The organism is Bacteroidota bacterium (genome assembly GCA_008933805.1).
GTDB lineage: Bacteria > Bacteroidota > Bacteroidia > UBA8524 > UBA8524 > SB11.
The window spans coordinates 57,672-115,342 of the sequence record WBUH01000005.1; the positions used below are offsets into that span (position 1 = coordinate 57,672).

The 57,671-nt window shown below is 41.5% G+C and carries 56 protein-coding genes and 2 tRNA genes (2 of these 58 cut by a window edge); 34 read left to right on the plus strand and 24 right to left on the minus strand.

Going from position 1 to position 57,671, the window contains the following annotated elements:
* From F9K23_06515 to F9K23_06530, 4 genes are all read right to left on the minus strand, one after another.
* A protein-coding gene (locus F9K23_06515; GenBank protein KAB2916848.1) for a peptidoglycan DD-metalloendopeptidase family protein crosses the window boundary here: on the minus strand, positions 1-783 show its 5' portion. The gene continues 216 nt to the left of window position 1, outside the view; the window shows 783 of its 999 coding nt (coding positions 1-783); the start codon lies at positions 781-783; its stop codon lies off the left edge, out of view.
* A complete protein-coding gene (locus tag F9K23_06520; protein KAB2916849.1) occupies positions 761-1,711 on the minus strand; it encodes a bifunctional riboflavin kinase/FAD synthetase in 951 nt (316 codons plus the stop codon). The genes F9K23_06515 and F9K23_06520 overlap by 23 nt, the downstream gene beginning before the upstream one ends.
* Before the next feature lie 33 nt (positions 1,712-1,744).
* A complete protein-coding gene (locus tag F9K23_06525; protein ID KAB2916850.1) occupies positions 1,745-2,314 on the minus strand; it encodes a DNA-3-methyladenine glycosylase I in 570 nt (189 codons plus the stop codon).
* A 239-nt stretch (positions 2,315-2,553) separates the two neighbouring features.
* On the minus strand, positions 2,554-3,534 hold the full coding sequence (locus tag F9K23_06530) for a universal stress protein (protein ID KAB2916851.1): 981 nt from the start codon (positions 3,532-3,534) through the stop codon (positions 2,554-2,556).
* On the opposite strand from F9K23_06530, the gene F9K23_06535 reads away from it, so the two are divergent.
* The gene (locus F9K23_06535) at positions 3,503-4,354 is read left to right on the plus strand and encodes a phosphorylase (GenBank protein ID KAB2916852.1); all 852 of its coding nucleotides are present in this window, start codon (positions 3,503-3,505) and stop codon (positions 4,352-4,354) included. The two genes, F9K23_06530 and F9K23_06535, sit on opposite strands and share 32 nt — an antisense overlap.
* Positions 4,355-4,535: 181 nt before the next feature.
* On the opposite strand, the gene F9K23_06540 is transcribed toward F9K23_06535, so the two are convergent.
* From F9K23_06540 to F9K23_06555, 4 genes are all read right to left on the minus strand, one after another.
* Complete coding sequence (locus tag F9K23_06540; GenBank protein KAB2916853.1) at positions 4,536-4,913, minus strand: glyoxalase; 378 nt, start codon at positions 4,911-4,913, stop codon at positions 4,536-4,538.
* A 118-nt stretch (positions 4,914-5,031) separates the two neighbouring features.
* Positions 5,032-7,569, minus strand: coding sequence for an ATP-dependent Clp protease ATP-binding subunit (locus F9K23_06545; GenBank protein ID KAB2916854.1), 2,538 nt, complete (start codon positions 7,567-7,569; stop codon positions 5,032-5,034).
* Positions 7,570-7,777: 208 nt separating this feature from the next.
* Positions 7,778-10,201 (minus strand): DUF5011 domain-containing protein, encoded by a 2,424-nt coding sequence (locus F9K23_06550; protein ID KAB2916855.1) that lies wholly within the window; start codon positions 10,199-10,201, stop codon positions 7,778-7,780.
* A gap of 21 nt (positions 10,202-10,222) precedes the next feature.
* Complete coding sequence (locus F9K23_06555; protein ID KAB2916856.1) at positions 10,223-12,301, minus strand: hypothetical protein; 2,079 nt, start codon at positions 12,299-12,301, stop codon at positions 10,223-10,225.
* Positions 12,302-12,570: 269 nt separating this feature from the next.
* Between F9K23_06555 and secG the strand changes: the two genes are divergently transcribed.
* On the plus strand, positions 12,571-12,918 hold the full coding sequence (gene secG / locus F9K23_06560) for a preprotein translocase subunit SecG (protein KAB2916857.1): 348 nt from the start codon (positions 12,571-12,573) through the stop codon (positions 12,916-12,918).
* Position 12,919: 1 nt separating this feature from the next.
* On the opposite strand, the gene F9K23_06565 is transcribed toward secG, so the two are convergent.
* A complete protein-coding gene (locus F9K23_06565; protein ID KAB2916858.1) occupies positions 12,920-13,627 on the minus strand; it encodes a hypothetical protein in 708 nt (235 codons plus the stop codon).
* A 179-nt stretch (positions 13,628-13,806) separates the two neighbouring features.
* Complete coding sequence (locus tag F9K23_06570; protein ID KAB2916859.1) at positions 13,807-15,345, minus strand: glutamate--tRNA ligase; 1,539 nt, start codon at positions 15,343-15,345, stop codon at positions 13,807-13,809.
* Between the two features lie 778 nt (positions 15,346-16,123).
* Between F9K23_06570 and F9K23_06575 the strand changes: the two genes are divergently transcribed.
* The 9 genes from F9K23_06575 (at position 16,124) to F9K23_06615 (ending at position 22,844) form a co-directional block, all read left to right on the plus strand.
* The gene (locus tag F9K23_06575) at positions 16,124-16,834 is read left to right on the plus strand and encodes a hypothetical protein (protein ID KAB2916860.1); all 711 of its coding nucleotides are present in this window, start codon (positions 16,124-16,126) and stop codon (positions 16,832-16,834) included.
* A gap of 81 nt (positions 16,835-16,915) precedes the next feature.
* Entirely contained in the window at positions 16,916-17,314 is a 399-nt protein-coding gene (locus F9K23_06580; protein ID KAB2916861.1) for a RidA family protein, read from the plus strand.
* On the plus strand, positions 17,315-18,118 hold the full coding sequence (locus F9K23_06585; protein KAB2916862.1) for a class I SAM-dependent methyltransferase: 804 nt from the start codon (positions 17,315-17,317) through the stop codon (positions 18,116-18,118).
* A gap of 4 nt (positions 18,119-18,122) precedes the next feature.
* A complete protein-coding gene (locus F9K23_06590; protein ID KAB2916863.1) occupies positions 18,123-18,644 on the plus strand; it encodes a GNAT family N-acetyltransferase in 522 nt (173 codons plus the stop codon).
* Positions 18,604-19,212, plus strand: a complete 609-nt coding sequence (locus F9K23_06595; GenBank protein KAB2916864.1) for a hypothetical protein — start codon at positions 18,604-18,606, stop codon at positions 19,210-19,212. Before F9K23_06590 ends, F9K23_06595 begins: the two co-directional genes overlap by 41 nt.
* Positions 19,213-19,290: 78 nt before the next feature.
* A complete protein-coding gene (locus tag F9K23_06600; protein KAB2916865.1) occupies positions 19,291-20,076 on the plus strand; it encodes a TIGR00266 family protein in 786 nt (261 codons plus the stop codon).
* A gap of 104 nt (positions 20,077-20,180) precedes the next feature.
* On the plus strand, positions 20,181-20,876 hold the full coding sequence (locus tag F9K23_06605) for a class I SAM-dependent methyltransferase (protein KAB2916866.1): 696 nt from the start codon (positions 20,181-20,183) through the stop codon (positions 20,874-20,876).
* 50 nt (positions 20,877-20,926) lie between these two features.
* Positions 20,927-21,409 (plus strand): DUF4399 domain-containing protein, encoded by a 483-nt coding sequence (locus tag F9K23_06610; protein KAB2916867.1) that lies wholly within the window; start codon positions 20,927-20,929, stop codon positions 21,407-21,409.
* A gap of 145 nt (positions 21,410-21,554) precedes the next feature.
* Positions 21,555-22,844, plus strand: coding sequence for a hypothetical protein (locus F9K23_06615; protein KAB2916868.1), 1,290 nt, complete (start codon positions 21,555-21,557; stop codon positions 22,842-22,844).
* Between the two features lie 88 nt (positions 22,845-22,932).
* Here F9K23_06615 and groL read toward each other — a convergent pair whose 3' ends face one another.
* Positions 22,933-24,567 carry a chaperonin GroEL gene (gene groL, locus F9K23_06620; protein KAB2916869.1) on the minus strand — a complete coding sequence of 545 codons (1,635 nt, stop codon included), beginning with the start codon at positions 24,565-24,567 and terminating at the stop codon, positions 22,933-22,935.
* Between the two features lie 42 nt (positions 24,568-24,609).
* Positions 24,610-24,891 (minus strand): co-chaperone GroES, encoded by a 282-nt coding sequence (locus F9K23_06625; GenBank protein ID KAB2916870.1) that lies wholly within the window; start codon positions 24,889-24,891, stop codon positions 24,610-24,612.
* A gap of 287 nt (positions 24,892-25,178) precedes the next feature.
* On the opposite strand from F9K23_06625, the gene F9K23_06630 reads away from it, so the two are divergent.
* The 15 genes from F9K23_06630 to F9K23_06700 all read left to right on the plus strand — a co-directional run bounded on the left by F9K23_06630 (position 25,179) and on the right by F9K23_06700 (position 40,125).
* Positions 25,179-26,999, plus strand: coding sequence for a carboxypeptidase regulatory-like domain-containing protein (locus F9K23_06630; GenBank protein ID KAB2916871.1), 1,821 nt, complete (start codon positions 25,179-25,181; stop codon positions 26,997-26,999).
* A 370-nt stretch (positions 27,000-27,369) separates the two neighbouring features.
* On the plus strand, positions 27,370-29,214 hold the full coding sequence (locus tag F9K23_06635; protein ID KAB2916872.1) for a carboxypeptidase regulatory-like domain-containing protein: 1,845 nt from the start codon (positions 27,370-27,372) through the stop codon (positions 29,212-29,214).
* Positions 29,215-29,378: 164 nt separating this feature from the next.
* Complete coding sequence (locus F9K23_06640; protein ID KAB2916873.1) at positions 29,379-31,163, plus strand: carboxypeptidase regulatory-like domain-containing protein; 1,785 nt, start codon at positions 29,379-29,381, stop codon at positions 31,161-31,163.
* A gap of 118 nt (positions 31,164-31,281) precedes the next feature.
* A complete protein-coding gene (locus tag F9K23_06645) occupies positions 31,282-32,583 on the plus strand; it encodes an aminopeptidase P family protein (protein ID KAB2916874.1) in 1,302 nt (433 codons plus the stop codon).
* A gap of 95 nt (positions 32,584-32,678) precedes the next feature.
* A tRNA-Val gene (locus F9K23_06650) sits at positions 32,679-32,753 on the plus strand.
* A 49-nt stretch (positions 32,754-32,802) separates the two neighbouring features.
* The gene (locus F9K23_06655) at positions 32,803-33,075 is read left to right on the plus strand and encodes a GIY-YIG nuclease family protein (GenBank protein KAB2916875.1); all 273 of its coding nucleotides are present in this window, start codon (positions 32,803-32,805) and stop codon (positions 33,073-33,075) included.
* Positions 33,041-33,112, plus strand: a tRNA-OTHER gene (locus F9K23_06660). Before F9K23_06655 ends, F9K23_06660 begins: the two co-directional genes overlap by 35 nt.
* Before the next feature lie 243 nt (positions 33,113-33,355).
* Positions 33,356-34,135, plus strand: coding sequence for a phytanoyl-CoA dioxygenase (locus tag F9K23_06665; protein ID KAB2916876.1), 780 nt, complete (start codon positions 33,356-33,358; stop codon positions 34,133-34,135).
* 329 nt (positions 34,136-34,464) lie between these two features.
* Positions 34,465-34,842 carry a hypothetical protein gene (locus F9K23_06670; protein ID KAB2916877.1) on the plus strand — a complete coding sequence of 126 codons (378 nt, stop codon included), beginning with the start codon at positions 34,465-34,467 and terminating at the stop codon, positions 34,840-34,842.
* 86 nt (positions 34,843-34,928) lie between these two features.
* Entirely contained in the window at positions 34,929-36,551 is a 1,623-nt protein-coding gene (locus F9K23_06675; GenBank protein KAB2916878.1) for a metallophosphoesterase, read from the plus strand.
* Between the two features lie 345 nt (positions 36,552-36,896).
* Positions 36,897-37,475, plus strand: coding sequence for a Crp/Fnr family transcriptional regulator (locus F9K23_06680; GenBank protein KAB2916879.1), 579 nt, complete (start codon positions 36,897-36,899; stop codon positions 37,473-37,475).
* A gap of 76 nt (positions 37,476-37,551) precedes the next feature.
* Entirely contained in the window at positions 37,552-38,169 is a 618-nt protein-coding gene (locus tag F9K23_06685) for a hypothetical protein (GenBank protein ID KAB2916880.1), read from the plus strand.
* A gap of 189 nt (positions 38,170-38,358) precedes the next feature.
* On the plus strand, positions 38,359-38,979 hold the full coding sequence (locus F9K23_06690) for a hypothetical protein (protein ID KAB2916881.1): 621 nt from the start codon (positions 38,359-38,361) through the stop codon (positions 38,977-38,979).
* 8 nt (positions 38,980-38,987) lie between these two features.
* Positions 38,988-39,407 carry a hypothetical protein gene (locus tag F9K23_06695; protein ID KAB2916882.1) on the plus strand — a complete coding sequence of 140 codons (420 nt, stop codon included), beginning with the start codon at positions 38,988-38,990 and terminating at the stop codon, positions 39,405-39,407.
* A 193-nt stretch (positions 39,408-39,600) separates the two neighbouring features.
* Positions 39,601-40,125: a hypothetical protein gene (locus F9K23_06700; GenBank protein ID KAB2916883.1), complete on the plus strand. Its 525-nt coding sequence runs from the start codon at positions 39,601-39,603 to the stop codon at positions 40,123-40,125.
* Between the two features lie 41 nt (positions 40,126-40,166).
* Here F9K23_06700 and F9K23_06705 read toward each other — a convergent pair whose 3' ends face one another.
* Positions 40,167-40,571, minus strand: coding sequence for a hypothetical protein (locus F9K23_06705; protein KAB2916884.1), 405 nt, complete (start codon positions 40,569-40,571; stop codon positions 40,167-40,169).
* Between the two features lie 138 nt (positions 40,572-40,709).
* On the minus strand, positions 40,710-41,063 hold the full coding sequence (locus F9K23_06710; protein KAB2916885.1) for an alkylphosphonate utilization protein: 354 nt from the start codon (positions 41,061-41,063) through the stop codon (positions 40,710-40,712).
* Between the two features lie 236 nt (positions 41,064-41,299).
* Between F9K23_06710 and F9K23_06715 the strand changes: the two genes are divergently transcribed.
* From F9K23_06715 to F9K23_06745, 7 genes are all read left to right on the plus strand, one after another.
* Positions 41,300-41,911: a deaminase gene (locus F9K23_06715; GenBank protein ID KAB2916886.1), complete on the plus strand. Its 612-nt coding sequence runs from the start codon at positions 41,300-41,302 to the stop codon at positions 41,909-41,911.
* A gap of 209 nt (positions 41,912-42,120) precedes the next feature.
* Positions 42,121-43,746: a hypothetical protein gene (locus tag F9K23_06720; GenBank protein KAB2916887.1), complete on the plus strand. Its 1,626-nt coding sequence runs from the start codon at positions 42,121-42,123 to the stop codon at positions 43,744-43,746.
* Positions 43,747-44,015: 269 nt separating this feature from the next.
* A complete protein-coding gene (locus F9K23_06725) occupies positions 44,016-44,510 on the plus strand; it encodes a hypothetical protein (protein ID KAB2916888.1) in 495 nt (164 codons plus the stop codon).
* 221 nt (positions 44,511-44,731) lie between these two features.
* A complete protein-coding gene (locus F9K23_06730) occupies positions 44,732-45,223 on the plus strand; it encodes a hypothetical protein (GenBank protein KAB2916889.1) in 492 nt (163 codons plus the stop codon).
* A 34-nt stretch (positions 45,224-45,257) separates the two neighbouring features.
* On the plus strand, positions 45,258-45,905 hold the full coding sequence (locus tag F9K23_06735) for a hypothetical protein (GenBank protein ID KAB2916890.1): 648 nt from the start codon (positions 45,258-45,260) through the stop codon (positions 45,903-45,905).
* On the plus strand, positions 45,884-46,675 hold the full coding sequence (locus tag F9K23_06740) for a sensor histidine kinase (protein ID KAB2916891.1): 792 nt from the start codon (positions 45,884-45,886) through the stop codon (positions 46,673-46,675). Before F9K23_06735 ends, F9K23_06740 begins: the two co-directional genes overlap by 22 nt.
* Positions 46,672-47,331, plus strand: coding sequence for a response regulator transcription factor (locus tag F9K23_06745; protein ID KAB2916892.1), 660 nt, complete (start codon positions 46,672-46,674; stop codon positions 47,329-47,331). Before F9K23_06740 ends, F9K23_06745 begins: the two co-directional genes overlap by 4 nt.
* A 101-nt stretch (positions 47,332-47,432) precedes the next feature.
* Here the strand turns inward: F9K23_06745 and F9K23_06750 are convergent, their stop codons facing one another.
* Positions 47,433-48,323: an SDR family oxidoreductase gene (locus F9K23_06750; GenBank protein KAB2916893.1), complete on the minus strand. Its 891-nt coding sequence runs from the start codon at positions 48,321-48,323 to the stop codon at positions 47,433-47,435.
* Positions 48,324-48,469: 146 nt separating this feature from the next.
* Between F9K23_06750 and F9K23_06755 the strand changes: the two genes are divergently transcribed.
* On the plus strand, positions 48,470-48,865 hold the full coding sequence (locus F9K23_06755) for a helix-turn-helix transcriptional regulator (GenBank protein ID KAB2916894.1): 396 nt from the start codon (positions 48,470-48,472) through the stop codon (positions 48,863-48,865).
* A 36-nt stretch (positions 48,866-48,901) separates the two neighbouring features.
* Here F9K23_06755 and F9K23_06760 read toward each other — a convergent pair whose 3' ends face one another.
* The 9 genes from F9K23_06760 to F9K23_06800 form a co-directional block, all read right to left on the minus strand.
* Positions 48,902-49,498: an NADP oxidoreductase gene (locus tag F9K23_06760; protein ID KAB2916895.1), complete on the minus strand. Its 597-nt coding sequence runs from the start codon at positions 49,496-49,498 to the stop codon at positions 48,902-48,904.
* A gap of 85 nt (positions 49,499-49,583) precedes the next feature.
* On the minus strand, positions 49,584-50,360 hold the full coding sequence (locus tag F9K23_06765; protein ID KAB2916896.1) for an alpha/beta hydrolase: 777 nt from the start codon (positions 50,358-50,360) through the stop codon (positions 49,584-49,586).
* A gap of 105 nt (positions 50,361-50,465) precedes the next feature.
* Entirely contained in the window at positions 50,466-51,044 is a 579-nt protein-coding gene (locus F9K23_06770) for a Crp/Fnr family transcriptional regulator (GenBank protein KAB2916897.1), read from the minus strand.
* A 41-nt stretch (positions 51,045-51,085) separates the two neighbouring features.
* The gene (locus F9K23_06775; GenBank protein ID KAB2916898.1) at positions 51,086-52,225 is read right to left on the minus strand and encodes a hypothetical protein; all 1,140 of its coding nucleotides are present in this window, start codon (positions 52,223-52,225) and stop codon (positions 51,086-51,088) included.
* 138 nt (positions 52,226-52,363) lie between these two features.
* Positions 52,364-54,259, minus strand: coding sequence for a hypothetical protein (locus tag F9K23_06780; protein ID KAB2916899.1), 1,896 nt, complete (start codon positions 54,257-54,259; stop codon positions 52,364-52,366).
* A gap of 2 nt (positions 54,260-54,261) precedes the next feature.
* Positions 54,262-55,305, minus strand: a complete 1,044-nt coding sequence (locus tag F9K23_06785) for a S8/S53 family peptidase (GenBank protein ID KAB2916900.1) — start codon at positions 55,303-55,305, stop codon at positions 54,262-54,264.
* Between the two features lie 2 nt (positions 55,306-55,307).
* A complete protein-coding gene (locus F9K23_06790; protein KAB2916901.1) occupies positions 55,308-56,639 on the minus strand; it encodes a hypothetical protein in 1,332 nt (443 codons plus the stop codon).
* Between the two features lie 90 nt (positions 56,640-56,729).
* Complete coding sequence (locus tag F9K23_06795; protein ID KAB2916902.1) at positions 56,730-57,587, minus strand: DUF2063 domain-containing protein; 858 nt, start codon at positions 57,585-57,587, stop codon at positions 56,730-56,732.
* Positions 57,584-57,671, minus strand: the final stretch of a protein-coding gene (locus F9K23_06800; GenBank protein ID KAB2917022.1) for a DUF692 domain-containing protein. The gene runs 830 nt beyond the window's last position; only the last 88 of its 918 coding nucleotides appear in the window; its start codon lies beyond the right edge, outside the window; the stop codon is at positions 57,584-57,586. Before F9K23_06800 ends, F9K23_06795 begins: the two co-directional genes overlap by 4 nt.

Below are 57,671 nucleotides of genomic sequence, written 5' to 3' on the forward strand. Positions count from 1 at the left end.
TTTTGAGCTCTTGGTTTTTGACAAGTGAGGAAAAAAGCTCTTATCAATGTAGATGGTGTCGCTGTTTAGCTTACCCGTTTCAAAATCAATAATGCGGGTAGCATCAAACGCAATTCCTTTAAAACGTATCTCAAAGTGCAAGTGGCTACCGTACGAACGTCCGGTATTACCGCCCAGCCCAATCGGGTCTCCTGCACGCACCACCATGCCGGGTTTGGTAAGCAACTTACTAAAGTGGGCATATATCGTCTCCAACCCATTGTAGTGGCGCACTACCACTACGTAACCATAACTGCTGCTGTATTGGGCAATGCGCACCACACCGTCAAACGTTGAGTACACAGGGTCGCCCGTGTACAGCTTCACATCAGTACCATAGTGCATACGTCCCTTGCGGCGGCGGCGCATTTGGCGATAACCAAAACTTGAGGTTACATAGCCAAAACAAGGCGGATGGAAAAAACAATCACCGCCATCCTGCAATACCACCATAGTAGTATCGCTGATTTGTGAAATATCTTGGTCGTAAACGTGTATGCGTTTCGTATCCCAAACAGGATAAAGATTAGATGCGGGTATAAGGGTAGTATCAAAATAATACCCGATTGTACTTAGGTATTCTTCAAAAGTTGAATCAGGCTCATCGTCCAGTTCGCCATCATGTTCTTCGGCGTCTCCGGTTTCTTCCTCTTCCTCGTCAATTTGGGCACGCAGGGGTATTTGTGGTATTGTAAATACCATCCAAAAGCATACCAGTGCTTTAAGCCAGTTTTCTATTCTCATCAATTGTCAAAACGTTTCGGGCAGTATTTTCATCCTGCTTCAGTTGGGCAATTAGGGCATCTACCCCGCTAAACTTCATTTCGCTGCGCAAGTGCGCCACAAACTCAACCCTTATAATCCTGCCATAAATATCGGCATTAAAATCAAAAATATGAACTTCAAATGCGTGGTTACGGTTATCAAACGTAGGTTGTTTACCCATGTTTGCCATCCCACCGTAAATCTCCCCGTCCACAATCACCCGCACCGCATACACACCATCGTTGGGTATCAGCTTATAGGTTTCCTCCACCACTATATTAGCCGTAGGAAACCCGATGGTTTTACCCAGGCTGTTACCGGCAACTACCTTGCCACTTATGGGATAATGATAGCCCAAAAACTTTGCGGCCACGTCCACTTCGCTCTCTTGCAAGGCATTGCGTATTTTGGTAGAGCTTACGGTTACATCGTCAATATCCTGCGGGGGTATTTCTTCTACCTCAAAACCATACACCTGCCCCAGCTCGTGCAAATCTTCCATGCTTCCTTCACGGTTTTTGCCAAAACGATGGTCGTATCCAATAACGAGGGTTTTCACCCCGATAGTATTTACCAGCACATCCCGCACAAACTGCATTGATGACTGGCGAGAAAACTCAAGGGTAAAAGGTATCACCAGCAAATGGTCGATACCTGCTTTGCGCAAGCGTTCAATTTTTTCTTCGGTAGTGCTAAGCAAGCGTAGTGTATTATCATCAGGCTGCAACACCATACGCGGGTGCGGAAAAAAGGTAAGCAGCACGCTTTCGCCACCTTTTTGGGCGGCAATATTGCGCACACGGTCTAAGATTTTTTGGTGGCCTATATGTACCCCGTCAAAAGTGCCCTGCGTAACTACAGCATTGGCCAACGGTTCAAACTCTTCAAGGCTTCGGTAAACTTTCATTACAGGGACAAGTGGTAAAAAAGTAGGGCAAAGTTAAGGCATATTGTTTACTTGCCCGTAACGGAAACAGGGTAAAATATGGTCGTTTACCATTCCGGCAGCCTGCATATAGGCATAGCAAATGGTTGAGCCTACAAACTTAAACCCTTCTTTTTGCAGGGCTTTGCTCATGGCATCGCTTTCGACGGTTTTAGCAGGGATGTGGCCTGAGGTTTCCCAACTGTTTTGCAGGGTTTTGTGCCCTGTAAACTGCCAGATGTACGCATCAAAACTGCCGTGTTGTTTTTGCAAGCGCAAAAACTGTTGCGCATTGGTAACCGCCGCATTTATTTTAAGTTTATTGCGGATAATACCCGCATCGGCCAGCAAGCGGCCTACATCCTCTTCGCCATACTTTGCTATTATTTCAGGGTCAAAATTGTGAAACGCGCTGCGAAAGTTTTCGCGGCGGTGCAAAATGGTTTTCCAACTCAAACCCGCCTGAAAAGCATCCAACACCAAAAACTCAAAGTGCTTGCGGTCGTCGTGCAGCGGCACACCCCACTCCTCATCGTGGTAGCGGTTCATCAATTCATCGTTTTGTGTCCAATTGCAACGGTGCATAGTGATATGGTAAACTCAAATATAGGACGAGTTAGGTATTTGTGCGAGCGGAAACGGACTTTTAATTTGCTTGGGAAAACTCCAAAAAAGATCCCCTGAATATAAAATTCAGGGCTTATAAAAGCAGCGTCCCGAATGGTTTAAAACCATTCGGGACGCAACATTGCAACAACGGCGGGCTTTATGCCCGTCGGTACAAACGGGTATAAAACCCGTTGCTATTGAGACAGGCACATGAATTAGAAACCTGACCAACCAATGGGCACCAAGCCTGTGTTACGGGGCACGATACACATTACGGGTACGCTTGAGTGGTAGTTTACAATCTGTTGTGCGTATGAACCAATCAAAAACTCGCTAAAGCCTTTTTCTTGTTGGGTCATAATCATAATAAGGTCGGCGTTTATTTCGTCAGCAAATTGCAGGGTATCTAAATAAAACTTACCGGGGTATTTCTCATCGTCCAATATCTTGCTGGTAAACTTCACATTGTTTTTAATCAACACCTCTTCAATAGCTTTCAGGTTAGCCAACAATTTGTTGCGCAAAAACTGGTCGCTTTCATGCTCACCGATAATGTGAATGGTAGAATCAAATTTCTTAGCCAAATGGATGGCCCACCATGTTTTTTGTTTGCTTTCCAAGGTTAAATCCACAGGGAAAACAATGTTTTTATATCCTTCGCCTATTTGTTTTTCTTTTACAACAACTACAGGCACTTCGGCTTGCGAAATTACTCGCGATGAGTTACTTCCTGTTATTTGTCCCAAACCTTCAGCACCCATAGTACCCATTACAATACTATCGCAATCAATCTCACCGGCAACCTCTAAAATTGTTTTGTATATACGGCCTTCACGGATAATCCCGTTGGCTTTCACACCGCTGGTTTCCATAATATTTTTGCAAACTTCGTTCAATTTATCTTGCAACATTTGGCCTACAAGCCCTTCTTTAATGTTGTTTTTTGAGCCGAAAAGGGAACCTAAGAAACTCTCTTCAACAATGTGCAGCAGCAAAATTTCGTTTCCGTAGGTTTTAGCTATGGCTACAGCGTGGTGCATTGCATTGTCAGCCACCTTTGAAAAGTCTGTGGGAACCAGTATGGTGTTATTTTTTTTCCCTTCTTGCATAATTATAGTTTTTTGGTTTGTGCACGAATTTAAAGATTTTACCTTAGCAACGCGCATGACAAATCTCAGCCCTTCAGAATTAATCATCAACCCTGATGGTTCTATTTATCACCTGCACCTTTGCCCCGGTGATATTGCCGATACTGTTTTTTTTGTGGGCGACCCTGAAAGGGTGGCTAAAGTAACTAAGTTTTTCGACCGGATTGAGCTGGAACGCCACCACCGCGAGTTTGTTACACACACGGGATACATTGGTAATAAACGCCTATCGGTAGTTAGCACTGGGATTGGGACGGATAACATTGATATTGTGCTTACCGAGCTGGATGCGTTGGTGAATATTGATTTTGACAGCCGGCAGGTGAAACCTGAATTGCACAGTTTGAACATTATACGTTTAGGGACTACAGGCAGCCTGCGACGGGATATTCCGGTGGATTCACTGCTGGTATCGGCCCATGCGGTGGGGTTGGATGGCTTTATGGCTTTTTATGATTTTGCGGGAAATACTGATTTGTTAAATGAGTTGAAACACAATGCCCCCGAAATTTTTAACCTGTGTGTGCCGTATGCCGCTAATGCTACATTAGAACTTCCGCTGGGGAATGAATTTGGTAAAGGTATCACCCTTACCTGCCCCGGGTTTTACGGCCCGCAAAACCGCCACGTGCGTTTGTTTTCAACCTTGTTTGGCTTGTTTGAGAAGATGGACAAAGTAAATTATAACGGTTTCCGCCTATCAAACATGGAGATGGAAACAGCGGGTATATACGCTATGGCCGATATTTTGGGGCACAAAGCCATATCGGTTAATGCCATATTGGCCAACAGGGTTACAAATGAGTTTTCTAAAAACCCTGAAAAGATTGTGGAGCAGATGATAGAGAAGGTGCTTACTACTATTTGATATTTTTATTTGAATACAGGATTGAAATCCTGTTCTGTTGCGATTACCTTGTGAAACGGGACTTAAGTCCCGTTTCACAAGGTAATTTCAATAACAATGGGTTTAAACCCATTGCCCACAACACAAACACAAAACCCCGCGTGGGGCGGGGCTGCAATAGATAGTTTTATTATAGTGGTGCTTAGTTATTGTTTTCAGCAAAGGTGATTACAAAACCGTCAGGGTCTAGCGCGCTAAACTCAACCGCCCCGTAAAAGGTGGTTTCCAAGCTGGTTAAAATGGCGTCTTTGTAAACAAACCCATCGTAAAACTGCTGTATGTTTTGCATATTGATATACAGCAACAGCGAGCCTCCGGGTTCACGGTGTATTTGGGGTAGTGTGTTACCCAAACTCGTCATGGTTTGCAACATTATCGTAACGCTGCCGTTCACCAGCATAGCCCAATCGTAGGGAACAGCTTCGGGCATAGTTACAACGGTTAAGAAACCAAGCGATTTGTAAAACTCAATAGACGCATTAATGTCTTTAACAAATAAATTAGGGGCTAATCGTTCCATAGTTTGATTGTTTAAATTTTCAACTTTATTATGATGATAATATAAATACGATTATCTAAAAAACAAAAAAGCCCGGATAAAAATTTATCCGGGCTTAACTTATTGGTGGACATAAATTTTAGTTCTCTTCAGCAGGAGTATCTTTTTTGCGTTTGCTTTCCTTTTTAGGGGCTGCGCCAAACTTCAACTCCTCGGCATCTTTCTCATGCGATACCTCAATTACCTCACCTTCAGCCAACTCGTGTTTCAAAATTTCCTCGGCAATAGGGTCTTCCAAGTATTTTTGAATGGCACGGTTCAACGGGCGGGCACCAAAATCGGCGTCAAACCCTTTATCGGCCAAAAACTCTTTAGCACTATCGGTAAGTTTAATTTTAAAACCAACGCTCTCAATGCGTTTCTCCAACTTAGCCACAGCTATATCCAATATCAATATAATATCTTCTTTCGTCAACGGATTGAAGATAATTACATCATCGATACGATTTAAGAACTCAGGCGAGAAGAAACGTTTCAACGCTGTTTCTATCACCGATTTTGAGTTGGTATCTGTAGCTGTTGATTTGGCTGTTGTACTGAAACCAACACCTTGTCCAAAGTCTTTCAACTGGCGTGAACCGATGTTTGAAGTCATTAGGATAATGGTATTCCTAAAATCCACCTTACGGCCAAGGCTATCCGTTAAAAAGCCTTCGTCCAACACCTGCAACAGTATGTTAAATACATCGGGGTGAGCTTTTTCAATCTCATCCAACAAAATAACGCTGTAAGGTTTGCGACGTACTTTTTCAGTAAGCTGTCCGCCTTCTTCGTAACCGATATATCCCGGAGGTGCACCCACCAACCTTGATACGGCAAATTTTTCCATGTATTCGCTCATATCAATACGTATCAGGGCTTCTTCGCTGTCAAACAAATAACGTGAAAGGGCTTTAGCCAATTCGGTTTTACCCACACCGGTAGGCCCTAAGAATACAAACGAACCGATGGGACGGTTGGGGTCTTTCAATCCCGCACGGGTACGTTGGATGGCTTTGGCCAGTTTTTCAATGGCTTTGTCCTGTCCTATTACCCTACCCTTCAATTCTTCCGACATTTTAAGCAAACGCAAACCTTCGCTTTGTGCAATACGCTTAGCAGGCACACCTGTAATCATTGCTACCACTTCGGCTACGTCTTCTTCGGTTACGGTAAATTTCTGGGTTTTGGTTTCTTCTTCCCAACGGGCTTTTTCGGCGTCCAACTGCTCTATCAGTTGTTTTTCTTTATCGCGCAGTTTAGCAGCCTCTTCGTATTTCTGGCTTTTCACTACACGGTTTTTCTCAACCTTAATGTCCTCAATCTTACGCTCCAAGTCCAAAATACCTTCGGGCACGTGTATATTGTTCAAATGCACGCGGGCACCTGCTTCATCCAGCACGTCAATGGCTTTGTCGGGCAAAAAGCGGTCGCTCATGTAACGGTTGCTCAGTTGCACGCAAGCTGCCAAGGCTTCTTGAGTGTAAGTAACCGAGTGATGCTCTTCGTATTTTTCTTTGATGTTGTTTAGTATCTCAACGGTTTCTTCAGGGCTGGTAGGTTCTACCATCACTATTTGGAAACGACGTTCCAACGCTCCGTCTTTCTCGATATACTGGCGGTACTCATCCAAAGTGGTGGCACCAATACATTGTATATCGCCACGTGCCAACGCAGGTTTAAACATATTTGAAGCATCCAATGAACCTGATGCTCCACCTGCACCTACGATGGTGTGTATTTCATCAATAAACAATATCACATCGGGCGATTTCTCCAACTCGTTCATCACGGCTTTCATACGCTCTTCAAACTGGCCGCGGTACTTGGTACCGGCTACCAGCGAGGCTAAATCCAGCGTAACCACACGTTTGTTAAACAATACCCTTGATACTTTGCGCTGAATAATGCGCAAGGCCAAACCTTCAGCAATGGCGGTTTTACCTACACCGGGCTCACCTATCAATACAGGGTTGTTCTTTTTACGGCGGCTAAGAATTTGCGATACACGCTCAATTTCTTTTTCACGGCCCACAATGGGGTCAAGCTTACCTTCCTCGCCTGCTTTGGTCAAATCACGGCCAAAGTTGTCAAGCACGGGAGTTTTAGATTTACTGTCGGGTTTCTTTCCTTCGTTGGCCTTTTTCTCTTCGCGGTAATAATCTTCGGGAGAGTCGGCAGGAAATTCATTGCGTACATCGGGCACATTATCTTCCAATGCGGCTTTAAAAATTTCATAGGTAACGCCATATTGGCTTAATACCTGTGATGCCACATTGTCCTCATCACGCAATATTGACAGTAAAAGATGTTCAGTACCTATCACATCGGCTTTAAAAATCTTAGCCTCCAGATAGGTTATTTTCAATGCCTTTTCGGCCTGTTTGGTAAGGGGTATGTTGTTTAGATTAGCTGTGGTGCCCGTAGCCGTGCCCCTGATATTATCCTCAATCGACTTTTTAAGCCTGATAAGGTCAACATCAAGCAAACGCAACGCCTGTAAAGCCTTGCCTTCGCCTTCGCGTATTATACCCAACAACAAATGTTCGGTACCAATGTAGTCGTGCCCCAGCCTAATGGCTTCTTCCCTGCTGTATTGTATTACTTCCTTTACACGGGGCGAAAATTTAGCTTCCATTTATTTTATATATCCTTTCCTTAAAAAAGCTGTTCGTAGTATGAAATTACAAATATAATTCCATTTTGTACCCACAATCCCAAACCGGGTTAGGAACATTACAACGCAAATTGTATTGTAATGTACATAAATCTAAACAAAAAAGCCGCCTTTTTTGTTCAAAGGCGGCTTTTTAATAGATAAAAGCGAGTTTATCGTGAACGTATTTTTATTTAGCTACTACAAACTTTTGTACGCTGTTAAAATATTTACTGCTAAACTGGCAGAAGTAGATACCTGACGATAAGGCATCTGCAGGCAGAGAAATAGTGTTATTTCCTGCTGAGAAGCTGATGTTATGGGTAGCTACGGTTTTGCCCGTAATATCAAGAATGTTTACAGTGGCTACATCATCATAATTGCAGCCGATGGCTAGATTTAGGGTGTTTGCAACCGGTACAGGGTATAGACCCATGTTGATGTTTTTACCCAAATCAGCAATGCTTTGGCCTTTTTGTACTATTACCACACGGGTAACAGGGGCAGCATTGTTTCCGGCAGCATCAGCTACTGTAAAGGTTACGATGTAAGTACCTTCGGTAGAAGAATCAACGGTTGATGTGTTGATGTTTACATTAGCACTGATGTTACCATCCATATCATCACAAGCAGTAGCACCCAAATCAGTGTACTTTTGGCCTCTTGGGTGGTATACGGTATCAGCACCTATTTTAACAATGTAAGGAGCAATCAAATCACCGCGTTTGCCAACATCGGTACGGTTACGCGGGTACATTTTCCAGTTACCGTGTGCGTATGACATAGTACCTTGGAAAACAGGTAACAACTCGCCGTTGTTTAATGAATCGGTATTAAAGGTAAAGCCCAAATCGTTTGAGTAGTTTTCGCCACGGAAACCTACGGTTGCGTTTTGGTTGGTATGTACGCTAAACTCACCAAAGTTGCTGGGAGCATCAGGGTTTTCGTTGATTACGTAAGCATTGGTAAAACGTACTTGCATTGCCTCGTAAGGCTCTTTGCTAAAGGTTGGAGAGATTAACGAGTCTATTAGCAAGTAATCAACGTTTGGCATTTGCTTGCAACGGCCTGCCATGGTGAATTTAACACCTTCAAGGAAGGTAACACCAAATGAGTTTGACACGCTGCCGAATGGGTCGCTACCCAAGTTGAACCTTTCGGTTACAAGGGCCTGAGTGATTATAACAGAGTCGCCGCGTTTCCAATCAGTAACACCGTCGCCCAAGGTAGGACGTACAAATATTGCCGACCAAGGAGCATTGCCCGCTTGGATGGTGAACAAGCCTAAATCATTAGCTGCGTTGGTAGATATTACTACACCGGGTACGCTGATGTTGAACAAGGTATCGGTAACAAACATGCTACCGCCGTTGCTGTATGGAGTTTGCTGAATATCGCTGATGTTGTTTACACCGTTCAATACTTTGTAAGCTGAGTTTAGTGCAAGGCTATCAGGTGAAAAAATGTAGTTACCGCTGTTATCGGTAGCTTTAATGTAGTACTTAACTATCGTGCCGGCTGCTTGTGCAGGTATTTGCGCGCTGTATGTGCTGCCGCTGGCAGTCATGTTTACTGAAGTGAATGTGGTATTGTTATACCCTACCGCATAGTACAACACGGCAGATGCTACTGCTGTATCATCAGTAATGGTAGCAGAGATTACAGGAGTTGAAGTTGGCAACACAATGGTTGGGTTGCGTTTAATTTTTGAAACGCTTGGAGGTTCAGCCAATGGCAAAGCAATATCGCTGGGGTATAGCGGAGCTAAGTAGTATTGTTTGCTGCCTGCGTTTCCACTTTCGGTAACTACACCGCGTATGTGGCTAAGTTTAGCACCCAATGCAGGAGGGGTAAAGTTTACAGGTGTATTAGGGTCGTTATCCAAGTTATCGTTACGGTAGTAGCCTGAGTAGTCGCGCATACTCAATACGTTTCCGTTAGCATCTTTCACGCCCCAAAACCAACGTTGTCCGCTTGCGCTTACGTTGTCAATGATTACGTTTTTAATCTCTACATACACACCTTCCCATTGTTCGCCGGTAGCAAACTGTGGTTCCATAGTACCTGAATTGTTCACCATAAGGTCGGCAATGGTAATGGTTTGAGGAGTGATGGTATTACCCAAGCTGATTACCTGAGTAGGGATAGGCAATACGTACAATTGGGTATGACCTTGGAAATATCCGATACGGGCAGTAACCCTTACTTTACGGCCTTTTTTCAAGTTTTGTTCAAACTGGCTGGCAGCTTCCAACGCCGATTTTGTAGGGCGAGGGCTAAGTGCAGCAGTATCAAACATTACTTCAACACCACACCAAGAGCGGTTGCTGGCTTCTTGGATGAATGCTGAACGGCGGTTTGATGATAAACCGTATGATGCGGGGTCGAAAGTAACTATACCTTCTATAACTACTGTATCGCCATAGCGGGGGTTGCTTAGTACAGGCCTCAAATAATCGGGCCATGTGCTGTCTTGTCCGGCAGTATTGTATTTAACCTGCGCCAAACGCGAAGGATTAATGTACTGCGTAGTGTCAATGGCTACCAATGGGTACTGTGCTTTTACCAGCACGGCACAAATTAGCAACAATAGGGTGAATACTGATTTTTTCATATTGTAATTAAAAAAGTGTTTCTATTTCAATATCACAAACTTACCTACCTGTATATGTCCGCTTTTCGAGTCTTTAACGGTAAACAGATAAGTGCCTGATGTAATGGAGCTTTTGGTGGTTGAGAGTAAATCCCAAGCGTGCTCACCGCCTGAGAATACGTTGCTGCCTACATCGCTAAAGTTCTCGTACCAGCGGATATCCTCGCCTTGGTAAGTTTCAGCATTGTGGTACAGTGTTGTAATAACATCGCCTGCAATGTTGTAGATGGTAATCGTGCACAACTCAGGGATGTTATAAAAGTATATTTTCTTGGTACGCGTGGTGGTTCCGTCCCATGCAGCTGTAGTGTTGTAAGGGTTGGGATACACTCCCACTTTGGTAGCAGGATTTTTAGTGTCAAAATTATTGGCACTTGCCCCTGCAAATACCCTGAAATCATTTTCTGTAAACGATGACTCTAACGGCTCCAAACCCAATTCATCGTCGCCTTCGTCAAACGAAGTTACAATGAACATATACTGCCAACCGTTTAGCAACCCGTTCATTTCGTAGTGAAACGTATAGCCGGTAGTATCGCCGTCAAAGTACTTGGGTTGTGCCAGCTTAATTGATTCAAATCCATTGTTGAAACCAATTTTATTTCCTGCTGAATCCCATTGAGCCACCAAGTTTGATGAACCTATCAGGTTACCGCCTTTATCATCACCGGGGTTACTGCGGTAGATACGGTAGCCTTCAAAATCTTTTTTCTTAGATATAGGGTCGATAGAATTAACCGCTGCTGCATCCCAGTAAATATCTACTTTGTTGGGCGAGGGTACAATTTTAACCTTTGGTGTACGGGGAGGCTCAGGCAATACATAACGGTCAAGTTTTCCGTTGTTGTTCAAATCCAACTCAGGTTTGTAAACTCCTTTACCATCCACATCTTCACCCCTGTAGGTACGTTGCACCCAATTAAGATTACGTATTAGTTCTTCGCGGGCTTCGGGGCTGTCTTGCGGGCCGCCTTTTTGTTTGGCAGCCGTGTAGGCCATAGTTACTTTAAAACTCTCGCCGGGTTGCACATTAGCCAAAGGGCCTATGGATACTAATTGTATCAGGTTTGTGCCTAACTTAAGCTGATTAGCCACCGCAGGGTCTTGCAGGTTAATACCTTTGCGCAAGCGGTCGTATTTAGCAACATCATCCGCAGGAGGCACAAAATCATTCAATGATGAAAAGCCGAAAATCCAGAAGTTGGGGTTAATGCTCGGAGCGGGAAGTCCTGCCGCAAGCAAACTATCTTTATTGGCAGGGTGTATAAATTTGTTGCGCCACTCTGCCCCTAATATTCCGCAAGCACCGTACGAGCGGGTAAAATCCACATCATCACCATACACCTGGTACACGTATATAGTACCAAAGCTATCCACAAAACCGCCGCCGCCTTTGTTATAAAAGGCACTACCGCCGTCTTGCGTTACGTTTAGGTTACGTACTACTAAATCGTTCCATTGGCCTAACCAAACGCTGTCCCATACATCGTTACTTTTGTTGGTGATTTCGTAATCAACAATCACAAAATAATCGGCAAAGCTGTAGTTCCATGCGTATGTTTTCATGTTTACCGAGGCACGCAACGGAAACTGGTGTTGTTGTATAGGAGTAACTGTACCGGGTATTACCACGTTACTATCCGTAAAAGTGGCGAAAAAATCTTGGTGCGATACTGCCGACGAACTAAAATACTCGCTGTTGGCAAGAGTTGAACGAACATTTAAAGGGCCTGTAGCGGTAAATTCAAAACCGTCAAGACCTGCGCGATAACCTGAACTGGCATCATCTCCTACGGTAGATACACGGATTTCTCCGTTTACTTTGGCACCTATCCAAAGGCCGCCTTCAAACAAATGATTAATACCTGATTTAAGGGGATACTCCATACTGGGCATACCCAAGGGGTTGGTAATTACACCCGGCCTGCCAATGGTACCTACGTTACTAATGGCTAAACCAATATTACCCACATCGGTTGAGAGTTGATGGTAGGGTATTACTTGTCCGTTTGCACAAAGGACAAGTAATGAACAGATTAGAACACAAAACGATTTCAACATCCGGGTGCAAATATCGTAATAATCCCTTTAGCCTTTGTTAACAAAGTTTAAACTCTAATGAGTCAAAAAATTTAAAACCTGCTGTTTCTTACACGATTTTTTAAGCGTATGTTATTTTGTGCAACTACGCCGCCCTGTGAATAAATTGGGAAGTACGGTTCTTTTTTATTACAAAAACCAAACAATTGAAAAACGCTTTGCACTTGCTATTGAGATAAAAAAGATACATCTTTGCCATCCTTTAAAAAAGAGTATTTAAGAGCAGAGATATGTACACTTTCTTAACTATATTGATTATCATCGCAGCGTTGCTGCTTATATTGGTGGTATTGGTTCAAAAGCCAAAAGGCGGCGGTTTGGCCTCACAGTTTTCATCATCAAACCTTGCTTTTGGTGTAAAACGTACTACTGATTTTATAGAAAAATCTACTTGGGGTTTAGCTATTGCTATCATCATTCTTGCATTGGCCAGCAACTTTTTTGCAGGTACTACTGAAGAAGGTGCTAAAAAAGCAATCAACGCTGACCAGTTGGAAAACACTCAAGGTGCTACTCCAACAACTCCTGCTCAGCCACAACCGGCTCAACAAGCCCCGCCTGTTGACTCTAACAAATAATTTAATCTATTAACCGCACCAAGTATCTACCTGCTATAGGCAGCAAGGTTTCTTGTATGGGGTACTGTACATCACATTCTGCCAAATAAGTGGCCGGATTAGGTAGCTGTTTGTATTCTTTTACCAACTCTTTCTTAATATTTTCATAGGTATATACCAGCGAGTGGGGATACGTACCTACAAACTCGGTGTGAATGCCTCTAAAACGTTCTTCGGTACTTTCAAACACCGTAATGCGGTATTGATATACTTGTGTATCAGTAGCTCTGCCATTTTTTAGCAGCAAATACCCTTCGTTTTTATACAAGGGCAAAATGCCTACGGGCGATACATTTAGCTTTTCTTCAATGGTATCGTAGCGGTGCCGTCCGTCTTCAAGCCCCATTTTAAATCGCGGCAACGAGTATTCAACAATGCGTTCAATCTCACCCATTAAATCATCATCTTTAATGGTGGTTTCGTACACCAGCTTCAATTTTTTAAAATCCACCTCACTAATTTCCTTCGGAAACCCTTCTGACAAGTTTTTTTTGGTTTCGATAAATGTGTTCAGGTTGCGGTAATGATCCACCAACTCGGCCAGTTGGGGGTATAAGCGGTTCTCTTCAAAATTTTTGTGGACGTGTTGCAGATAGGCAAGCAGCAAGTATTTCTTATACTCAAAGTCAACCCGTCCTTCAGTAAACCAATTCAATCCTAATGTTGTCATGGTGCATTTCCTTTCTTCTACCTCTAATATACTAAAAACGCTGCAAGAAGTAAATGTAGTATTACGCACAGCCATAGCTTTGAGAATGGGGTATTGGCAAACCCATAAAACAAAATCCCCGATAACGGCTTGCTGTTATCGGGGATTTAAAAAGGTATTAAGTAACGGTGACCCGTCGCTTAGTTGGCGCTCGCCTGCACATTGTTTAAACAATGTGTTATGCGGCGCACCAGCGTTTCTTTACCTAAAAAGGCAGCCATTTCAAAAATCGGGGGGCCACCAGCCACTCCTGATATACTCAGGCGGAAGGTTTGCATCATTTCACCCGGTTTTTTGCCGTGTTTATTCTCTACCACATCGTGGAAGGTTTTCTCAATGGCTTCAGCGGTAAAATCAGCTAATGCAGCAAGGTCGTTTTTCAAGTCGTTCAACACAGGGCCTGTAAAATCTTTCCATTTCTTGCTCACCACTCCTTCGTCGTAACTTTCTGGGTCAGCAAAAAAGTACTTACCGGCAGTGTACAACTCAGGGATAAACTGTACCTTTTCTTTCATCATGCCGCACACCATTGCCACACGTTCTTTGGGCATGGTAACCGCAGCAGCATCCAACGTAGGTTGCAAGGCTTCGGCAAGTTCGTCGTTGCTTTTTGCCATCAGGTAATGGTGGTTAAACCACTTGGCTTTCTCCACGTCAAACTTAGCTCCAGATTTGCTTACCTTTTCAATGCTAAACGCCTCTATCAATTCATCCATGGTAAACAACTCGCGGTTGTCGCTGGGGTGCCAACCCAATAGGGCCAGCATATTAATAACGGCTTCTTTAAAGTAGCCGGTCTCACGGTAACCGCTTGATATTTCACCTGTTTTGGGGTCTTTCCACTCCAACGGAAATACTGGGAAGCCTAAACGGTCGCCATCACGCTTGCTTAGTTTACCATTGCCTTCGGGTTTTAGCAACAAGGGCAAGTGGGCAAACTTAGGCATCACTTCTTCCCATCCCAAGTAACGATATAGCAATACGTGCAACGGTGCGCTGGGCAACCACTCTTCGCCGCGTATTACGTGGGTAATCTTCATTAAATAATCGTCCACAATGTTGGCAAGGTGGTACGTAGGCATACCATCGCTTTTAAACAACACTTTGTCGTCCATTTGAGCAGTGTTTACCACTACCCAGCCGCGTATCTCATCGTGAAAACGTACCTCATCTTTGCGGGGCAGTTTTATGCGCACTACATAAGGGTCGCCGCTGTCTAAGCGGTGTTTCACCTCATCATGACTAAGCGTCAGCGAGTTTTTCATGCTTTGGCGGGTCACAGGGTCGTATTTCCACGAAATTTTAGCCTGCTCTGCCTTTTTACGCACGTCTTCAAGGTCTTCTTCGGTATCAAAAGCATAGTATGCGTGACCGCTTTCAAGCAGCTGCTCTGCATACTGGCGGTACATCGGCTTACGCTCACTTTGGCGGTAAGGGCCATACTCGCCGCCCACATGGGAAGCTTCATCAAACTTCAAACCTACCCATTCCAAGGCTTCTACAATATACTCTTCAGCGCCGGGTACAAAGCGGTTTTGGTCGGTATCTTCAATACGCAACAAAAAATCGCCGTTGTATTTTTTGGCAAAAAGGTAATTGTACAAAGCCGTCCTAACCCCGCCAATATGCAAAGGGCCTGTAGGACTGGGTGCAAAACGTACTCTAACTCGTCTGTCCATAATCTTTTAAAAAGAGGTGCAAAGATAACGCACCCGCCGCAGGTTTTGAAATTTTAACCGCTGCCCGAGTGTAAAATTAAGGCTTAATTAATCATAACGCCCCGAATGGTTTTAAACCATTCGGGCAAAAACCTCCCAACAGCGGCGGGCTTTATGCCCGTCGGGACGTTCGTCGGAATTCGACAGGTATAAAACCTGTCGCTATTGAGAACGTGCAGCACAAGAAACATCTTTTTTGTTTTTTGCCACGAAGTCGCAAAGCCACAAAGTTTCCTAATTCATCTCCGTTTTGCGTCTTAGTGCCTTCGTGGCGTAATAAATAAGTCGCTGTCCTCCGAATGGTTTTATACCATTCGGGGCTGAATCCAACCAACAGCGGCGGGCTTTATGCCCGTCGGGACGTTCGTCGGAATTCGACAGGTATAAAACCTGTCGCTATTGAGAACGTGCAGCGCAAGAAGCATCTTTTTTGTTTTTTGCCACAAAGTCGCAAAGCCACAAAGTTTCCTAAATTCATATCCGTTTTGCGACTTAGTGCCTTCGTGGCACAATAAATAAATCGCTGCCTCCCGAATGGTTTAAAACCATTCGGGGTTGAATCCAACCAACAGCGGCGGGCTTTATGCCCGTCGGGAAAACGGAATGCCGCCGGGGTTATTTCAATCCGTCGAAAAACTTGTTTTTCTTTATGTTACGTAAAATAAAACAGGTAAAAATGCGTACATGATTTAATTCCCCTTACTTTATATTTGATTTACCTAACTAAACGTACTACCGTATGAATCCCTCTGTTATTGCCATTATTATTGTGGCCGCCATGTGGTTAGCCGCCATCTTCCTATCACTAAAAACCACTATTATTAAAGACATTAGTGATAGCCCTAACAAGCCCTACAGCTTTTCGCGCACGCAACTGCTGTGGTGGACACTTCTTATTGCCTCGTGTTTTATACTCGGGTTTGCCTACAACGAAAACCTACCCGCCATTAATAACACAGCCCTTGCCTTGTTAGGTATAGGACTAGGCACTACTACCCTTGCCCGTGTGGTGGATAATAACCAAGTAAATCAATCAAGCACCAATAATATTGTGCGCCATCAAAACCAAGCATCGCAAGGCTTTTTTACCGATTTGTTATCAGACGATACCGGCATTAGTGTTCACCGTTTTCAATCGTTTGTATTTAATGTGATTTTTGGGATAGCCTATATTACCGATTTTTTTAACCTTAATTATATCTTACCTACGTACGACAATCAACAGTTATTATTATTGGGTATTAGCTCGGGCGCATACGTAGCTTTGAAAATGAACGAAAACGGAATAAGCGGGGGGACTCAACAAGCTGCCAACCAGGCAAGTCCTGCGGTTCCGCCTACTGTACAACCAAACTACACCCCACCTGCTAACACATTTCAACCTACTCCGTCTGTTCCCCCCGTACAACCCACCACACCTACAGACCCTACTACTCCGCCAAGTAATTAGTTTTTATTGTTTTATAGATAAATTAACCCAAAGCCCCGCCAATGTGCGGGGTTTTTAGTTAATTTGCTTTACCATAAAACTATGAATCCTAAACGCATAAATATTACCAGCGGTGCCCCTTGGGAAGATATTGTAGGATATTGCCGTGCTGTGAGAATAGGAAATACTATTGAAGTGGCAGGCACTACAGCCGTTGATGAGAACGGAGTTACAGTAGGTATTGGTGATATGTACGCGCAAACCCGTTTTATTCTGCAAAAAATTGAGAAGGCATTACAGCAAGCAGGTGCAACCATGAGTGATGTAGTGCGCACTCGAATGTTTGTAACCGATATAAACCGTTGGGAAGAGGCGGGAGAAGCACACGGGGAGTTTTTTAAACACATAAAACCTGCTGCCACTATGGTGGAGGTGAGCGCACTCATAAACCCCGAATTACTAATTGAAATTGAAGTATCTGCAATAATTATTGATAATTAAATGGAAAACTATGAAGGCTTTTTTGAAGCCAATCGTGAGTTGTGGAATAAACGCACTACTGTGCACAAAGACACTGACTTTTATGATGTAAAGGGCTTTTTAGAAGGCCGTAATGTTTTAACCCCTATCGAGATGGCTGAAATTGCCAATGAAGTGAGTGGCAAAAGCCTTCTACACTTGCAGTGTCATTTCGGGATGGATACCTTGTGTTTTGCCCGTTTGGGAGCAGAAGTTACCGGGGTTGATTTATCAGACGAGGCTATTACTGAGGCACAACAACTGGCCGAAAAAGCAAGTATAAAAGCTGATTTTGTTTGTTGCAATGTGTACGATACCCGCCAACACATCAGCAAAACGTTTGATATTGTTTTTACTTCGTACGGCACCATTGGCTGGCTGCCCGATTTGAATAAATGGGCAAAAGTAATCGCTGAAAGCCTCAATAAAGGTGGTGTATTTTATATGGCCGATTTTCACCCTGTGTTATGGATGTTTGATGACGAGATGAAGTCTTTCAAATACCCGTATTATAACAAAGAAGTGATTATAACAACCAGCCAGGGTACTTATGCCGATACTACCGCTGATATAGGTAAAAAGGAATATGGCTGGAATCATAGCATCAGTGAAATATTAAATGCTTTAATAACTAACGGGCTGGAAATACAAGTTTTTAACGAGCATTATTATTCGCCTTACAACTGCTTCCAAAACACGGTAGAAATAGCTCCTGACCGCTGGCAAATAAAAGGTCTTGAGGGAATTATCCCGATGGTGTACTCGATTCGAGCTGTTAAGAAATAATAGTATGTCCCGCAAAATCATCATAGAAACACCTCGGCTATGCCTGTACGAGTTTACAGAGTCTGATGCTCCTGATTTTTATGAGTTGAACGCTGACCCTGAGGTAATGCGCTATACAGGCGACAAGGCTTTTGCAACTGTTGAGGAAGCAAGGGATTTGGTGCGCAATTACAAACAATATGAGCTGCGCGGGTATGGTAGGTGGACGATGATACACAAGCAAACGGGAGAGTTTATCGGCTGGTGCGGCCTGCGCTATTTTGAGGATTGGCAAGAAACTGACATTGGTTATCGCCTGCACCGCAGGTTTTGGAACCAAGGGTATGCCACTGAGGCAGGCAAAGCCTGTATTGAATATGGCTTTAATCAACTGAGCCTCCCACGCATTATCGGACGTGCACGAAAAGATAATCTTGCATCTATTAGAGTGTTGGAAAAACTGGGTCTTGCATTTGAAAAATTATACGAGGAAAATGGCGAAATAAATGTTTTATTTGCCGTCCATATCCATCAGCTCCGGCAATAAAGTGCGCCTTGATTTTAGTATATCCTCCGGTAGACCGGTTTCCGATAAATTTATCGAGCTGGGTTTATCTTCGTTTGCCAAAGCTGCGCAATACGTACAGCAATTGCCCTACAAACGTAATAGCAATAAAACAGATATATTAAGTCCGCTTAAAGAGCAGCGGGGTACTTGCAGTACCAAACACGCTTTGTTGGCGCAACTTGCATTTGAAAACAAGCACGCCGACGTTGTATTAAAACTGGGCATTTTTAGAATGGGTGCTAAATACTCTCCCGCTGTGGGTAAAGTACTTAGTAAATACGGACTGGAGTTTATTCCCGAAGCGCATAATTACCTGTGCTACAAAGGGCAGGTGTTTGATTTTACAACTCCTGATGCTTCACCCGATAAGTTTTTTGACGACCTGATTGTAGAGATTACTATCGACCCAAACGAAATCACTGATTTCAAAGTTTCGTACCACAAAGAGTTGCTCCAAAAGTGGATTACCTACACTCCCCTATCATTCACACTGGATGAACTTTGGAAAATCCGCGAAGAGTGCATTGTCGCATTATCAACCAACTGATTACACCTTAATTTCATCGGAAAAAAACATTGCTAATTACGCAAGGTTGTTATTTTTGCTATCAGTAGTATAAGAAATATGAAAACCAACCACGAGATAGATTACAAAATTTACGGCGAAGAAATGCAGTTTGTTGAGGTGGAACTTGACCCCCAAGAAACGGTTGTAGCCGAAGCCGGCAGCTTTATGATGATGAAGGACGGCATAAAAATGGAAACCATTTTTGGTGACGGAACTCAGCAACAACAAGGCTTTATGGGCAAATTGTTTAGCGCAGGTAAACGCCTTATAACGGGCGAAAGCCTTTTTATGACTGCTTACACCAACTTGGGAAACACAAAAAACCACGTGTCGTTTGCAGCTCCGTATGCGGGTAAAATCATCCCTCTTGACTTGTATGAGTTAGGCGGTAAAATTGTGTGCCAAAAAGATGCGTTTTTGTGCGCAGCTAAAGGAGTATCGGTAGGTATTGAGTTTCAGCGTAAACTAGGTACCGGCTTGTTTGGCGGCGAAGGCTTTATTATGCAAAAGCTTGAGGGCGATGGTGTGGCTTTTGTGCACGCAGGCGGTATGGTGATTGAAAAAGAACTGATGCCCGGCGAAGCACTTAAAATAGATACCGGTTGTATTGTAGCCTTTACATCTGGTGTTGACTACGACATCCAATTTGTAGGTGGTGTTAAAAATACCATATTTGGTGGCGAGGGCTTGTTTTTTGCAGTGCTGCGCGGCCCCGGCAAAGTATGGATACAATCATTGCCTATCAGCCGTTTGGCCAGCCGCATTTTGCAATACGGCGGTGCCAGACGCAAAGAAGAAGGCAGCCTTTTGGGCGGTCTTGGCAACTTGCTTGATGGTGATTAATAATTATCGCACCCTAATTAATACGAAGGCGGTTTATAACAAACCGCCTTTTTCATTTTCAATGGACGTACTGATAACTAACTTGCACTACTATTTATAAAACTATGAAGAAGTTCTTTTTGACTTTGATACTAAAACTGGGTTTGAAGCCCGGACAAAAAACGGTGGCCCGACAGCTAAGACAACCCAGCGGAAAGCTTGGCGTTGCAGTGGGCAATAAAATGAATATAGGCAATGCCTCCTTGTACGATTGGGTACTTGAGCAAATGAACATTGCTGATAACAGCCGCTTACTGGAAATTGGCTACGGAAACGGCAATCTGTTTACCAAAGTATTTGCCCAAGCAAACAACCTGCACATTACCGGGTTGGATTTTTCAGAAGAGATGTACAAACAAGCGGTTAAAAACTGCCAAGCACAGATACAGCAAAACCAACTTGATTTGCACTTTGGCAGCAGTGATGCCATGCCCTTTGCCGATAATAGTTTTGATGCTGTGTATTGCTGTAACGTAGTGTATTTCTGGGAAAACCCGCAAGCTCATCTTGCTGAAGTTTACAGGGTACTAAAACCGGGCGGTAAATTTTTTGCCGGAATACGCACCAAACAAACCATGCTACTAATGCCTTTTACCCAATACGGATTTGCCCTTCGCGAAAACCACGAGTGGGAAGACGTAATAAAGCAAAGCCCTTTAACATTGGTGAGTATGCCCTTGGGACATGAACCCGAAATGAGCATGAATGCTAAGCAATTTACCCCTGAGTGTGCTTGTATTATTGCACAAAAAGCAGGGTAATATCCTATATTGCAGGATACACTTATTCGACCTCTAATCAAAAAAATTATATGAAATTAAAAGTAATAACCCTGTCGTTAGCTATTGTAGCATTGGCAGCTTGCAAACAAAAAAACGAAAAAAACCACGAAGGACACCACGGCGATAGCCCTGTCGCACAAACTCCTGCCGCTGAAAACACCGCTACTACCAGTGAAAAAAAAGGAGTGTTTTTTGTGAACATTAAAGAAGGTGATATGGTAAAATCGCCGGTGATTGTTCAAATGGGCATCAATGGTATGGAAGTAGAGCCTGCGGGTGTGAAAAACGAAGGCAAAGGCCATCACCACATTATTATTGACGGTGCTGAAATTGAAACCGGACGTCCTGTGGCTAAAAACGCTACCCACATTCACTACGGTCAAGGACAAACTTCGGATACGTTAGAACTAACCCCCGGTACGCACAAATTGACCTTGCAATTTGCGGATGGCTTGCACCAATCTTATGGCCCTGAATGGAGCAATACTATTACAATAGTGGTAGAGAAATAAGAACCATTTACCCCAATTTATACAGCCCCGTTACCAATGCAGGTAGCGGGGCTTTTTTACGTGTTTTTACGTAGAAATTATCAGTAGTTGTTATTAATACGTTTTTTTTATGATAAGGTAGTTTTGATTAATAAAAACTACTATTATGAAAAGAATTTTATTTTGCATGCTCCTAATATTATTCCAAAAAGCCCCTGGATACTGTCAAATAAGTAATCAAGGCAAAAATAGTGATAGCACAAATCAGGCTGATTCATTGCAAGACGAAAACAGTAAAAACTATTATAGCCAAGATAATATTAAAAAAATAATCCAGCAAATTCTTGATGAAGAGAATGAATCAAATACTGGACTATTTAGGCTTGAACGAACAAGTAAAAAAGTACCATTGATAAAAGATTATATTAACGTTATCGATACTATTACTATAATTAATATTGACCTTGCTATTTCGGATGGTTTTATTCAAGACATAAGTATTACGGCTGCAGCAGATGGAGGAAAAGACACATTACATTTTAAAAACAAAGTATTAATCTCATTGTTATTTTTCTCACAGAGCTTAAATGATAGAATAGGTATAATTGGGAAAACTACCAACTCTAAGCTTAAAGGCTGCTTTATTAGATTAGGTGATGTCATTGGATATTATCCAAATGTTGGAAAAAATTTCATTCCTGATGACCAAATAATACACCTTGATAATTCAAATACTCAAGTACAACTTAGTAAAAAAATATCTTTAAATTACTTGTTTGATATACGAGTATATTCTGACGTGCTAGGTACATTTTTCAATCAACCGAACGGAATTGCAAATACTGAAGGGAGTTTGAAAATTGTTACGAATACAAACAATATAAATGACTCAAGGTTTGTTGCACTGAATTATTTAAAACCATACTTTGGCGTAAGTAAGTTTGACAATAGCTTTGGAGTAACAGCTACGGATACGCTATTAAATCGTATCGGCAGACAAAATTTACTGCAACGCTCTTGGCTGAATTACGGTTTAAGTCTTAATCTTTTTAAATATTGGTTCACGGGTGCCTCGAGATATGATGCTCTCGGGGTTAATATCGGACACAATGGATACTTATCTCGGGTTGTGAATAGGCCATCAGACACTAGTAATGTATTAATAAATAACTGGTACGCTGAGCTGTTTTTTGAATTTAAAGTAAATGATTTTTTTGGAATTGACATTTGTAGTAGATTATTATCTTCAAACATACCAAACATTCAAAATGTGAATAATAATAAATCAAGATTATTATTTAACCCTAAAGTGGAATTGTATTATAAACAACCCAAAAAACAAAGTCGTTTATACTTAAGGTTCAATTCTTTTATTGATGACAAAGAACGGGATAATGGCTTCTTCCAATTACAGTTAGGATATTCAAAAAATCTCAATGAAATTATCGAAGACTAATCTAAAAAAATAATAAAAAAAATCCCCGCCAAAATTGGCGGGGATTTTTTGTTTATAGTGATATGCTGAAACAAGTTCAGCATTGGGATTAATACATACCGTCCATACCGCCGGGCATACCGCCACCGTGAGCAGCTGGTTTTTCTTCTTTTTCTTCAGCAAGTATGCACTCAGTAGTCAAAATCATGCTGGCTACAGAAGCTGCATTTTGCAAAGCAACGCGGCTCACTTTAGTTGGGTCGATAACACCTGCTGCAATCAAGTTTTCATACTTTTCAGTGCGGGCGTTAAAGCCAAAGTCAGCAGTGCCTTCTTTTACTTTATTTACTACTACTGAACCTTCGCCACCTGCGTTAGCAACAATCTGACGTAAAGGCTCTTCGATAGAACGACGGATGATATGGATACCCGTATTTTCGTCATCATTGGCTCCTGTTAGGTTTGCCAATGACTCAATAGCGCGGATATAAGCCACACCACCACCTGCAACGATACCTTCTTCTACCGCAGCGCGAGTAGCGTGCAAAGCATCATCCACACGGTCTTTTTTCTCTTTCATTTCTACCTCAGTAGCAGCACCGATGTAAAGAACAGCAACACCGCCGGCCAATTTAGCCAAACGCTCTTGCAATTTTTCTTTATCGTAATCGCTGGTGGTAGATTCGATTTGAGATTTAATTTGGTTGATACGGGCAGAGATATTTTCTTTTTCGCCGGCACCGTTGATAATGGTAGTATTATCTTTATCAATGCTGATTTTCTCAGCCCTACCTAATTGTTCCAAGGTAGCGTTTTCAAGTTTCCAGCCTTGCTCTTCGCTGATAACATAACCACCTGTAAGGATAGCAATGTCTTCTAGCATAGCCTTGCGGCGGTCGCCAAAGCCCGGAGCTTTTACAGCAGCAATTTTCAATGAACCGCGCAATTTGTTCACCACCAAAGTAGCCAACGCTTCGCCGTCCAAATCTTCAGCAATAATTACCAAAGGCTTGCCGGTTTGCACCACTTGCTCCAAAATGGGCAGTATTTCTTTCATGCTGCTTATTTTCTTATCGTAAATAAGGATGAAAGGTGATTCCAATTCGGCAATCATTTTCTCAGTGTTGGTAACAAAGTATGCCGATAGGTAACCGCGGTCAAACTGCATACCTTCTACAGTTTTCACTTCAGTTTCAGTACCTTTAGCTTCTTCAACTGTAATCACACCTTCTTTGCCAACTTTAGCCATTGCATCAGCAATAAGTTTACCGATTACTTCGTCGTTGTTGGCAGAAATAGTAGCTACTTGCTCAATTTTGCTGTTATCAGCACCCACTTCTTGTGATTGGCTCTTAAGGTTATTGATGATAGCTTCAACAGCTTTATCAATACCGCGTTTCAAATCCATTGGGTTTGCACCTGCAGCCACGTTTTTCAAACCGGCTGTTACAATGGCTTGTGCCAATACGGTAGCAGTAGTAGTACCATCACCTGCAATATCAGCAGTTTTGCTGGCTACTTCTTTTACCATTTGGGCACCCATGTTTTCAATAGGGTCTTGCAATTCAATTTCTTTAGCAACAGTAACACCGTCTTTGGTTACTGCGGGCGAGCCGAATTTTTTGTCGATAACAACGTTGCGGCCTTTAGGACCAAGGGTCACTTTTACTGCATTTGCCAATGCATCAACGCCACGCTTCAAACCATCGCGTGCATCTACACTATATTGAATTTTCTTTGCCATATTTTTATAGTTTTATATTCTTACGGGTTGATTGATGATTGATTAAAGAATAGCGAAAATGTCGCTTTCACGCATAATAAGGTAATCTTTACCTTCTACACTTATTTCAGTACCGGCGTATTTACCGTACAATACAACATCACCGGCTTTAACGGCGGGTTTGTTTCCTTTCTCATCCACTTCACTAACTGATACCACGGTGCCTCTTTGGGGCTTTTCTTTGGCTGAATCGGGGATGATGATGCCTGATGCGGTTTTAGTCTCTGCGGGTGCAGGCTCAACAACAACTCTATTTTGAGTTCCTGCTACTGGTTTTAGTGTCATAGATATAATTACTTTTATTTTTAAAGTTTAAGTTGTACTGCCTCACTTGCCACTTTTATGCCAATCCGTTTTTTGTGACAGCTTTGCAAAAATACTGACAGAATGACAAATTAGCTCTCTATTGTATATTTTTTTTGCTGACAGTTCAACCTGTCAAACAAATTAAAAGACAGATTATCAATAACATGAAAATTTTTCACCCACACTTTTGTCGATAATTGACTCGCCCGATAAACGTTTCTATCTCATTTATCTTCTATTACAATATCATCTAAACCAATTGTTATATGAGAGGCTTAAATAAACTAATTCATGCTGCTGCTCTTATTACTATCTTATGTGTTATAAGCTGTAAAAAGACCGACCCCATCGAAAACACTCCATCACCCGACACAAATACAAATGTCCCCTCAAACAATTATAACCCGCCTGCGGTAACGTTTTTAGCGCCTGTGCAGGGCTTTGTTACTGACGATGCTAACAACCCTGTTAGCGGGGTTGAAGTGAAAACGGGCAATAAGACTGCTACTACTGATATTAACGGATATTTTAAAATTGATAACGCTCCATTTACCGGTGATTTTTGCTACTTAAGGGCTTCAAAAAAAGGGTTCTTTACTGGTTCAACTACTATACATGGTAAAGCGGGAAGTGATTTTGCCGCTGATTTGGTAATACAACCCCAACAATACATTGCTTCTTTTCCTGCTGTACAGGGTAACACCGTAGCATTACAAGGAGGCAGTAGTGTTGTTTTTCCGGCCAACGGGTTTGTTACTTCAACAGGGGCTGCTTATACAGGCAATGTAAACATAGCTGCGGTGCATCTTAACCCTGAAGCGAAGAATTTTAGCAGCTTGATACCCGGCGGTGATTTGCGTGCTTTTGATGCCAACAACCAAAACGTGCAACTGTTTTCGTACGGTATGCTGAATGTAGAAATGCGGGACGATGCAGGCAATTTGCTACAATTGGCAAAAGGTAAGAAGGCTACACTTACCATGCCTGTACCACAAACCTTACTATCAAATGCTCCAACTACTATACCGCTATGGTATTTTGACGATGTAAAAGGGATTTGGATTGAGGAGGGCAGTGCCACTATGCAGGGCAATAATTATGTAGGAACTGTGGCACATTTTACTGCTTGGAATTGGGATCAACCATTTCCACCCTCGATGATAAAAGGAAAAGTAGTAGATGACGCCGGAAACCCTGTTCAGCATATCGTTTTAAAAGTTAACCAAACTTATGTTACTACTGATAGCAAAGGTGAATTTAAAGTACTTGTGATAGCAGGTTCTGACGTAACTATTGATTATTTGGATAAAATAAATGAAACATTTTTTGGTGTAAACATTAAAGCTAAAGCTCCACAAGAGAATGAAACTTTAGACTTAGGTAAAATCGTTTTCAGCGCAGGCACTCAAATAACAACAACGGTAAAAAACTGTGATGGTTCGGTGTTTACAGGATATGCCCTTTTAAGGTTTGGCAATCTTAACAAAAACCTCCCTATATCAAATTCAAAATGTACGTTTAACATCTCCACACTAGGAGTTGGTGATGCGGAGTTAATTTTTTTCTCTAGCGACCTTGTAAATCAACAATCAAAAAAGTTCACCGTCCCCACTACTCCTTCGAAAAAAGACTTAGGTGAAGTTTTTGTTTGTGCTGGCAATAACTTGATAGAATATTTCTCTTTTACTTACCAAAAAATCGGTGGCGAACCAGTTAGGGTACGTATATTTACTCCTGCATTGTCATTTTATGAATATAAAATTCCTGATAAATTATCTTGGATTGAGATGACAAACGGAATAGATACACCACAGGGCATGTCAATACGTGTTCATTCAGAAAATAAGCCTGGAACATACACAATAACAAGTCAAGACCCTTCTTCCAGTTTTTATTATAGCGGAGTTGATGAGAACAACACATCCATTATATTATTATCAAATAATATGACCATTACGTTTACGGAATTCCGAGAACGTTTTGGAGGTGCATGGAATTTGGTGTCAGGTACATTTTCAGGCACAGCAAAACTTGGCTCTGAAGACGTAGTGATAACTAACGGCTCTTTTAGAACAAAAGGCCTTTAATTAAACACACCCTTTAATCAAAAGGAAACCCGACCCTGTGTCGGGTTTTTTATTTCTACGAAAATGTACATGCAAATATTTAAGTGCGCTTAGAATCATTTTGCAAAACAATACATTAAAATAATTATGCTGTGTTAATGAAATTTACGGGTAATTGAAGTTTTCCAAACTGCACTAAATGGGTATAACATACAAAAATACCCTTGGAAAAAATCAGTATTACTAAACGAACCTATCGTTCATCGAATTTTCGTATAAAAAAACAACAGGAAACCATTAGAATTTGTAATCTCTTTATATTCGTGAATAGCCTATATGTAGTTAGTTTAGTTTACTATTAATTATTATACATTTAATCACTATCTAATCAATGAAAAAAAGATTTTTTTCAATTGCTGTTGTATGCTTTTTAGCAACGGCTGTTCTATTTAATTCGTGTAAAAAAACTGAGGAGTCGGGCCTCAGCAATCCAACAACAAACACACCTAAACACAACTACACACCCCCTGCTGTTACATTTTCAGCTCCGGTAGAAGGTTTTGTAATTGATGAAAACGGGAATGCCGTTAGTGCTGCCGAAGTGAAAACAGGCAGTAAAACAACTACAACTAACCAAAACGGATATTTTAGGATTGAAGCAGCCCCATTTACGGGAGACTTTTGTTATATCAAAGCGGTGAAGAAAGGTTTCTTTATAGGTTCAACTACCATTCATGGGCAGGCGGGAAATAGCCATGCCACTGAATTGATAATGGTATCCCAAAATAATATCGTTTCGTTCGCTGCCGCTCAGGGAAAAACCATCACTCTGCAAGGTGGTGCAACTGTTAAGCTGCCTGCTAACGGGTTTGTTACATCTTCGGGCAAAGCATACACGGGCAATGTTAATGTTGCGGTAATGCATCTTAATCCCGAGGCAAAAAATTTCAGTAGCCTGATACCCGGTGGTGATTTAAGGGCTTTTAATGCCGAAGGTCAAAACGTGCAACTATATTCATACGGCATGATGAATGTAGAGATGCGCGATGACGCAGGTAACCTGCTACAATTAGCTTCGGGTCAAAAATCAACCCTTACCATACCTGTTCCTGTTTCTATGACAGCCCCCGCCTCTATTCCTTTGTGGTATTTTGATGAAGACAAAGGGGTATGGATTGAAGAAGGGAAAGCTGCTTTGCAGGGTACAAATTATGTGGGTACGGTTTCGCATTTTACCTATTGGAATGTTGACAAGCCATGCCCTCCGGCAATTGTTAAAGGCAAGGTTGTTGACAGTGACGGAAATCCTGTAGGATGGATAAACATACAAATCGGGCAAAAAAAGGTTTTTTCAAATAACGACGGCACTTTCCGTATTTACACATCAAGTGATGAGGATATAATAGTGGATGTAATAGATTGGGAAACTGGTAATCCGATGGGAATTAATAAATCAGTTCATACCCCTGCATTGGGTCAAACATTGGATATTGGTACAATTACACTTCCTGCCCAATCTAAAATTAAATTAAAAGCCAATGTGCTTGATTGTAACGATAAGCCTTTCACAGGTTTTGCCATTATTAAAAAAGGTAATTATAAAGGCAGAACATTTGTAAAAAATTCTGTTTTCAACTACCATATCACTCCGTCAGGCGGTGAGGCCGACATTGAAATCTATTCAAACGACGGTTCTGAATTTAATATAAGTAAGGTAACCTTACCGTCTAATGCTTCTGTTGCTGAGAAAGATCTGGGCACTATAAAAGTTTGTAATAATGTAGCAAACTCTGATTACGTGAAATTTACTTATACCTTACCGGGTCAGCAACCTGTTACTATTATTAAAACTTCACCCAAATTTCCTGTAGCCTCGTATAATACCACTGGAAAATCTACAGGAATTAGTTTTACGGATGGTGCAACGGAGGCAGAAAGAACATTTGCTTTTTGGATTGGGTTTAGTGGTGGAACAGTTGGGGATTATTTTACCACTCACAATCAGTCGGGGATTCCCGGGGGATCTTTGGGATATCTGGATTTTCCTGAGACCTTTCAAATTCAATCTGATTCTACAATAGTAAAAATAACATCCTACGGAACAGTGGGGAATGATATAAAGGGTACCTTTTCAGGTAAGGTACGCATAAACGATTGGTTTAATGACGATTACCATATACACCCTTTGGGAGAAATAACAGGGGAATTTAAAATAAAACGTGGAGCGGATAAATAGTATAAATAAAACTTATGCGTTCTTTAAAACCCGTTGCAATGCAACGGGTTTTTTATTTATACAAAACTGCATTCGTCGATATTTTAATAACCCACCCAACTCTTTATCAAAACAGCACGTGTATAGTATCAAAGGCGCCTATCATTTAATCAAAACCAGTTATTATGAAATCAACAAAAAAAATCCCCGTGCTGCTTGTAGGGTTGCTGTTACTGTTTTTTATCAGCAATTGTAAAAAGCAAGAATCTCCGGCTCCTAGCGATATTAACGGAACATCTAACCCAACAGTTCCTCCCAACCCATACAACCCTCCTGCCGTAACCTTTACTGCTCCTGTTATGGGCTTTGTAGTTGATGAAGCCAACAACCCCGTACAAAATGCAGTAGTGAGCACCGGTGGCCAAACCTTTACTACCGATGTTAATGGTGCATTTGAATTTAAATCAGTTCCGTTTACGGGTGATTTTTGTTACCTAAAAGCCACCAAAAACGGCTATTTCTTCGGTTCTACTACCGTACAAGGAAAATCGGGCGGCAGCTTTGCTACCCAATTAGTAATGGTATCACAAACCAACCGACAAACCTTTGCTGCTACTGATGCAAAAACAATAACCATTGCCAACGGTGCATCGGTTGATTTTCCTGCGAACGCTATTAAAACCCTTGACGGTAAGCCCTACACAAGTAATGTTGAGGTAGCTACTACTTACCTTAACCCCAACGATGCCAATTTTAGCCAAGTAACCCCCGGTGGTGATTTGCGTGCTTATAACCTGCAAGGCCAAGACGTGATGTTATACTCATACGGTATGGTGGGTGTTGAATTACGCGACAACACAGGAAAACCGCTGCAACTTGCCGACGGTAAAAAAGCAACCGTAACTATGCCTGTGCCTGCGGGGATGCAAAATGCTCCTGCCACAATCCCTCTTTGGTATTTTGACGAAAACAAAGGAGTATGGATAGAAGAAGGTAGTGCCAAATTGCAAAACGGCAGCTATGTGGGCACAGTAACCCACTTTACGTATTGGAACTGTGACATACCCGGAACCCGAGCAAAATTGAAAGGCAAACTAAAAGATTGTGAAGGGGACGTGGTAAACGACATGATGGTGAGAACCGGACAAACCAACGCTTGGGTTGACAAAGATGGCAATTGGGAACGTTGGGTGCCCTCAGGAGTTAAATTTGAACTGGATGCAGATGATTTTTTAACGGGTAACATTGTTGATTTAAATATCCCCGTGCCGGTACTTACTAATGAGCAAGTACACGATATGGGAGTTATTACCGTTCCTTGCCGCCAGAAAGTGAAAGGTTCTGTTACCGATTGCGATAACAACCCGTTTAATGGGTATGTGATTATAAAAACTGCTTCTAAAACCTTCAGAAGCCCTATAGTTAACGGCAAACTAAAAGCTACAGTTTACAGCAACGGCGAAACGGCTGATGTGTACTTTTACAATGCTACCGCTGGCCAATTAACTAAAATTACCATTACACTTCCTGCCACCGGAAAATCGGTGGATTTGGGAAACCTTGTAGCCTGCCCGCCAAAAACTGTTACCCCAAAATTCAGCTTTGATTACGATGACGGTACAGGAGTTCAATCAGTAACTTTTAGCAACATTACGACCGGAAACGGCACTTATTATACCACATCTGACTACATGAACATTCTTATTGAAGGCTCACAAAATACCGCACAGTTTATGTTTGTGGATCCAAAACTAGGCCCGCAAAACCCGAGTAACGATAGTATTTTCATACAAGTAGGTGGTAAATATTTCCAAGGAATTTCTACTAACTGCACCATTACAAAATACGAAGCCCCGGGCGGTGAAGTAAGCGGCACATTTAACGGCACAATGACAATTTATCCCGGTAATACCCCTGTAACTGTTACCAACGGTAAGTTTACCGTATTGCGTATGCCCGACGAACAATAATACTGATTCACTAATAGGTTTAAACTCTCCCCTTGCCCTGCGCATTATTTATGCGCGGGGCTTTTTGTTTGAAAACACCCCCCTATCGCTATATTTGCCTTTCATACATTTTACTGCAATGAAATACCCGCAAATAGATAATAAACTGTTTATAGAAAACCGTGCCCGTTTCATCAAGCAAATGAAACCCAATAGTATTGCTATTTTTAACAGCAACTACGAATACGTGTGGAACGGCGATGCCAGTCATGATTTTAAGCAAAACAGCGATTTAATCTGGCTGAGCGGTATCGACCAAGAGGATAGTATTTTAATTATTTATCCCGATTGCCCGATTGCTGATTTTAGGGAGGCATTGTTTTTAAAACAAACCAACGAGCACATAGCTGTTTGGGAAGGTCATAAATACACCAAAGAAGAAGCTACATCGGCTTCAGGAATCAAATCAATTTTTTGGAACAGTGAGTTTGAGGCAAAAATCCGCCAGATTGTAAACCTTGCCGATAACATCTACCTGCCGCTGAACGAGAACAACCGCTTTAGCTTTAAATCTCCCTACAAAGATTTGGATTTTGCCCACGAAATGAAGGCAAAATTCCCGTTGCATAATTACGAACGCACCGCCCCCATTTTGCACCGTTTACGCTCCATTAAATCTGAAATTGAGGTGAATTTGATGCGTTATGCTATCGGAGTTTCAAAAAAAGGCTTTGAGCGTTTGCTAGGCTTTGTGAAACCCGGTGTGTGGGAGTATGAGGTGGAAGCCGAACTGATACACGAATACATCCGTAACCGTGCCATAGGACATTCGTTTCACCCGATTGTGGCTTCGGGGGCAAGCGCTTGTGTGCTGCATTACGTAGAAAACAACAAAGAGTGCAAAGACGGGGATTTACTGTTGGTTGATTGCGGTGTTGATTATGCCAATTATGTGAGCGACATGACGCGTACCTTCCCTGTTAACGGGCGTTTTACTACCCGCCAAAAACAAGTGTACAATGCCGTATTGCGTGTGATGAAAGAAGCCCGCAAACTGTTGGTGCCAGGTGCCAGCTGGCCTGCTTACCAAAAACAGGTAGAAAGCATTATGGAGAAAGAGTTGGTGGATTTGGGCTTACTTACCATGGACGATATCAAAAACCAAGACCCTAAGTGGCCTGCGGTTAAGAAATACTTCCCCCACGGCACATCGCACTTTATGGGTGTTGAGGTGCACGATGTGGGTCGTTATTACGAGCCCTTGCAAGCAGGTATGCTGCTAAGCTGCGAGCCCGGTATTTACATTCCTGAAGAAGGAATAGGTATCCGTATAGAGAATGATATATTGATTACGGCCAACGGTCCGCTGGATTTGATGGACGAAATCGGGATGCCGATAGAGGTAGAAGAAATAGAAACCCTTATGAATCAGGGGAAATAAAAATTTTTTTAAAAAAATTTGCAAAATATATTTGATACCCCCATATTTGCACTCCCTAAAAACAACGAAGGGTTGCTGAAAGGGACGCAAATAAAGGGGACATAGCTCAGTTGGTTCAGAGCATCTGCCTTACAAGCAGAGGGTCACAGGTTCGAATCCTGTTGTCCCCACAAAAAATAAAAACCTCATCCTAATCGGTGAGGTTTTTTTGTTTCTGTCATGTTTCATACCTACATATTATATTCCTTATCCAAAAACAAATACTACGTTGGTCATACCGGTGATTCATTGAGCGAAAGGCTGCGGAAACACAACTCTAATCACAAAGGATTTACCGGCGGGCATGGTGATTGGGAACTAAAATACACAGAAACTTTTCAATCGAAATCAGAGGCTTATCAGAGAGAGTTAGCGATTAAACGCTGGAAAAGCCGAAAGAAAATCGAAGAACTTATTAATAGCTCAGTGGGTTCAGAGCATCCCGACTTATAAGTCGGGAGAGTCACAGGTTCGAATCCTGTTGTCCCCACAAAAAATAAAAACCTCATCCTAATCGGTGAGGCTTTTTTTGTTTTAAGATATGTATGTGTTTTTTATCTTTGTACACATGAGAATGGCTGTAATGTTATAATATTCTTTTTCACGCTTACATCTTAGCCCACGCTATACTCTTTACATAGCGTGCATTTTAATTATTTTTTATTACCACTTTAATTCAACCGATCCGTAGCGGACATTAATGTCTACAGCTATTGGTTCGCAACAACACATTATGTCAGAAATATTAAGTACAACAGAAATAGAACAATTCATCACTACCGGATTTGTCCGCATTGATAACGCATTTTCTAAAGAAATTGCAGAGGAGGTTTTGGATATTTTATGGAACGACCTTCCATGTGATAGGTTCAATCCCTCAACTTGGACAACACCTGTAATCCGTTTGGGGATGTACACACAGCCTCTCTTTGTTGAGTCGTTGAACACAGAGAAACTGCATGCTGCCTATAATCAATTAATTGGTGAAGGAAATTGGATTGCGTGCCGAAGTGTGGGTACATTTCCGGTGAGATTTCCTGCTGCCCAACAACCCAACGATACGGGCAAACACGTAGACGCTGGTTTTCCGGGAAATGACCCTGCTAACTTTTTTGAATGGCGCATAAACATTAAATCAAAAGGCAGGGCTTTATTGATGCTTGCGTTATACTCTGATGTGAATGAAAATGATGCTCCAACAATTATTTATGAAGGTTCACACATTGATGTAGCTCTCTTACTATCTCAGGAAGGAGATTCAGGTCTTTCGTTTATTGAGCTTGCGGGTAGCTTAAACGAGTTACCCTTACGAAAAGAGGTGTACGCCACAGGTAAAGCGGGAACCGTTTATTTATGCCACCCGTTTTTGGTGCATGCTGCCCAAGCCCACCAAGGAACAAACCCTAAGTTTATGGCTCAACCTCCATTATTGTTAAAGACTGAATTATCGGTTGCAAACCCTGATGACTTTCATACACCAGTTGAACAAGCCATTCTCTTGGCTTTGAAGTGATTTATTTACAATTAAAACAAAAACCTCATCCTAATCGGTGAGGTTTTTTTGTTTCTATCATGTTTCATATCTGCATCTTATACCATCATCCAAGAACAGATACTACGAGGTTTCAACTTTCACTTCAAAAGCTAATGATTGGATGCTAAAACATTCCTAAACTTTCAGTATTAGTGGGCAAGCTGCAAAAAAAGGGATTAAAGCCAACAGATTAATTGTAAACAAAACGAATATAAATAACTGGAAATTAAAACAGATATAAGTAACTGGTTATTTGTCAACAATTCTATCTTGATTTGAAATATTATTTCATTTAATACTTAAAAATTATGAGTTCTTACAACTGCCATGTTTACATAGAAAACGACACCGCCAACACCTTATATCTATCGGGCACACCGATAGCTAAAGGCGGTAGCTATGTTACTAACCCACCTGCCCAAATTAACCGAAGCACAATTGTCCACTTTGAGATGACAGATGGATTTCACCACGGACCAGAAGGTCAATGCTCATATCAAACACAAGGGCCGGATGGAGTTACCGAAACATTTACAATTAGCTATTGCTGCGCTCGCTACGGTCACAATTATGCTGATGGCTCCTTCAACCAACCATCGACCGATCTAAGCTTAGTAATGATACCTAACCCGTTGCCTGTAGGCGATCACCCGGTTTACGTGAAGTTTGTTGTTAGCCAGTTGTAGAACTTCACCAAGATGAAAGCTCTCTACATCCTTTAATTAAAAACTTCTTATACCAATAGCTTTAACCAACCTAAAAAGACAATCACATGGAAACTATTAAAACCCCTTATTATACACGTACTTCAAACCCATTTTTATCCCGGTGGCAATCGGCTGTTTCAAAGGTTTTGGGTGACAAGTTTAGGAGCGAAAACCCTGAACTTAAAAGCCATGAAATAAACAGTAAAGTGCTGGCGCACCCGATGATGGCGGGAACAAACCACCATATAACCAGGTTAAAAAACAACCTGCCGTTGTTAACACTTGATGATGTGCATTCCTACGTAGATCAAAAGGACGCCGACAACAATTTTCACCCTCTGGTACACGCTTACCTATCGCAATACTATTTACAACAAACACTGGAAGAAGCTGCAAAAGACCCGGATTCATCCATTAATTACACCACCCCTTCTCCGGGTATCCCTCCCGCTGATTTCCCGGATACAAATGCCAATATAATACAATGGGGTATAGCCGGGAAAGTGTGGGCTACTTCACACCGTCCGGATCCAAGCCCCTATTACGATTGGAGCAAAAATATTCCCGACGGTATGAAGAAGGACGACTTCATGAAAACCTTCAGTGTGTTTACAATTCCGGATGATTCTACCATTGCCATACTTGGAGATTTCGGTACAGGTTTGGCCGACGGAATAGAGATGCTTACCTCAATTATGATCAATCAAAATCCTGATTTCATCATTCATTTGGGTGATATTTACTATGCCGGAACAGACGAAGAGACCCAAGCCTACGTAGAAATGTTTACTACGGCATTCCGGCTGGCCGGAAAAAAAGTACCGGTTTTCTCCATCCCGGGGAATCATGAATACTACTCAGGAGGAACACCCTTTTTTAAATATGCCTTAGCTATGAATGCCCAAAACGGGTTTCCTCAATATAGCCAACAGGCCAGTTACTTCTGTCTTCGCACAGAGTCATCCAACTGGCAATTCCTATCAATGGACACAGGTTTAAATTCGGTGCATTGGTATACCGTAGGAGGCCTTACCGATACCTATGGCCCTTGGCTTTGGTTTAGTGAATGGGACTGGTGCCAAGATAAACTGGAAAATTTTGGCCTCTCTGGTGGCGGTAAAACTGTTTTATTATCGCATCACCAGTTGTATTCTGTTACTTCAACTATTAATGATGGAAATCAAGTTGTTTTCCAATCAGGTACTGATGCAAAAACCTTCCAATTCCTAAATGCAAATTTATACAACACTTTCTCTGACTATTTTGGCGAGATAAATGCCTGGTTTTGGGGACACGAACATATTCTTGCAATCTTCCAGAACAATGAGTTGTATGGAAGTGATAATGAAGAGCCTTTAAAAATTGCAAGGCTTGTTGGTAACAGCGGATATGAAGAATGGGTAGGTCCCAAGGGTTCATACGGTATTGCAAATACCAACCAACATTATGCCACACCTATGGTAGAACTTGATTCAACGATGGTGACCTATTTCGACCCAGTTCTTGGATTAAATGTTAGCTCACGGTTCTACAACCATGGTTGGGCATTACTTAAACTATCGGATGCCGATTCCGGCATTGCCACAACTTACTGGCAGTATCCGGTAAAAGATTATCTCGCTCACATTCCACCGGTATCCCAAATTGCAAAACCCATTGCAGTTAATTTTTCTGAAACCATCTATTAACTATAGTACCATGCAATAAGCCCATTTACCTTATACGTAATAAAACGTCCCGAATCACATTCGGCTAGGTAATCGGCTAACTCAGGTACTCTCACAAAATAAAAACCTCATCCTAATCGGTGAGGTTTTTTGTTTCTGGGGTGTTTTAAGCCTATATCTTATGCCCTTCATCCAAAAACAAGTGACAACATCGGCACATCTAATTACGTTTGCTACAGCTAAAAAACGTTTGTATCTTACCCTTTGGTTGGGTGCGGGTAAACAGATGGTTTTTATATAGCCTGATGTGCCTGCCGGCAAATCGCCGGTGCAAGTGTATCAGAAAAAGTAACAACATTAAAAACTATGCAAGACATATTATTTGGCTTTATATCAAAATACATTTCGCTGACAGATGATGAGAAAAACGCAATACTCTCGTCAGATATATTCCGCACGGTAAAGAAAGGGACTATTTTACTTGAAGAAGGGGAACTATCCAACCAGAGTTACTTTGTTTTAAAAGGCTGTATCAGGACGTATTACGTAATAGACGAAGAAGAAAAAACAACCGCTTTTTACACCGAAATGGAAGCTTTGACCCCGCATTGTGTGATAAGCAAAACCCCGTCTCAATATTATGTAAGTTGTTTAGAGGATACTATTCTTACTGTTTCAAATACGGATATGGAAGAAGAAATAAACAGTAAGTTTCCAAGGTTTGAAATTATATGCAGAAAACTATCCGAAGAGCTTTTAGCGAAGCAACGAATAGATTTTGACGAGTTTAAAACCTCTTCGCCCGAACAACGATACCAAAACTTACTACAAAAAAGGCCCGACCTTATTCAGCGTGTTCCGCAGCACCAATTGGCCAGCTATTTAGGCATTAAACCACAATCATTAAGCAGGTTAAGAGCACGAATTCTTGAAAAAAAGAGCTGAGCGTATTTCTTAACTTAAGTGAACGGGCTATTGCATTTAGCCAATCTAATTTTGCAGCATTATTTAACACAAATAAATGCAAAAGAAAATTTTATTGTTCGCTTTAACCTTACTAATCACAAGCTCGCTACAAATTAAAGCTCAACATACCCAACAAGACAGTACTTACAAACGCTGGTTTGTTGGCAGCACTCTATTATTATTAGGGAATTTTGATAATACTAATAATCCCGGGTATTTTCAAATAAATGCCGGATATAGGATTACCCCTAAAGATGTTATTCAAATTAGATTTAAAAGGTCTCAGTACGCTTGGCCATTAGGTATCCCTTTCGGGCCTGATTTTGATGCCCCGGGGTTAAACTATCCGGGAAGTGCACGCATACTTGCGCCTCAAATAGGGTACCAACGGTTTTTGTGGAAAGGACTCTATACATCGGTTTATGTTTTGAACGCTTTTGAAAAATACATGGATGAGAACAAAAAGAAGATTGGAAATGGATTTACGCTATATACAGACTTCTATTTAGGGTACCAGTTTACGTTTTTTAAAAATCGCTTCTTTTTTGAACCGGCTATTGGGGTAAGTTATTGGCCTATAAGAACAGGCGTTCCGGCATCTTTTAAAGCTGTAGAAAAAAGGTGGCCTAACTACTTTATTCAACCGGGGCTTGATTTTGGATTTAAGTTTTAATAATTATACCGGTAATTTAAATATTCCTGCAACACTCATTAACAAGTTATTTTAAGTATAAAGACCCCATCGCTGAGTAGGCTAAGATTTTTAAAAAAAAGCCCCGAGTGGCTTCATTTCTTAACTTAAGTGAACGAGTCATTATATCTCTTCAATCTAATTTTGCAGCATCGTTTAACATCAAAAGAAATGCAAAAGAAAATTTTATTTATTGGGTTTATCTTACTAATAAGCACGTTCCATCTCAAAGCACAATATTCTGAAACAGACAGTGCTTATAAACGGTGGTACATTGGTAGCACCTTGTTTTTAGTGGGTAATTTGGATCAAGTAAACCCTCCGGGTTTTGCACAACTTAATTTAGGTTATCGAATTACTGGAAAAGACGTTATTTCTCTTGAATTAATTACTTGGAAACATGCATGGCCGCTGGGTATTAACCCTTTTTATAATGATAAATACGGAGCACCTGAAGAGAAATATCCCGGTTATATTAGGGAATATGGAATTGGTTTGGCTTATCAACGGTATTTTTGGAAAGGTTTGTACGCGGCAGTGCACGCAACGCCTATGTGGCAAACGTTTAGAAATGATAACGGTGATAAGGTGGGTAAGGGTTTCATTATATTTAACACTTATCGGATTGGTTATCACTTTAAACTCTTTAATGACAGGTGTTTTATAGAACCGTCCCTTGGTATTGCAGGTCGTCCTTTCTTTACTGAAATGCCTACCGGATTTAAAGAAAAAGATGATAAATGGCCAAAGTGGACACCTGAACCCGGTTTACATTTCGGATTTAATTTTTAGTTAAAATTATGAATACACAAAATGCGCTGGAAGACATTAAAGTGAGCGTGAAACTGAAACTTGCTGCACTGTGGACGAGTTTAATGTTTTTAATTATCTATCTTGATTATTTCCACCTATATATGCCGGGTTCACTAAAAGACCTGTTAGCAGGTAAAGTATTTGTATTTGATATTACCCAAGGATTTCTTTTGATAGCGCTCGCTATAGTGGCAATCCCCGCACTGATGATTTTTCTCTCTGTTGCGCTGCCACCTACCGTAAATCGTTGGATAAATATCATAATTGCGGCGGTAAATATCCCCCTTATACTGTTTAATTTGGCCGGAGAGGCTTGGCTACACATGGTGGTTGGGGCTGTTGTAGAAGTGGTTCTTCTTTGCCTGATTATCCGTTATGCTTGGAAATGGCCTCGTATTGAAGTATAAAAAACTATGAACTATAAATAGTAAGAATATAAGCAGTGTTGCATATTCTTACCTAAAAAACCTCATCCTAAACGGTGAGGTTTTTTTGTTTTATTGTTAGACTATCTGTTTTTTATATTTTCTGTGTATCTTTAATGGAAAAGAAACCATGTTGACTGTAAAATCAGTGCGACATTCTTTAATTATATAATCTATGACAAATGAACTCAAAATTTTTTCTAACCCTGGAATTGAAAACCGTAATGATTTCAAAATTGCTAAAGACATTGCAAATGCATTAATCCGACATATGAATGAAGAAGAAATAGTTGCAAAAGTTGCCAGGAAACATACGTTAGGCGCAAAAAGTGGGGAGATACAGGAGATATTCCTACCTAAGGCATTAGATTTGGGGTTTGTTAGTGAGAAGAAAGGAATATTTAGAGAGTTCCCCGTTAGCCAACTTAGGCCAGACTATTATTTAAAAATAAACCATACCGCTGGGATAATAATGGAGGTTGAGAGGGGAAAAACATTAGCAAACAATATGGATATCTTAGACTTGTGGAAGTGCCATATCTGCCCGAATGCTAATTATCTTTTTTTAATTGTACCCAACATAAGGCAAACTACAGAAAGACGTAGCAATGTGTTTTCGGCAGTGGTTCGCAGAATGAACACTTTCTTTACTGAAAGTACATTTACGAATGTCGATGGAGTATTTATATTTGGTTATTAGGCTTTGTATAACATAAAAACTGGTCGTGAAGACACAACGAATTAATTTGTCTTAGAACAATTCTTAAGTACCGCCTTCAACAAGGTCTTGTCGACTCTCAAGTTTACAGTACTGTCTTCTTGTGTTATGTCAGATAATTTCTTTTGATTTAAGTCCAACATCAACCATCCCATCGGAAATTCGAAATTTTCATGAACGGATACTATTTTTATTAAAATAATGCTATCACTTACATCATCACCATTAATACTAAAATCTAAACTATCATTATCAAACTCCTCACCTAAGGGGCTATAATTACTTGTAAAAATTAGTTTTTGCCATGCGGAATCACAATTGAAAACTACTTCAGCCCCATCTGATTTGATGTCAGTTTTTGCCTGACGGTAATTGCATCCAATGATTCCAAGCCAAACTAAGCCTATAAATATTATTACTTTTTTCATATGATGAAGCAATTGGCGCTTTTATTTAATAGGCTATGCCTTCAACATTTGGGTTGTTTTTGCTTGGATAAGCTTCACAAAAAATAAAAACCTCATCCTAAACAGTGAGGTTTTTTAGTTTTATGGTAAATATTAAATCTACGCTTTTCTTACAAATTCAGATTTTAAGCTCATAGAGCCAAAACCATCAATTTTGCAATCAATGTTATGGTCGCCTTCAACCAATCGTATGTTTTTTACTTTTGTACCCGCTTTTATTGGGTTGGGAGCACCTTTCACAGGTAAATTTTTAATTACAATCACTGCATCACCATCGGCTAAAATAGTACCGTTAGAGTCTTTTACCACCAAGCCTGCTTCTTGGGCTGCTTCTTCTGCAACTCCTGTCGCGTTCCATTCGTGGCCGCACTCCGGACATTCATAAAGGTCGTTTCCGTTTAAATATCCGTAGGGAGATTTGCACTGTGGGCAGGGTTTCATTTCGTCTGACATGGTTTTGATTTATTTTTTGGTAGTGGTAATTATTTGTATCAAGGTAATACCCTTGAACCGATGCAAAGGTACTAAACCAGCAACGTTTCTTTGGCAGAATAAAAACTCATCCAAAACAATGCGGTTTTTTGTTTTAAGTGACTTTATCATGCCGCAAACACACCCTATCGTTGTCATTTTCACACATCGCATATCCTTTTCTCGCACAGTAGTTTTGCTATCTACAAACTAAAACTATGAGAAAACTTAAACTGGAAGTGCAACTCTCGCTCGACGGGTATGTGGCTCAAGAAGACGGCCACACCAATTGGATGGTATGGAACTGGGGGCCTGAATGGGGTTGGGACAAGGAATTGCAAGAGTACCACACGCAACTGACGCAATCAATAGATTGTATATTACTAAGCCGCAAAATGGCTATGGAGGGTTTTATTGCCCACTGGAAAAACACGGCTGCCGATGCAAACAACCCGCAGTACACATTTGCCAATCATGTGGCTACTACTAAAAAGGTGGTGTTTTCTACCACGCTCACAAAATCAGCAGATATACCCGGCGGATGGGAAAATGTAGAGCTTTGTACTGCAAACATTGCACAAACTATAAACAGCCTTAAGGCTGAACCGGGGAAGGATATTATAGCCTACGGCGGGGCTTCTTTTATCTCCTCATTAATGCGTGAAAATTTAATTGATGAATACCATTTACTTATAAACCCGATTGTGTTAGGAAAAGGCATTTCGTTTTTTAACACTGTTGTGCAACACACTCCTTTGCGTTTGGTGGGCACAAAGGCTTTTGAATCAGGTATGGCACTACTTAACTATGAGCCTGTGAAACCTGTGTAGTACACATACAACCTGCATTAGACTCATTAATAACATTTTACAATATTGAAGGGTAGTTTGGGAAACCGACTGCCCTTTTTTATTGCCGCAAAACAGATATTTCTATCTGTTTTTTAAATCCGTCAACTTTGTTCACAAAGGCGAAATATTTAACCCTGATATTGCACCACATATTTTAACAAATACACAATTTTAAAACTATTATTTGTATGAACTCTCCATTACAAAACGTTGTTGAAGTTCTTATTTCAAACAACACAGGCTTGGCTAACGACGCATTATATGTGTACATTACCGATGGTAATAACAATTTTTATAAAGTTGATAGCACTAATCACTGGACGGCCACTATTAACAGCGGCGGTGCGTGCTGCATTAAACTGCACGACTTGCCTACAACCAATAATGGCTTGCACTTTTTCTATTTGAATACCTCAAACGGAATGACCGGAGGCAGGGTATGGTTTGCCGCTTCTGACACTGCATTATCGAAAAGCTCTACGGGAGGCATAGTTCAGCCAACTGTATCGGCTGATTATGTGTTCGACTTTGTAGAATTGGCCATCAACCCAACAGTAGGCAGCACCCTTGGCAATGCAAACATTGATACCACTCAGGTAGATTCATTAGGTATTCCTATTACTTTGTTTGTAAATCCTGCTGAAAACAGCTTGCAGTTTCCTCCTACAACCTCATTTGCTCCCTCGCCCACTAATGGTTTCCCCAATGTAATAGGTATCACACCTTGGTTATCATTAGAAACCATCATTAACAATTTTACCACCAATATTACCAATACCGCTTTTGCTCCATTTAATGTTTGCGGATGGAATAGCGGCTCAGTAAACAGGTTGGTAGCTCCCTTCCATTTGATTAACGATTTTCAAACAGGGGTAACCCCAAGCGCTCTTGCAACGTTTTTAGACACTGCTATTTACGAGTTCTTTAACTATTACACAACAAACACGCTTACATTGCAAGACCCTGTTTCGTTGAATTATTATTCAGGGACTGTAACTACAGTTTCACAAACTGATATAACAGGCGGCACTTCTACCTACAATGTATTGCAGTTTAACTGCGGTGGTGAACTGTTGAATGTTTATTACCCTTACTTTACTACCAATTGTACAGCGTTTCCGGGTCCGGGTGCTTTAACTTCAGGCGTTACACTTTCTCCTCCGCCAACCTGGTGGTCAGGCAACCTTGATTCAGCCATGCCTGCTACTGCAATGGCAATGGGCTGTGCAGGTGCATTTGCCGATTCGGCCTTCCAAACCGGTGCTTCAAACACCACACTTTTGGGTAATTTAGAAAATCAGGTAGTAAGTATGATAAACAGGGGATTATCGCCCGCTACCGGCAATCTTATCCAGTTTAATGCAGGTTTTACTGCCGCTGATATTACTAATAACCAAGTAAGCATTACTACAGGCTTGCCAAGCGGTGCAGTATTTGCCCCCGGCATGAATATCATAAAGCAAGTAGCTGCGCAACCCACAACAATAATATCAGCCAACAGTGCAGGCAACACCCCTTTGCAAATTATATTTACCAGCTACGTGGATGAATTGCTACCAGTAAACACTTGCCAGTTTATTTGCGGTACATTCTACCCTGCCCCAACCAGCAATGCGGCTACTTACTCGAATATTTACTCAGGATATTTGCACAATGGGTTAGGAACAGCCCCTGCTCCTTTGCTTAACAATATCGGCTACGGATATGCCTACGACGACCAAGGCGGTTACTCAAATGATATTACTGTAGGCTTTGACAGTAATAACTCGTTAACGTTGGGTGTCTTCCTAGGCCCGCTGCAAAATGCCAATTAATATCTGATTTCTCTGTTCATAGATTAAAGGGGCTGCTTTTAAGTAGCCCCTTTTTTATACAATAAAAACTATCTGTACGCTATAACTACCGGTATTTTTTATTGTCTCACTAATAATTTAGACTCACATAAAAGCAGATAAAAATATCTGTATGGCTAAAAAGATAAAAATAGTGTTTTTATTAATGATAACTTATCCAATCTTTGCTTTGCACTGATTGCATTTGGCACTCAATGTTATACAATAAGTTTTACCTTAAAAATACTTTTATGCCTGCACCTAACTTTACAATTCAACAAACTGATGCCCAAGAACGCTACACAAATTGGAAAGATAACCAAGGGAACATCATGAATGCGCTGCAAAACCCTACTGCACCGCAACCACCGGGTTTAGAGTATTCACCCGTATTGTCAATCAATTCGTTCACCTTTAAGTTGCGAGACCTTTGTGAGTTGTTTGAACGGATATACAAATACAACAACCCCGAAAGTACCGCAGTATTGCACCTGGCTGATACAACGTTGGCTGCAAATCATATAAATGCAGTAAGATTTTACTTGGGTGTAGAAGAGTCGCGGGCTAACAACGCTTGTTTAATTGGTGTTGCCGTAACAAATTGCAATCCCCCGGGTTTTGGCGGAGCGGATGTAACCAACTTACCGGTTGTAAACGCCCAACCTACTACTGAAACCAGTATTTATGATTTCTCGTACCCATGCCCTACTACTTGTGCCGACCCCGGCCAAAGTATTATGGACTAATTATATGTAAGTACTCAAAAAAGGAGCACTACAACATCCATATTTGCCTTAAAGTGTAGTGCTCCTTTTTGTTTCTTATCTTTAAGTTAGCTTATCAATGCCTGCTAATCACCTTATAATTATCCAATTAATCAGTATTATTATACTTGTTAGTTGTTAACATGATAAGAAACTCTTTTGTATATCTTTGACTTTTCAGTTGTAATACATATAAAACACTTATGAAACCACAAATAAATCCCGGAGACGGCGACCGTTTTACCATTTCACTTGACGATGCCCAACAGCGAATAACCAACTGGCAAGGCGATCAAACACTCATAAAAAATGCACTGTCGCAAAACTTGCCTTTGCGCAATTCACCCGTGTTAAACATCAATGCGTTTACTTTTGATTTAGCTGATATAACAGACTTAATTGTACGTATAGGACTGTATAACACCAGTACCCCTCCTCCTGCAGATCCTATTAATGGTATACGGTTTTACCTTGGTAAAGTTGTAACCCCTACCATTCCTGAGCCCCCGTACAGTTGTTTAGTAGCCGTTGGCGTATCAGGTTTTGAACCCAATGAGAATATAGGCGGTGATGATATTATCACCCTGCCTTCAGCACACTCAAAACCTCCAACACTTGAAGAAAGTATTTTTGATTTTTCATACCCCTGTCCTACTACCTGCGCCGACCCCGGAAAAGGCATAATGGATTTGTAATTGCAGTTTTTAACCCCTCTATCTGGCTTTTGTTATGTTTGAGCAACTACGGAGTATATTTTTTGAGTATGCCAATATTATTTTGCTATTACCCCTGCTATTAGCCATAGTAGGGTTTAAAGCATATCCCCTGAAATTAAAAATAATTGCAGGCTATTTACTACTTGCCTTAGTAACCCAAGCATTATCATTTGCCTTTTGGAAACAACGGATAAATAATTATCCCATACTACACGTATACACCATTATTGAGTATTTGCTGTTACTTTGGTTTTACAGCACGTTACTTACTGATTTTATCCCACGTGCTGCCTTTTGGACCTTAGCAGTAGCCTTCCCCGCATTTGCAGTTATTGATTCGGCATATATTGAGCATATTTATACGTTTAATACCTATGGTCGCTCATTAGAAGCACTAATTTTCATATTTTTAAGTATCAGTTGGTTTGTGAAAATTGTGGCCGAGGATGAAAAAACCCGCCAGTTGGGTAGAGCAATTAATTATATAAACAGCGGTTTTTTAATCTATTTTGCAGGTTCGATAGCGATGTTTTCGTATAGCAGCTATGTAGAGCAAATGACTGTAGCACACCGTATTAATGTTTGGACGATTCATACAATTTTGGCAGTACAGTTATACATACTGATTGCGATAGGACTATGGAAAGCGAGAACCAAATAAAATTTTACTTTGGCATTATTACCGTAATGCTGGCATTTGTAATTATTACAGGTGGTTTTATCCTTGCGGTATTACGCTACCAAAAGCGCTTGTATTTTAAACAACAAGAGTTGCTGCGCCTGGATGCACAGCACAAAAAAGAATTGCTGCAAATAAGTATTGAAACTGCCGAGGCTGAACGGATGCAGATAGCCAAAGATGTACACGATGAAATTGGCAGTATTTTTTCAACCTTATCGCTTTCCATCAACCAATTAAACGGTGCTGACGGCTCAAACGCAGAACACTTACAAACAGGCAAGTACCTGATACAATCAGGCATTGACAGTGTAAGGCGCATATCGCACAATATTGTACCTTTTGAGCTGGAGTTACTGGGCTTGGAGCAAACGATTGAAAACTATTTTGACCGATTAACTTCGGTATCGGGTATTGAGGTGGATTTTGAAAACAATGCCCCCCTTGAATCCCTTACGTCAACAGCTACCCTTGCACTGTACCGCATTGTACAAGAGCTGAGTTCAAACTGTATTAAATACGCTAAGGCTAAAACTATACGACTGCATATTAATACTGAAAACAACACGCTTAACCTTACTTACAAAGATGATGGTGTAGGTACTGAATTAGTAAGCAGCCGCGGCATTGGCCTAAAGAATATTGAAAGCCGGGTAATTGTAATGAACGGAGAAGTTAACTTTGCTTCGGCACCGGGTGAAGGTTTTGCTTGTACGGTTACTATACCATTAACTAATAATACTGTTGTATGATAAATATTGCTTTTGCCGAAGACCAAGTACTCTTTCGGAAGGGGATGATTTCGTTACTCAAAACTTTTGAGGACATAAAGGTGTGTATTGAGGCTGAAAACGGCGAAGACTTACTAACCAAAATGAGTGAGGCTAAAGAGCCTGTGCACGTAGCCTTGATTGATATAAATATGCCGGTGATGAACGGGATTGAAACCTTGAAACAGATGCGGCTATTACACCCGGCGGTGAAGAATATAATTTTGACGGTGCACGAGGAGGACAAGTTCATCCATAAGCTGATTGAGGAGGGTGCTAACGCTTACCTTGCCAAAAACGCTGACCCCGAAGAGGTGAAACGAGCTATACAGGCCGTTACCACGCACGATTATTACTTTAATGAGAAAACCATTGGGGTAATGCGCAATTTTAACAGCGGCAAAAAACAAAAAGGTACCCTGCAAAATGTTGAGGACATAACCAGCCGCGAGAAAGAAGTGCTACTGTACATATGCCGTGAATTTACCAGTCCTGAGATTGCTGAAAAGCTGTTTATTACCGAAAGTACAGTTAATGGCCACCGTAATAATTTGCTGGCAAAAACAGGCGCTCGCAACACGGCCGGTTTAGTGTTGTTTGCCATCAAGAATAATTTGTTTGATATTGATTTCAGGTAAATTCAACAACCTGCACATTTGCTATAAAGCCACAAAGGCACCAAGTATTTGTATACTTAGTGCCTTTGTGGCTTTAATATCCTGATAACAGGCTACATTATTTAATTTTTATTTAGCGCCTGCGTTGTAAACACTTGTTGTAAAAACTGTTTAGCGGTAACGGGTTTGCGTCCTGTAAGTGTTTCAAAATCTGTAGAGGTTTTAGCAAATTCTTCTTGCTTTATAGCCTCTGCAAAACCGGCAGAAACATGCGCCAGTTCAGCAGGAACCCCTGCTCCTGTCAGTGTATTTACAAACTCCTCTTTTGCAGGCGAAACATACCCAACGGGTTTACCGCTTATTTCAGAAATAATGGCTGCAATATCTCCAAACGAAACAGCCGCATCGCTGGTAATATCATAGGTTTTATTCTCGTGCCCGTTTGTAGCCAATACAGCTGCACAAGCTGCCGCCATATCATCACGCAACATCATTGCTGCTTTCCCGTCTCCGGCAGGGAAATAAATACCGGTTTCAAGTACATTGTTACCAATAAACATCGGCAAAATATCCATGTAAATATTGTTTAGCAGAATAGTGTATGCCAAGCCTGATTGGCGCAACCATGCCTCGGTTTTGATGTGTGCTTCAGCCACAGGCGCGATGGGAGAATCAGGACCTTCGTTCTTGCGCTGAAAGCTGGTGTACACCACGTGTTTTACTCCTGCATCTTTGGCGGCCTTTACCACATTTTCGTGTTGTTGGATACGACGGCCGATATCGCTGCCCGACACAAACAGTATTTTATCAATACCCGCAAAAGCTGCTGTTAATGACGCGTAATTATCATAATCGCCTACACGTATCTCCACTCCTTTTTGTTTCAACTCTTCAGCTTTGGCGGCATCGCGCACTAAAGCCACAATATTTGCAACAGCAGTTTTTTCAAGCAAATAGTTAATGGTAGCCTTGCCCAAATGGCCACTGGCACCTGTAATTAAAATCTTACTCATATTATTATTTTTATTGATTTAACTTTGATTACCAAAACACAGTTACTTACTTTTGGTAAGTCAAAGGTAAAAAGTTACTATTGCACAAACAATAAGGCACATACCTGTAACATACTTACTCAAAGGTAACTAATGCTGATAATGAGATGAAAAGAGTTGATTATTATTTAGAAAAAGACGGCGACATACAAAGTTGCCCTATACGTTCAGTGTTGGACAGGTTGGGCGATAAGTGGTCGATACTGGTGGTGTTGATATTGGGCGACGGTGAACCCAAGCGTTTTAATGAGTTGCACAAAGAAATCGGTGATGTATCGCAAAAGATGCTGACGGTTACTTTGCGGGTGCTGGAGGCTGACGGCTTAGTGAAACGTACGGTGTACCCCGAAGTACCCCCGCGTGTTGAGTATGTTATTACCACAATGGGCAAAAGCCTTGTGCCGCATATAGAAGGGTTATCGGTATGGGCGGTTGAGAATATGCCAGCCATTAAAAAATCGCGCCAACGATTCCAAAAAAAAGGGAACCCAGCCACCGCTTAGTCCCCTTCTTCCGGTATTGCCTTATCTCTTTAACGTTTAATATTTCACCAAGTTTTGTCCGGGTAATGGCCCGCCGGGAAATTGTTGCAACATACCGCCACCTTGCAATGTGCCTAAATCAATACCCGCAAATCCCATTGTTTTTATAATCTCTGCCACTGTTTCTTTTGCGGCTGCATCATTGCCCGAGTAGAAGATAACCCTGTGGCCACCGCCTTCGTTAGGGTCAGCAGCTAATAGTTGCGGGGTGTAGGTATTAAATGCCTTTACAACTTTTGCTCCTTTTACCCAGCCTGACACTACCTCGCTGGAAGGTTTACCGCCAAGTTCAGCAGTAGTGAAACCGGGCATAATAATAGGGTTAGACGGGTCGATAACAATGCGTCCTTCCCAAGTGGTTATTGCGGTGGTAACTGATTCCATGTACTTCCACGGCACTGAAAGAAAAACCACATCGGCCAGTGCTGCCTCGTTTACGGTAACGGCCTTTACATTCCCCTTTAGTGAACTCACCGCTTCGGTTAATGATTCAGGTCCGCGGCTATTGCTTAGCAATACCTCGTATCCTGCCTTTGCGGCTTGCCCGGCAAATGCCAACCCAATGTTACCGCTTCCAATAATTCCTATTTTCATTTTATTATTATTTAAACTGCTTTTTTAACTGCCAAAAGCCATAGGATTTTCCTACGGCCTTAGCATATTTATTTTTGTTATAAAATTAGTTGTTTAACCAATTAAAAGCATAGTCGGCTTGATTTTGCCAAGTGGGCAAGCCCAAAACACCGTGGTTTATGCCTTCAAACACTTTGTAATCGGTTACTGATTTGCTGTTTTTATACCTGCTGTAGTTATCGTGGTTTACTTTAGGCGAGAAGAAATGGTCTTCGGTACCTGCAATAAATAACAAAGGCTGTTGCTTTTTGTCGAAATCAACTTTTGTGATGTCAGAAATTCCATCCCTTATCACCTGTCTTGCTTCGGGAATTGCCAATTCTTCGTATGAGGCGCGTTGTTCCGCTTCAGTCATTCCGTTGGCAAAAGCCCATTGCCACTCTTTAAAGCTCATTAAGTGGGTGGTTTTGGCTGGTTTAAATAACCCGAAAGCTCCCCAAGCCGACCTTAAAAAGGCATAAGATACAGGTGAAACACCTTTTGGAGGGGCAGAGTGCACTGCAATACCGGCAGCAGCTATATTTTTTTGTAATAATATTTGGGTGATTAATCCGCCCAATGAGTGGCCGATAAGGATTGGTTTTTCAGGAAGTTCACGAACAATTTTTTCAAAGTGTGCAATTAGTTGTGCCAAGTTAAGTTGGCCTAATGCTGCATCGGGCTGACGTTTACGCAAGGTAGCAGGGTCGGCATCTTTATGAGGCCAAGCTGGTACAATTACATTGTAACCTTTGTTTTCAAAATAGGTTTTCCAGTTTTTCCAGCTGTTATGACCTACGAATGCACCTGTGATAAATACTACGGTTTTTGATTGAGTTTTCATGGCTGTATTTTGTTTAATGTTTAAAATTTTAATTTTTTATGTCCCATTTGACGACACAAAATTCAGCCCATTAAACAAGAATAATTTTAACCTGGGTTAAAATCGTTATTTGCTAGCCATTCTTTTTCTAATCCTACTTAACGAAGGCCCTTGGATGCCCAAATACGAGGCAATGTGGTATAAAGGAACGTTGTTAAAAATATCCGGATGGTCTTGTATTAACTCCAAATACCGCTGCTCGGGGCTCTGAAACAAAAAGCTTTCCATACGTCCGCTGCCAATAACAAAAGCCGTTTCGGCCACCAGCCTGCCCAAATGCTCCCATTGGTGCGATTGTTTGTACAACGTAAGCAATTCGTCAATACGTATATAATATATGTTTGCGGGGGTAAGAGCTTGCGTATAATAGTTGCAAGGGGTTTGGGTAACAAAGCTTTTGTAGGCTACCACTACCTGATTTTGTGAATAGAAAAACAGGTTCTTCTCTTCCCCTGTTTCATCATCAACGTAGTAGGTGCGGAACACCCCATCCATCACCAATCCCAGGTATTTGCAAACGCTTTTGTATTGGTTGTAGAAATCGCCTTTGCCGTAAGTTTTTTCAAGCCACATCCCTTCTGAGAGGGCAAAGTGATCTTCATCAATGCCTGCAAAAGATTGTAAGATATTTTTTACCCTATCCATTACAGGCAAATTGATGATTTTTAGCCATAAAACAAACAGGGTTATTTACGGTCCTTCAAATAGCCTTGGTATTCTGCTGATTCTTTAAAATCAGGAAAATCATCAGCGTTAAAGAATTCAAGCGGGTTTTGGCCGGTTGCTTTTTCCCATTTTTTAAGCGTTTCAACCGCCAAAGGGTATTTGCCATTGGCAGCCAACAGCGACACATAGGTTGGGTAAGCATCTGCACTTTTAGGGAAGTTTGCCAAATACCTTTTCAGGCTGGCTTCTGCCTTTTCGTAATCATCTAAATACGTGTAAATATTCCCTCTATATTGCTCAAGGTAGGTATCACCACCCACTAAACTATCGGTTTTGTTAACCGCACTCAACGCCCCTTCATAATCTTCTTCTAAAAAATACTTGTCTATCATCATCAGGCTAAGGCCGGGTTCGTTTGGAAATGCGGCATAATAATCATCCATTGCGGCCTTATATTCTTCGATACTGACGCTTTGAGCAGCATTAAGGCGCATTCCCAAGAACATTTTTTGCTTTTTGTTTTCGGGTGAAAGTTTGTTGTATTCAGCTAAAACAACCTCAAATTTTCCTTCGTTTTTGGCCTTTGTCATAGTTTTTACAGCTTTGACAGTTTTCTCAAGCCCTTTGTCAGAAGCACCAAACCCATCGGGCATGGCTGAAATTAGCAAAGACCCTATAATATTAGACATATTATCGACCATACTAAAGGTATATAAATCTCCAATTTTTACTTCTCCCTTTTTGTTTTTTATAACAGCGAAGTCAAAATAATTTAACCCTCCTGAAACAAGCTCTGCCCTGAACATGATGCTGTATTTTCCGCTGTTCTCTCTTATCCGTAAGAAATCAAACGTTGTAGTTTGTTCAGCAATTCTTGCAAACAAACCTGCCTCTGCCAAACCTTCTTTCATGCCACCAACAAAAGATGCTTTTTCATCTTTGGTTAATTTTAAATCTTTTGTTGCTCTTTCGGCCAGTTCATCAACATCAAAAAACGAAGTTTCAATCTTTTGCCACTGGCCTGCTTTTGCCAATGAATCAATCCTGTTTCCCAGTTTTTGGGCTTCGACAAACGATACTTTGCCTTGTGCATTTACATGCAGGCTTACAAACAATAGAACTATGCCAGCCAGTACGGCTAAAGGGCTACGGGTATTCATACAGCAATACTATGGTTTATTTGTTAATTTTTGATTTGAAAAACGATAGAAACACTACTACTATATAACCACAAAGGCACAAAGACACACTAATTTAGTGCCTTTGCGCCTTTGTTAATGGCTGCTTGTTGAGATGGATTATTTCTTGGGTTTGTAATACAAATTAAACAACGGAATATCCCACACAAGAGATACCTGATAGCGCCAGCTATTTTCTGTATAGGTAGCACCCGAAGCCGAAATGGTTTGCAGTGGTGGTGTTTTTTGTATGCCACCCATTAGGGTTAGCGGCGTGTTGAACAATCTATTAAAGCCTAACATGATACCGGGTGCAAATATGTTTGACAGTTTTACGGCGGGTAATGCAGCTGTTGAGGTGTCGCTCAGTCGGTATGCGCCAAATGCACCAATATCTACTATAGGTACAAATACAGAAATGGCTCCTAATACTTTGTTGCTACCCAAACCAAATGAAAAATTAGGGCCCACGGGCAAGCTAAGTCCCGCCGATTTTTTTGCGCTGTCGGTTTGGTCGGTTTTCCAAGCATAAAACCCTCCTATGTATGAGTTAAGGGTAAGCAAGCGGGCAGTTTTAGCCTTCATGGTACTACTACCGCTGGGTAGTATATATGTTTCTAATACGGCGGCCATTTGCTGCGATGTTTGGGCCTCAACCATGGCAGCCATAAACGTACCGTAACGCAATAATAGCTGTACAACGGGTTTTGACATTACAGCCCCGTTGCTGTCTATAATATTTATAGTGGTTACCAAATTGGTAATGGCTCCTGTGTAGTTACCCTCGTTCACATTTAAATAAATATTGCCTAAGTTTTGGCTCACCGCGTAGTATTGATTAATACGGTTATCAATGTTTAGATGAAAGATGGTATCTACGCTGGTGGCAAGGGTTTTAATTAACGAGGTGTACGACTCGTAATAATCATAGTACTTGTTATATCCTTTAAGTGAAGTATCGGCTTTGTATTGGGCTACCAGTTCTTCAACTTCATTTACAGCAGATGAAACCAGTACTACCATATCGGCAATCTTATTCAACTGGTTGTTTACGCCCAACGTATCTAATTCAGCTTGCAGGGTTTTGCCGCCACCCAATTCAATTTTTGCCGAGGTTTGATACAACAGCCCCACATAAATACGCAAGGCTGCAGGGTTGTTTACAAGTTTTTTCACACTGTCCATGCCTACCCATGCACCTTCAACTGCGTTTACTGAGTTTTGCAACGATTTTGCTATCAACCCAACGGTTTTAAACAGGCCGTCGATGCCTTTTGAGCCTGAGCCTGCTGCATCAGCTATACCTGATATTACAGCCGCGGGCGATTTATCATGCGATACCAGCTTTGAAGTTATTAAGGCTGCGCCAACAACGGCTGCTACTTCGGGGGCTTTGTTTAAATACTCTTTAAATTTTGGTGAGTTTAAAAGCGTTTCAACCTTTTGATACAAGTTTCTGTAGTCGGTATTAAAGGCTTGGCGCAATGCCGGAATGTATGATTCATAATCATAAATATCTTGGTCGATTGTGGTAAGCAACATGTAGGTGTTGGGGAACAATTTTTCCAACTCAGGGGTTTTCTTCAATTGTTCTTCAAACTCTTCAAAAAACTGTTGATTCAGTTCGGTTTTCAATCGGTTCACCACTACAATAGCCAACGCATCGGCAAGATTGGTAACGTTTAGGCCGCCTACATAGTTAAGCGCATCGCCCACAAAGGCTTGGCCTGTTGCTGCCGCGGCCTGCCAGTTAAAAGCATCGCCGCCGCCACTCACTGTTAAAAAAGGATTTTCGGCAAAGGCATCGCGTAAATCACTTTTTATGTTGTTTACATCCGATTGGTAATACTTATCCAGTATCGTAAATACGCTGTCATCGGAGCGCTTAAGGGCTACCTGTCCTGCATCAATGGATGCCACCGAACGGGAAAGCCGCAATGCATCTTCTACCATCGACTGGGAAAAGGCCGTCAGTCCTGTTAAACATGCAACTAAAAGTGTTAGAAGTTTTTTCATAATTAAGTGGTTTTATAGATAGTTATTTCAGTGCTGCTCGGAGACACTATGGTTGAAATATTTGCTGCAATTTCTTTTATACGGCCCAGTACGTACTCTCTTTTTGTTTTACCTGCGGGAATAGTTTCTGTAGCCAATATGGATGCCGCTATACTACTGACAAGGCCTGTGTATGCACTTGTGCTGCTTGTGGTGGCGGTAAAACTTCCGTCAATTGCGGCGGCTTGCAGGTTTGCATTGTAAAACAACAAATCAACACGCGGGTTAACTGTTTTACCTATATCTTCGGCCAACAGGGTGCCCACACTTATTACATTACTATTTAGGGCTGGATAATTTATCACACTGCCGAATACTTTATCCCTATCGCCCGCCGCGGCAACAATTACAATACCTGTGGCTGCCAACTTATTAATTTTAGCTTCGATGGTTTCGTTATTGGTATAATTCACCTCGCTGTATTGTCGTCGGCTAATATCAAGGCTAAGGTTAATTATATCGGGTTTCACCTGCGGTAATAGCTCAATTACTTTATCAAGGCCTTGGGCAAGATTTTGACCGGTAGAAATATTATCGTCGGTTAACACCTTTATAGAAATAATATCTGCCGCAGGCACAGTGCCGGCCATTAATCCGGCCATTGCAGTACCATGTCCTTGCTTATCTGCAATTGCAAGTGGGGGCACAGCGTATGCAAGGTTTTGGTATTTATTAAACACGGATTTTAAAAACGGATGTGTGGAGTTAATTCCGGTATCCAGCAATGCAACGGTAATCCCTTTGCCTTTGCTGTCTTTCCATGCTTGCGGCATATTTACTATGCGGTTTGCATAGTTAGTAAGCGCATTATAGTTTGTTGCTCCGCTCCAAAAGAAGTTTCCATCGGTGCTTTTGAGCCATGTATCTACCCCTTCTATCAGTTGCCCTTGCAGCACCTCCACAACCTCTATTGAATCACCCGGAGACAGGTAGCCGCTTTTATTATCAGGCAGCGTTTGCGGAGTATTTAACCTGCGGTTGAGGTATGTGGTTACGGTTACTTTCATGGTTATGCTTTAGGGTTAACTGCTTCACCTGTTGCTGTGCTTTCTTTGTTTTTTGACGATTCGGCAGTTGATATTCCCGAACGCAAACGTATGAACTTATTTAATAAGTCAAACCAAAATGGTGCTCCTAATGATATGGCAAAGGCCGTAAGTACCCAGCCCAAAGCACGTTTCCACCAGCTTGCCTGACTCATTACCCCGAAAAACTTACTTATTGTGAACCGTTGACAGTACTTTACTTTATCATCAATTACGGCAATGTCTGATTTTAATAACATAGCTGAATCAAGCAGTTTTGTTTTTGCCGCTTTTTTACTGCTGTCACTCGGCAACATACTGTCGGTATCTATTTTTTTAACCCGTACTTCTATCGAGTCAAGCAGCTTTTTCTTATCAGTCCTTACAACCATCGCTGAGTCGGCTTTTTTGCGACATTCGCCATAGCACCACATCCATTCGTCATCCCACCCGTTGCCTAATATTTTTTGTGAGGCTGCAATATCCTGTTTGGTTTGTTTAATCACCTCACCTGATATGCTATCCCCTATCTCCTTGCCATCATAATTCTTCTGCACGGCAATGGCAAGCTCTACCATATTTTGTCGGGCTTCCCTATTGGTAGATAAGAAACTTGCAATTTTAAGAGTGTCCACATTAAACGCTATGGCTATCAGCATACCAATGCCAAACAACCACACCTGTATGTTACGCTTGTACCAAACGGTGGTTTGTTTCATCATATCATCGTACCACGTTTGCAACGATTTTTTAAATTTATCAATATCGTTGTTGGCAGTAAGCAATAACCTTTTCAGGTAGTAGACGGTGTCTTCTTCTATCAATACAATATTACCGCCGTTTACTTTAAACGTTGTGGTGATTGATACCCCATTGCCGGCCAAGGGTACGGGGCTTGATGAAAGTGTTTTTTCAATTACTGTTGCCGGGTTGGATGCAGGGGTATAATTCCCGCCTACTAAAATATCAGTTATTACTTCGGCGAATTTTTCGGAGGCAATGCTATCGGGTAATCGGTGCCATTGGCCTTCGCCTAAGTATTTTATACCGGGGTGGGCATAAAATGCTTCGGCTAATGTACCGTCGTAGCTGCGGCTGTTAAAGGCGGCAATAGTAAAAGCACGATTCACCAATCCTTTGATTGACAGCTTGTTTACCTTTGTTTCATCGGTAAGCATCTGCACAATAGCCCTTTTAAGATTGCGGGCCCTGAAACCAAACCATGTAGAAAAACCTTCTTGCACAATGGTGGTTAGCAAGCTATACAACAAATACACCAGTATCAGCCCTACCGTAACATCAATTGCAATCAACATACTTTTAGTTTTAAATTTTACATTTCAGCAAACAATTATGGTAGCAAGTTACTAATATCTGCATAGGTTATCTCTATGAATTACTACGTATTAAACAGTAACAAAAAACCCTGATTCTATCCATTTGCTGCGCCACACCGGCCAAAGAGTTTGCAAGCCTTCCCATTCAATATTGTTTTGTACGGCAAACTGTTGCAAGGCTTGGGTTACAGGTTGCGGGTATTGCTGCAAATACGTTAGAAATTTATGTTGGAGGGGATTGAGGTGAAACAGCCCTATCTGATAGTCTTTGCGGGTTACAGCCAAATAACTGTCAGATGGGAAGGGCAATGACGGATTTTCGTTTTTGTGTACTGCTTGCAAATACTGGGCAGTAGGAAAACGGAAACTGAATAGGTACAACGACGGTATAAGTTTCAGACTCTCGTCGTTGGTGGTATCGGCAGCATAGTGTATGCCTTGCGGCGTTTCTTCGTCAAATATTTGCAGCAGGGCGTATTCCAATTGAGCCAATTCTATCATAAAATCAGGCCAATCTTCGCGCTCATTTTCGGGGGCATTTGCATCGGGGCGGGTTTGCTGCAAAAAGGCGGCAAAGCGTTTGCCCAAATCGGCAAGGGTATAACTTACAGAGGGGTATTGTTGCAGGTATTCATCGGCAAATGCCTGAAACAATTCCTCGCCCAAAGCGTACTGCAATCCTTTGAATTGGCCTGCCATGCAATCGCGCAAGCGGGCAAGGTAGCCGCGTTGGTAAATGGCCAATCGCTGCCTGCCGTTAAGGCGTGATGAAGGGGCAATAATGTTTTCTATATCGCCTTGCAGGTGTTGGGGCAGCAATTCTGAAGGATGGCCGCCGGGGTTGCCCAACGGGTTCACCAATACAGTTTGCATCCATTGCTGTACAAGGCTAAGAGGGATATTTTTATCAGCTTCTTCTGCGGTCATTCAGTACTTACAATTTCGGGAACCATAAAGCTTAGGGGATTTGAAACCGTTTGAGGTTCAGCCGCCCCTGCTGCTGTTTTTATA

Excerpts from the sequence above, each read along its gene's own strand:
- F9K23_06575 (KAB2916860.1), top strand. The coding sequence starts at position 16,124 with ATGAATCCCTCTGTTATTGCCATTATTATTGTGGCCGCCATGTGGTTA.
- F9K23_06655 (KAB2916875.1), top strand. The coding sequence starts at position 32,803 with ATGTTTCATACCTACATATTATATTCCTTATCCAAAAACAAATACTAC.
- F9K23_06745 (KAB2916892.1), top strand. The coding sequence starts at position 46,672 with ATGATAAATATTGCTTTTGCCGAAGACCAAGTACTCTTTCGGAAGGGG.
- F9K23_06735 (KAB2916890.1), top strand. The coding sequence starts at position 45,258 with ATGTTTGAGCAACTACGGAGTATATTTTTTGAGTATGCCAATATTATT.
- F9K23_06690 (KAB2916881.1), top strand. The coding sequence starts at position 38,359 with ATGCAAAAGAAAATTTTATTTATTGGGTTTATCTTACTAATAAGCACG.
- F9K23_06595 (KAB2916864.1), top strand. The coding sequence starts at position 18,604 with ATGTTTTATTTGCCGTCCATATCCATCAGCTCCGGCAATAAAGTGCGC.
- F9K23_06540 (KAB2916853.1), bottom strand. The coding sequence starts at position 4,913 with ATGGAACGATTAGCCCCTAATTTATTTGTTAAAGACATTAATGCGTCT.
- F9K23_06555 (KAB2916856.1), bottom strand. The coding sequence starts at position 12,301 with ATGTTGAAATCGTTTTGTGTTCTAATCTGTTCATTACTTGTCCTTTGT.
- F9K23_06615 (KAB2916868.1), top strand. The coding sequence starts at position 21,555 with ATGAAAAGAATTTTATTTTGCATGCTCCTAATATTATTCCAAAAAGCC.
- F9K23_06635 (KAB2916872.1), top strand. The coding sequence starts at position 27,370 with ATGAAAAAAAGATTTTTTTCAATTGCTGTTGTATGCTTTTTAGCAACG.
- F9K23_06550 (KAB2916855.1), bottom strand. The coding sequence starts at position 10,201 with ATGAAAAAATCAGTATTCACCCTATTGTTGCTAATTTGTGCCGTGCTG.
- F9K23_06740 (KAB2916891.1), top strand. The coding sequence starts at position 45,884 with ATGGAAAGCGAGAACCAAATAAAATTTTACTTTGGCATTATTACCGTA.
- F9K23_06750 (KAB2916893.1), bottom strand. The coding sequence starts at position 48,323 with ATGAGTAAGATTTTAATTACAGGTGCCAGTGGCCATTTGGGCAAGGCT.
- F9K23_06600 (KAB2916865.1), top strand. The coding sequence starts at position 19,291 with ATGAAAACCAACCACGAGATAGATTACAAAATTTACGGCGAAGAAATG.
- F9K23_06715 (KAB2916886.1), top strand. The coding sequence starts at position 41,300 with ATGAGAAAACTTAAACTGGAAGTGCAACTCTCGCTCGACGGGTATGTG.
- F9K23_06720 (KAB2916887.1), top strand. The coding sequence starts at position 42,121 with ATGAACTCTCCATTACAAAACGTTGTTGAAGTTCTTATTTCAAACAAC.
- F9K23_06685 (KAB2916880.1), top strand. The coding sequence starts at position 37,552 with ATGCAAAAGAAAATTTTATTGTTCGCTTTAACCTTACTAATCACAAGC.
- F9K23_06570 (KAB2916859.1), bottom strand. The coding sequence starts at position 15,345 with ATGGACAGACGAGTTAGAGTACGTTTTGCACCCAGTCCTACAGGCCCT.
- F9K23_06640 (KAB2916873.1), top strand. The coding sequence starts at position 29,379 with ATGAAATCAACAAAAAAAATCCCCGTGCTGCTTGTAGGGTTGCTGTTA.
- F9K23_06610 (KAB2916867.1), top strand. The coding sequence starts at position 20,927 with ATGAAATTAAAAGTAATAACCCTGTCGTTAGCTATTGTAGCATTGGCA.
- F9K23_06785 (KAB2916900.1), bottom strand. The coding sequence starts at position 55,305 with ATGAAAGTAACCGTAACCACATACCTCAACCGCAGGTTAAATACTCCG.
- F9K23_06725 (KAB2916888.1), top strand. The coding sequence starts at position 44,016 with ATGCCTGCACCTAACTTTACAATTCAACAAACTGATGCCCAAGAACGC.
- F9K23_06730 (KAB2916889.1), top strand. The coding sequence starts at position 44,732 with ATGAAACCACAAATAAATCCCGGAGACGGCGACCGTTTTACCATTTCA.
- F9K23_06705 (KAB2916884.1), bottom strand. The coding sequence starts at position 40,571 with ATGAAAAAAGTAATAATATTTATAGGCTTAGTTTGGCTTGGAATCATT.
- F9K23_06700 (KAB2916883.1), top strand. The coding sequence starts at position 39,601 with ATGACAAATGAACTCAAAATTTTTTCTAACCCTGGAATTGAAAACCGT.
- F9K23_06760 (KAB2916895.1), bottom strand. The coding sequence starts at position 49,498 with ATGAAAATAGGAATTATTGGAAGCGGTAACATTGGGTTGGCATTTGCC.
- F9K23_06795 (KAB2916902.1), bottom strand. The coding sequence starts at position 57,587 with ATGACCGCAGAAGAAGCTGATAAAAATATCCCTCTTAGCCTTGTACAG.
- F9K23_06780 (KAB2916899.1), bottom strand. The coding sequence starts at position 54,259 with ATGAAAAAACTTCTAACACTTTTAGTTGCATGTTTAACAGGACTGACG.
- F9K23_06590 (KAB2916863.1), top strand. The coding sequence starts at position 18,123 with ATGTCCCGCAAAATCATCATAGAAACACCTCGGCTATGCCTGTACGAG.
- F9K23_06710 (KAB2916885.1), bottom strand. The coding sequence starts at position 41,063 with ATGTCAGACGAAATGAAACCCTGCCCACAGTGCAAATCTCCCTACGGA.
- F9K23_06625 (KAB2916870.1), bottom strand. The coding sequence starts at position 24,891 with ATGACACTAAAACCAGTAGCAGGAACTCAAAATAGAGTTGTTGTTGAG.
- F9K23_06755 (KAB2916894.1), top strand. The coding sequence starts at position 48,470 with ATGAAAAGAGTTGATTATTATTTAGAAAAAGACGGCGACATACAAAGT.
- F9K23_06680 (KAB2916879.1), top strand. The coding sequence starts at position 36,897 with ATGCAAGACATATTATTTGGCTTTATATCAAAATACATTTCGCTGACA.
- secG (KAB2916857.1), top strand. The coding sequence starts at position 12,571 with ATGTACACTTTCTTAACTATATTGATTATCATCGCAGCGTTGCTGCTT.
- F9K23_06565 (KAB2916858.1), bottom strand. The coding sequence starts at position 13,627 with ATGACAACATTAGGATTGAATTGGTTTACTGAAGGACGGGTTGACTTT.
- F9K23_06675 (KAB2916878.1), top strand. The coding sequence starts at position 34,929 with ATGGAAACTATTAAAACCCCTTATTATACACGTACTTCAAACCCATTT.
- F9K23_06665 (KAB2916876.1), top strand. The coding sequence starts at position 33,356 with ATGTCAGAAATATTAAGTACAACAGAAATAGAACAATTCATCACTACC.
- F9K23_06585 (KAB2916862.1), top strand. The coding sequence starts at position 17,315 with ATGGAAAACTATGAAGGCTTTTTTGAAGCCAATCGTGAGTTGTGGAAT.
- F9K23_06775 (KAB2916898.1), bottom strand. The coding sequence starts at position 52,225 with ATGAATACCCGTAGCCCTTTAGCCGTACTGGCTGGCATAGTTCTATTG.
- F9K23_06545 (KAB2916854.1), bottom strand. The coding sequence starts at position 7,569 with ATGGAAGCTAAATTTTCGCCCCGTGTAAAGGAAGTAATACAATACAGC.
- F9K23_06670 (KAB2916877.1), top strand. The coding sequence starts at position 34,465 with ATGAGTTCTTACAACTGCCATGTTTACATAGAAAACGACACCGCCAAC.
- F9K23_06765 (KAB2916896.1), bottom strand. The coding sequence starts at position 50,360 with ATGAAAACTCAATCAAAAACCGTAGTATTTATCACAGGTGCATTCGTA.
- F9K23_06770 (KAB2916897.1), bottom strand. The coding sequence starts at position 51,044 with ATGGATAGGGTAAAAAATATCTTACAATCTTTTGCAGGCATTGATGAA.
- F9K23_06630 (KAB2916871.1), top strand. The coding sequence starts at position 25,179 with ATGAGAGGCTTAAATAAACTAATTCATGCTGCTGCTCTTATTACTATC.
- F9K23_06535 (KAB2916852.1), top strand. The coding sequence starts at position 3,503 with ATGACAAATCTCAGCCCTTCAGAATTAATCATCAACCCTGATGGTTCT.
- F9K23_06530 (KAB2916851.1), bottom strand. The coding sequence starts at position 3,534 with ATGATTAATTCTGAAGGGCTGAGATTTGTCATGCGCGTTGCTAAGGTA.
- groL (KAB2916869.1), bottom strand. The coding sequence starts at position 24,567 with ATGGCAAAGAAAATTCAATATAGTGTAGATGCACGCGATGGTTTGAAG.
- F9K23_06520 (KAB2916849.1), bottom strand. The coding sequence starts at position 1,711 with ATGAAAGTTTACCGAAGCCTTGAAGAGTTTGAACCGTTGGCCAATGCT.
- F9K23_06525 (KAB2916850.1), bottom strand. The coding sequence starts at position 2,314 with ATGCACCGTTGCAATTGGACACAAAACGATGAATTGATGAACCGCTAC.
- F9K23_06645 (KAB2916874.1), top strand. The coding sequence starts at position 31,282 with ATGAAATACCCGCAAATAGATAATAAACTGTTTATAGAAAACCGTGCC.
- F9K23_06695 (KAB2916882.1), top strand. The coding sequence starts at position 38,988 with ATGAATACACAAAATGCGCTGGAAGACATTAAAGTGAGCGTGAAACTG.
- F9K23_06580 (KAB2916861.1), top strand. The coding sequence starts at position 16,916 with ATGAATCCTAAACGCATAAATATTACCAGCGGTGCCCCTTGGGAAGAT.
- F9K23_06605 (KAB2916866.1), top strand. The coding sequence starts at position 20,181 with ATGAAGAAGTTCTTTTTGACTTTGATACTAAAACTGGGTTTGAAGCCC.
- F9K23_06790 (KAB2916901.1), bottom strand. The coding sequence starts at position 56,639 with ATGTTGATTGCAATTGATGTTACGGTAGGGCTGATACTGGTGTATTTG.